General features: G+C 47.0%; 53 protein-coding genes and 1 other RNA gene (2 of these 54 cut by a window edge). 34 read left to right on the top strand and 20 right to left on the bottom strand.

Going from position 1 to position 57,671, the window contains the following annotated elements; all coding sequences use genetic code 11:
* The 5 genes from LRP50_RS06475 to LRP50_RS06455 all read right to left on the bottom strand — a co-directional run.
* Nucleotides 1-1,757: the 5' portion of a hypothetical protein gene (locus LRP50_RS06475; RefSeq protein ID WP_274163648.1), read on the bottom strand. 1,297 nt of this gene lie to the left of the window's left edge; 1,757 of the gene's 3,054 nt are visible here — the first part of the coding sequence; its start codon is at nucleotides 1,755-1,757; its stop codon lies off the left edge, out of view.
* Nucleotides 1,750-2,577 (bottom strand): DUF4123 domain-containing protein, encoded by an 828-nt coding sequence (locus LRP50_RS06470; protein ID WP_274163647.1) that lies wholly within the window; start codon nucleotides 2,575-2,577, stop codon nucleotides 1,750-1,752. The genes LRP50_RS06475 and LRP50_RS06470 overlap by 8 nt, the downstream gene beginning before the upstream one ends.
* Nucleotides 2,565-4,631, bottom strand: coding sequence for a type VI secretion system Vgr family protein (locus tag LRP50_RS06465; RefSeq protein ID WP_274163646.1), 2,067 nt, complete (start codon nucleotides 4,629-4,631; stop codon nucleotides 2,565-2,567). The genes LRP50_RS06470 and LRP50_RS06465 overlap by 13 nt, the downstream gene beginning before the upstream one ends.
* Before the next feature lie 146 nt (nucleotides 4,632-4,777).
* On the bottom strand, nucleotides 4,778-5,296 hold the full coding sequence (locus LRP50_RS06460) for an Hcp family type VI secretion system effector (protein ID WP_274163645.1): 519 nt from the start codon (nucleotides 5,294-5,296) through the stop codon (nucleotides 4,778-4,780).
* Between the two features lie 208 nt (nucleotides 5,297-5,504).
* Nucleotides 5,505-6,428: a hypothetical protein gene (locus LRP50_RS06455; RefSeq protein ID WP_274163644.1), complete on the bottom strand. Its 924-nt coding sequence runs from the start codon at nucleotides 6,426-6,428 to the stop codon at nucleotides 5,505-5,507.
* 186 nt (nucleotides 6,429-6,614) lie between these two features.
* On the opposite strand from LRP50_RS06455, the gene LRP50_RS06450 reads away from it, so the two are divergent.
* The gene (locus tag LRP50_RS06450; protein WP_274163643.1) at nucleotides 6,615-8,333 is read left to right on the top strand and encodes a class I SAM-dependent methyltransferase; all 1,719 of its coding nucleotides are present in this window, start codon (nucleotides 6,615-6,617) and stop codon (nucleotides 8,331-8,333) included.
* A 146-nt stretch (nucleotides 8,334-8,479) separates the two neighbouring features.
* Nucleotides 8,480-9,166: an HNH endonuclease gene (locus LRP50_RS06445; protein ID WP_274163642.1), complete on the top strand. Its 687-nt coding sequence runs from the start codon at nucleotides 8,480-8,482 to the stop codon at nucleotides 9,164-9,166.
* 206 nt (nucleotides 9,167-9,372) lie between these two features.
* Here the strand turns inward: LRP50_RS06445 and LRP50_RS06440 are convergent, their stop codons facing one another.
* The 8 genes from LRP50_RS06440 to smpB form a co-directional block, all read right to left on the bottom strand.
* Nucleotides 9,373-10,329 (bottom strand): hypothetical protein, encoded by a 957-nt coding sequence (locus tag LRP50_RS06440; protein WP_274163641.1) that lies wholly within the window; start codon nucleotides 10,327-10,329, stop codon nucleotides 9,373-9,375.
* Nucleotides 10,326-11,462, bottom strand: a complete 1,137-nt coding sequence (locus LRP50_RS06435) for a DUF3696 domain-containing protein (RefSeq protein ID WP_274163640.1) — start codon at nucleotides 11,460-11,462, stop codon at nucleotides 10,326-10,328. The genes LRP50_RS06440 and LRP50_RS06435 overlap by 4 nt, the downstream gene beginning before the upstream one ends.
* A complete protein-coding gene (locus tag LRP50_RS06430; RefSeq protein ID WP_274163639.1) occupies nucleotides 11,455-13,404 on the bottom strand; it encodes a DUF262 domain-containing protein in 1,950 nt (649 codons plus the stop codon). The genes LRP50_RS06435 and LRP50_RS06430 overlap by 8 nt, the downstream gene beginning before the upstream one ends.
* Nucleotides 13,405-13,527: 123 nt before the next feature.
* Nucleotides 13,528-14,649: a DNA cytosine methyltransferase gene (locus LRP50_RS06425; RefSeq protein WP_274163638.1), complete on the bottom strand. Its 1,122-nt coding sequence runs from the start codon at nucleotides 14,647-14,649 to the stop codon at nucleotides 13,528-13,530.
* A 103-nt stretch (nucleotides 14,650-14,752) separates the two neighbouring features.
* On the bottom strand, nucleotides 14,753-16,069 hold the full coding sequence (locus LRP50_RS06420; RefSeq protein WP_274163637.1) for a type II toxin-antitoxin system HipA family toxin: 1,317 nt from the start codon (nucleotides 16,067-16,069) through the stop codon (nucleotides 14,753-14,755).
* Entirely contained in the window at nucleotides 16,069-16,314 is a 246-nt protein-coding gene (gene hipB, locus LRP50_RS06415; RefSeq protein ID WP_028023751.1) for a type II toxin-antitoxin system antitoxin HipB, read from the bottom strand. The genes LRP50_RS06420 and hipB overlap by 1 nt, the downstream gene beginning before the upstream one ends.
* A 230-nt stretch (nucleotides 16,315-16,544) precedes the next feature.
* Nucleotides 16,545-16,912, bottom strand: a transfer-messenger RNA (tmRNA) gene (gene ssrA / locus LRP50_RS06410).
* A 49-nt stretch (nucleotides 16,913-16,961) separates the two neighbouring features.
* Entirely contained in the window at nucleotides 16,962-17,447 is a 486-nt protein-coding gene (gene smpB / locus LRP50_RS06405) for an SsrA-binding protein SmpB (RefSeq protein WP_274163636.1), read from the bottom strand.
* Between the two features lie 192 nt (nucleotides 17,448-17,639).
* Between smpB and LRP50_RS06400 the strand changes: the two genes are divergently transcribed.
* Nucleotides 17,640-18,071: an SRPBCC family protein gene (locus LRP50_RS06400; RefSeq protein WP_274163635.1), complete on the top strand. Its 432-nt coding sequence runs from the start codon at nucleotides 17,640-17,642 to the stop codon at nucleotides 18,069-18,071.
* The gene (locus LRP50_RS06395; RefSeq protein WP_274163634.1) at nucleotides 18,064-18,411 is read left to right on the top strand and encodes an RnfH family protein; all 348 of its coding nucleotides are present in this window, start codon (nucleotides 18,064-18,066) and stop codon (nucleotides 18,409-18,411) included. The genes LRP50_RS06400 and LRP50_RS06395 overlap by 8 nt, the downstream gene beginning before the upstream one ends.
* A gap of 90 nt (nucleotides 18,412-18,501) precedes the next feature.
* Here LRP50_RS06395 and LRP50_RS06390 read toward each other — a convergent pair whose 3' ends face one another.
* The 4 genes from LRP50_RS06390 to LRP50_RS06375 form a co-directional block, all read right to left on the bottom strand.
* Complete coding sequence (locus LRP50_RS06390) at nucleotides 18,502-21,564, bottom strand: M66 family metalloprotease (protein ID WP_274163633.1); 3,063 nt, start codon at nucleotides 21,562-21,564, stop codon at nucleotides 18,502-18,504.
* Nucleotides 21,565-21,757: 193 nt separating this feature from the next.
* Nucleotides 21,758-22,594 carry a polyphosphate kinase 2 gene (gene ppk2, locus LRP50_RS06385; RefSeq protein ID WP_274163632.1) on the bottom strand — a complete coding sequence of 279 codons (837 nt, stop codon included), beginning with the start codon at nucleotides 22,592-22,594 and terminating at the stop codon, nucleotides 21,758-21,760.
* 185 nt (nucleotides 22,595-22,779) lie between these two features.
* Nucleotides 22,780-23,514, bottom strand: coding sequence for a copper homeostasis protein CutC (locus tag LRP50_RS06380; protein ID WP_274163631.1), 735 nt, complete (start codon nucleotides 23,512-23,514; stop codon nucleotides 22,780-22,782).
* A 183-nt stretch (nucleotides 23,515-23,697) separates the two neighbouring features.
* Complete coding sequence (locus tag LRP50_RS06375) at nucleotides 23,698-24,300, bottom strand: peroxiredoxin C (RefSeq protein ID WP_274163630.1); 603 nt, start codon at nucleotides 24,298-24,300, stop codon at nucleotides 23,698-23,700.
* Between the two features lie 128 nt (nucleotides 24,301-24,428).
* Between LRP50_RS06375 and LRP50_RS06370 the strand changes: the two genes are divergently transcribed.
* From LRP50_RS06370 to aceA, 3 genes are all read left to right on the top strand, one after another.
* On the top strand, nucleotides 24,429-25,325 hold the full coding sequence (locus LRP50_RS06370; RefSeq protein ID WP_274163629.1) for a hydrogen peroxide-inducible genes activator: 897 nt from the start codon (nucleotides 24,429-24,431) through the stop codon (nucleotides 25,323-25,325).
* A 730-nt stretch (nucleotides 25,326-26,055) separates the two neighbouring features.
* Nucleotides 26,056-27,663: a malate synthase A gene (gene aceB / locus LRP50_RS06365; RefSeq protein WP_274163628.1), complete on the top strand. Its 1,608-nt coding sequence runs from the start codon at nucleotides 26,056-26,058 to the stop codon at nucleotides 27,661-27,663.
* An 86-nt stretch (nucleotides 27,664-27,749) separates the two neighbouring features.
* Nucleotides 27,750-29,054 carry an isocitrate lyase gene (gene aceA, locus LRP50_RS06360; protein ID WP_274163627.1) on the top strand — a complete coding sequence of 435 codons (1,305 nt, stop codon included), beginning with the start codon at nucleotides 27,750-27,752 and terminating at the stop codon, nucleotides 29,052-29,054.
* A gap of 125 nt (nucleotides 29,055-29,179) precedes the next feature.
* Here aceA and LRP50_RS06355 read toward each other — a convergent pair whose 3' ends face one another.
* Both LRP50_RS06355 and LRP50_RS06350 read right to left on the bottom strand, forming a co-directional pair.
* Nucleotides 29,180-29,794 carry an acyl carrier protein phosphodiesterase gene (locus LRP50_RS06355; RefSeq protein WP_274163626.1) on the bottom strand — a complete coding sequence of 205 codons (615 nt, stop codon included), beginning with the start codon at nucleotides 29,792-29,794 and terminating at the stop codon, nucleotides 29,180-29,182.
* 99 nt (nucleotides 29,795-29,893) lie between these two features.
* Nucleotides 29,894-30,352 carry a CBS domain-containing protein gene (locus tag LRP50_RS06350; RefSeq protein WP_274163625.1) on the bottom strand — a complete coding sequence of 153 codons (459 nt, stop codon included), beginning with the start codon at nucleotides 30,350-30,352 and terminating at the stop codon, nucleotides 29,894-29,896.
* Nucleotides 30,353-30,540: 188 nt separating this feature from the next.
* Here LRP50_RS06350 and LRP50_RS06345 point away from each other — a divergent pair, with 188 nt between their 5' ends.
* The 8 genes from LRP50_RS06345 to secF all read left to right on the top strand — a co-directional run bounded on the left by LRP50_RS06345 (nucleotide 30,541) and on the right by secF (nucleotide 40,023).
* Complete coding sequence (locus LRP50_RS06345; protein WP_274163624.1) at nucleotides 30,541-31,572, top strand: S1 family serine peptidase; 1,032 nt, start codon at nucleotides 30,541-30,543, stop codon at nucleotides 31,570-31,572.
* Between the two features lie 144 nt (nucleotides 31,573-31,716).
* Nucleotides 31,717-32,790 carry a serine protease gene (locus LRP50_RS06340; protein WP_274163623.1) on the top strand — a complete coding sequence of 358 codons (1,074 nt, stop codon included), beginning with the start codon at nucleotides 31,717-31,719 and terminating at the stop codon, nucleotides 32,788-32,790.
* A gap of 316 nt (nucleotides 32,791-33,106) precedes the next feature.
* The gene (locus LRP50_RS06335) at nucleotides 33,107-34,150 is read left to right on the top strand and encodes a serine protease (protein ID WP_274163622.1); all 1,044 of its coding nucleotides are present in this window, start codon (nucleotides 33,107-33,109) and stop codon (nucleotides 34,148-34,150) included.
* Between the two features lie 108 nt (nucleotides 34,151-34,258).
* Nucleotides 34,259-35,314 (top strand): tRNA preQ1(34) S-adenosylmethionine ribosyltransferase-isomerase QueA, encoded by a 1,056-nt coding sequence (gene queA, locus LRP50_RS06330; protein WP_274163621.1) that lies wholly within the window; start codon nucleotides 34,259-34,261, stop codon nucleotides 35,312-35,314.
* Nucleotides 35,315-35,641: 327 nt separating this feature from the next.
* Nucleotides 35,642-36,769 (top strand): tRNA guanosine(34) transglycosylase Tgt, encoded by a 1,128-nt coding sequence (tgt, locus tag LRP50_RS06325; RefSeq protein ID WP_028023733.1) that lies wholly within the window; start codon nucleotides 35,642-35,644, stop codon nucleotides 36,767-36,769.
* An 81-nt stretch (nucleotides 36,770-36,850) separates the two neighbouring features.
* Nucleotides 36,851-37,180, top strand: coding sequence for a preprotein translocase subunit YajC (gene yajC / locus LRP50_RS06320; protein ID WP_028023732.1), 330 nt, complete (start codon nucleotides 36,851-36,853; stop codon nucleotides 37,178-37,180).
* A gap of 26 nt (nucleotides 37,181-37,206) precedes the next feature.
* Nucleotides 37,207-39,060, top strand: a complete 1,854-nt coding sequence (gene secD / locus LRP50_RS06315) for a protein translocase subunit SecD (protein ID WP_274163620.1) — start codon at nucleotides 37,207-37,209, stop codon at nucleotides 39,058-39,060.
* 12 nt (nucleotides 39,061-39,072) lie between these two features.
* The gene (gene secF / locus LRP50_RS06310; RefSeq protein ID WP_274163619.1) at nucleotides 39,073-40,023 is read left to right on the top strand and encodes a protein translocase subunit SecF; all 951 of its coding nucleotides are present in this window, start codon (nucleotides 39,073-39,075) and stop codon (nucleotides 40,021-40,023) included.
* 278 nt (nucleotides 40,024-40,301) lie between these two features.
* Here the strand turns inward: secF and suhB are convergent, their stop codons facing one another.
* Nucleotides 40,302-41,105 carry an inositol-1-monophosphatase gene (suhB, locus tag LRP50_RS06305; RefSeq protein ID WP_028023729.1) on the bottom strand — a complete coding sequence of 268 codons (804 nt, stop codon included), beginning with the start codon at nucleotides 41,103-41,105 and terminating at the stop codon, nucleotides 40,302-40,304.
* 217 nt (nucleotides 41,106-41,322) lie between these two features.
* Between suhB and trmJ the strand changes: the two genes are divergently transcribed.
* The 19 genes from trmJ to der form a co-directional block, all read left to right on the top strand.
* Nucleotides 41,323-42,054: a tRNA (cytosine(32)/uridine(32)-2'-O)-methyltransferase TrmJ gene (trmJ, locus tag LRP50_RS06300; RefSeq protein WP_274163618.1), complete on the top strand. Its 732-nt coding sequence runs from the start codon at nucleotides 41,323-41,325 to the stop codon at nucleotides 42,052-42,054.
* A 110-nt stretch (nucleotides 42,055-42,164) separates the two neighbouring features.
* Nucleotides 42,165-42,686, top strand: coding sequence for a Fe-S cluster assembly transcriptional regulator IscR (gene iscR, locus LRP50_RS06295; RefSeq protein WP_274163617.1), 522 nt, complete (start codon nucleotides 42,165-42,167; stop codon nucleotides 42,684-42,686).
* A gap of 30 nt (nucleotides 42,687-42,716) precedes the next feature.
* Nucleotides 42,717-43,931, top strand: a complete 1,215-nt coding sequence (locus LRP50_RS06290; RefSeq protein WP_274163616.1) for an IscS subfamily cysteine desulfurase — start codon at nucleotides 42,717-42,719, stop codon at nucleotides 43,929-43,931.
* A 28-nt stretch (nucleotides 43,932-43,959) separates the two neighbouring features.
* Complete coding sequence (gene iscU / locus LRP50_RS06285) at nucleotides 43,960-44,343, top strand: Fe-S cluster assembly scaffold IscU (protein WP_028023725.1); 384 nt, start codon at nucleotides 43,960-43,962, stop codon at nucleotides 44,341-44,343.
* Between the two features lie 24 nt (nucleotides 44,344-44,367).
* On the top strand, nucleotides 44,368-44,691 hold the full coding sequence (gene iscA / locus LRP50_RS06280; RefSeq protein ID WP_274163615.1) for an iron-sulfur cluster assembly protein IscA: 324 nt from the start codon (nucleotides 44,368-44,370) through the stop codon (nucleotides 44,689-44,691).
* Between the two features lie 16 nt (nucleotides 44,692-44,707).
* Nucleotides 44,708-45,223, top strand: coding sequence for a co-chaperone HscB (gene hscB, locus LRP50_RS06275; RefSeq protein WP_274163614.1), 516 nt, complete (start codon nucleotides 44,708-44,710; stop codon nucleotides 45,221-45,223).
* 38 nt (nucleotides 45,224-45,261) lie between these two features.
* Nucleotides 45,262-47,109: a Fe-S protein assembly chaperone HscA gene (gene hscA, locus LRP50_RS06270; protein WP_274163613.1), complete on the top strand. Its 1,848-nt coding sequence runs from the start codon at nucleotides 45,262-45,264 to the stop codon at nucleotides 47,107-47,109.
* A gap of 2 nt (nucleotides 47,110-47,111) precedes the next feature.
* A complete protein-coding gene (gene fdx, locus LRP50_RS06265) occupies nucleotides 47,112-47,450 on the top strand; it encodes an ISC system 2Fe-2S type ferredoxin (RefSeq protein ID WP_028023721.1) in 339 nt (112 codons plus the stop codon).
* A gap of 22 nt (nucleotides 47,451-47,472) precedes the next feature.
* Nucleotides 47,473-47,673 carry a Fe-S cluster assembly protein IscX gene (gene iscX / locus LRP50_RS06260; protein WP_274163612.1) on the top strand — a complete coding sequence of 67 codons (201 nt, stop codon included), beginning with the start codon at nucleotides 47,473-47,475 and terminating at the stop codon, nucleotides 47,671-47,673.
* Between the two features lie 398 nt (nucleotides 47,674-48,071).
* Nucleotides 48,072-49,373, top strand: coding sequence for an aminopeptidase PepB (pepB, locus tag LRP50_RS06255; RefSeq protein ID WP_274163611.1), 1,302 nt, complete (start codon nucleotides 48,072-48,074; stop codon nucleotides 49,371-49,373).
* Between the two features lie 154 nt (nucleotides 49,374-49,527).
* Nucleotides 49,528-49,959, top strand: a complete 432-nt coding sequence (ndk, locus tag LRP50_RS06250; protein ID WP_274163610.1) for a nucleoside-diphosphate kinase — start codon at nucleotides 49,528-49,530, stop codon at nucleotides 49,957-49,959.
* Nucleotides 49,960-50,146: 187 nt separating this feature from the next.
* The gene (gene rlmN, locus LRP50_RS06245; RefSeq protein WP_274163609.1) at nucleotides 50,147-51,268 is read left to right on the top strand and encodes a dual-specificity RNA methyltransferase RlmN; all 1,122 of its coding nucleotides are present in this window, start codon (nucleotides 50,147-50,149) and stop codon (nucleotides 51,266-51,268) included.
* A gap of 25 nt (nucleotides 51,269-51,293) precedes the next feature.
* On the top strand, nucleotides 51,294-52,049 hold the full coding sequence (gene pilW, locus LRP50_RS06240) for a type IV pilus biogenesis/stability protein PilW (protein WP_274163608.1): 756 nt from the start codon (nucleotides 51,294-51,296) through the stop codon (nucleotides 52,047-52,049).
* A complete protein-coding gene (gene rodZ / locus LRP50_RS06235; RefSeq protein ID WP_274163607.1) occupies nucleotides 52,039-53,061 on the top strand; it encodes a cytoskeleton protein RodZ in 1,023 nt (340 codons plus the stop codon). The genes pilW and rodZ overlap by 11 nt, the downstream gene beginning before the upstream one ends.
* A 15-nt stretch (nucleotides 53,062-53,076) precedes the next feature.
* Complete coding sequence (gene ispG / locus LRP50_RS06230) at nucleotides 53,077-54,195, top strand: flavodoxin-dependent (E)-4-hydroxy-3-methylbut-2-enyl-diphosphate synthase (RefSeq protein ID WP_274163606.1); 1,119 nt, start codon at nucleotides 53,077-53,079, stop codon at nucleotides 54,193-54,195.
* Nucleotides 54,196-54,248: 53 nt separating this feature from the next.
* Nucleotides 54,249-55,517: a histidine--tRNA ligase gene (hisS, locus tag LRP50_RS06225; RefSeq protein WP_274163605.1), complete on the top strand. Its 1,269-nt coding sequence runs from the start codon at nucleotides 54,249-54,251 to the stop codon at nucleotides 55,515-55,517.
* 13 nt (nucleotides 55,518-55,530) lie between these two features.
* Entirely contained in the window at nucleotides 55,531-56,136 is a 606-nt protein-coding gene (locus tag LRP50_RS06220; protein WP_274163604.1) for a YfgM family protein, read from the top strand.
* A gap of 9 nt (nucleotides 56,137-56,145) precedes the next feature.
* Entirely contained in the window at nucleotides 56,146-57,306 is a 1,161-nt protein-coding gene (gene bamB / locus LRP50_RS06215) for an outer membrane protein assembly factor BamB (RefSeq protein ID WP_274163603.1), read from the top strand.
* A gap of 88 nt (nucleotides 57,307-57,394) precedes the next feature.
* Nucleotides 57,395-57,671, top strand: partial view of a ribosome biogenesis GTPase Der gene (gene der / locus LRP50_RS06210; protein WP_274163602.1) — the 5' portion only. It continues 1,217 nt past the right edge of the window; 277 of the gene's 1,494 nt are visible here — the first part of the coding sequence; its start codon is at nucleotides 57,395-57,397; its stop codon lies off the right edge, out of view.

Here is a 57,671-nt window from a genome sequence, read left to right as displayed (position 1 = left end):
ATATCTTTTTTTGCATCGATGTCTTTTTCATCTGGGAAGGAAAGGTAAGGTTGGCCGTTACTCGCCTGTATCACGTTCAGTTCGCCTTTTGCGGCATAAAGGTTGTACTTGGCTTCCACTTTTTGGACCGCTCTCCAGCCTTGCGAGTTGCTGTCAGTGGGGGGCCGCCCGCGTTCAAACATTCTGGAACTACTTTCTTCATAAGTGAAATTCGAAATGCGCTTGGTATAGTCATGCGCAAACGCCTCGGTGCTAAATCGGAAAAATTGTGCTTGAGGGGCGCTGTCGAAGGGGTCGAGCCTTTTTTTGATGAAATCACGGTACAGAATACCGGATACCGCTGTGTCCCATGTTGTCGTGTCAGCTTTAAGGCTTTTGACTTCCCATCGTTTGGCGGCCAGTGATGCATGAAAGTGCTCGGGGGCAAATAGGCCTTTTTCGTCAAACCAACCGTCTTCTATCGGGATTGGCGTCGCGAGACCTTGACTCAGGATGTGTTCAAATGCTTTGCCCAAGGAGGCGGTGGCCGTGAAATCTACAATCATCAAGGTGCCCGAAGGATTGGTGGGGTGCGGCACATCTACCAAGCTAAGGTAGCGAAGTTGGGCTAAAGGGACTTGACTTGCCCCTGGTTTGGGGGTGCCTAACAGGTATTCTCGCAACGGGAAACGGTCTGTCATCAGGCGTTGCAGGGGTTTCTCTTTGTAGTCATCAGGTGACCAAACCAACAATAGTCGGTGCTCTGAGGCTAACTCATGGGCTCGGTTATGGAGTATGTTTGCTTTGTTTTCCAGTTCTTTAAGCTGCGTATATTCGTCGGCTAGAATTGCCGACGGTGGAATTCTGCGGTAGTCCGTCGATTTACTTAAGGCCATCAACCGCTCGCGCAAGCTGTCTTCAAATGTTTGCGCGTCATGAAGCAGTTGATAGTAGTCGGCCAATGCTGTGTGGCCATCTTGCCCATCCAAGGCCAATGCACATTCAGGCATGGCGACCCCGAGTTTTTCCAAGTCCTCAATACAGGTTACCAGGGCATTAAACGCTTCACTGGTTACTTCGAGAGCTTGCTCTGCCTCGTAATAGGCAATGATATTGGCGCGAACGGGGCCAATAATTGCGGACCCTTCTTTGCCAATTAAACGACGCAGATCCATGTTGTCTTGCAGGGCTGCCACTTGCGCGGCGGGCGCGAGTTCTTTTTTATCAAGGAAGGTTTGCTTGACGTTGGCGTATTGCTTCAAAAGGGTATGGATCTGGGTTTCCCTTGGGGTATAAAGCGCCCCATTTTTGTAGGAATACCCTTTTTGTTTGGCGCCTTCCAGGGCTTTCTTTTGAAGCGATTTAAGCTCCCTGCGCTTTTTTACGGTGTCTTTTTCATGCCGCGCTTTTTCTAGACCAAATAACCCGCGATCAGGTGTGTTTAACCACTCCTCTAGCTTATGGTATTCGTCTCGATCCTGTGATGCCGACAAGAAAGAAGATAAATGGGCGACGGTCGTGCCATCGAGTAAACCAGATTCTGCCATGGCCTCAGGATCTTCTCCCGTCACACCGTCGAGCTTTTTTTCCGCCTGACTCAAATAATGACAGGCCTCTTCGGTGAGCAAATAGAAGCGGTCACTTCCCACAAGATAAGCGATGTCATGATAAACAAGTGGCGTTTTTTCATTTTCGCACACTCTCGGTATCATTGGATCAACGGGATGCGGCCCTCGTGAAGGGGGCGTTGCGCAAGGGGGAAGAATGAGTTTATCCATGTGTGCGTTCCTGCAAATGGGGGGCTAACATCTCTGCCTGAGATGTACGAACAGTAAGGGCATGCAGAGCGAGAGCGGGTGTTTGATAGTCGGAGAAAAAAGCCTCCCAATCGATGTTACTCAAAAGAGGGAGGCAATCGGAAAGCCGAGAGTGCCATGTATCTTTTTCTGCAAAGGTCACACCTGTGAGCTCGGCGAATCCGACCACCGCTTGCGCAAAGCGATAATGCGTCAACGCGCTTATCTCTCCTTCTGCAGCGGACAAACGCAATGCATAGGCTGTTCGCTGTATCTGCATTTGCTTAGCCAGTTGTATATGCATGGTGGTGGTGATGCCTTGTCGCACGCCATTGAGTGGCATGCACTGCCAAGAGTTTAGATGGTAATGCGGTACATAAAGTGAGTCTGCTAGTGGCCATGAAGGCGTAGGGTTGTGTTGCGTATCGACGAGTGCGCGTGTCACCATGGGGGAGTAAAACCGCAGATAGCAGGTACCTTGATCTGAGCTTTCTACTACCAGCTGCTTTGCGAGTGCTTGTTGCATATCTTTAAGCGGCTTGTTACTGGCGATAATACAGCCTGAACGTTTTTCCAGACAGGCTTCAAGTAGGGCTTGATGCTCTGTGCCTATTTCTATTAGATGAGGGGATACCTGACGCATTGATGCAAAGGGTGTCCCTGTGAATAGCGAGTAACTCTTCGTATTTTCTAATAGTTGAAAACACTCAACCTCGTCGAAACAGGGCGTATCCAACAACAATACTAAACGGGATGTTTTGTTTATCTCCCGCACTAAGTCTTTTGACGTTACGGTTTGCATCGACAATCGTTCCCCAGTGAACACGTACCATCAGCTTGCTGACCACAGAGCGGGAGCATAACAAGGTTGGCCTCTGCCGCATAAAGCAGGGCAGTGGCAAAATTGGGCTGTATTTCCTCTGGCGCTTTCGGGGCTGTCACCCCATTCGGCATCATTGGCATGACCCCACCAAATCCCGAGCCTGAGCCCGACGCACCGCCTGAGTTGAGGTTGACCGCAGAGCCGACAATATGCACACCTGCGGGGTCGATTTTGACGAAGTTGCCCCCGACTTTCAGGGTGATCTCGGTGCCCGCCTCAATCACCACTTTCTGACCGGCTTTGTGGTGAATTTCTGAGCCTGCTTCGTTGAGCAGTGCTTTCCCCGCTTTGATATGGAAAGATTGGTCGGTGACCACCGTCTTGTCGCCTTTGACGTGTGTTTTGCTTTGTCCATCGACGGTCAGATGGTCATCCACTTTGATGTGAGAAAAGCGTTCGTTCTCCACATCCAAGTGCAAGTCATGTTTGATGTTGTCTTTGCGGTCGTTCTCCACCAGCAGGTTCATGTCCTTTTGGGCATGCACGTAGATTTCTTCTTGTCCTGCTTGGTCTTCAAAACGCAACTCGTTAAAGCCTTCCCCCTGATGGGTTTCGGTTCTGAGCACCGTGCGGGTTTTATTGGCCGGCAGCGGGTAGGGCGGCACATTGGTCGCGTGGTAGGTGCGTCCAGTAATGATCGGTTGGTCTGGGTCGCCCTCTAAGAAGGAAACAATCACTTCATGGCCGATGCGCGGTATCGCCATCATGCCGTATTGTGCGCCCGCCCAGCTTTGAGAAACGCGCACCCAACAGCTGGAATTTTCATCGCTGTTGCCGTATCGGTCCCACGGGAACTGCACTTTCACGCGCCCATATTCATCACAGAAAATCTCTTCCCCCTCTGGGCCCGTGACAATGGCAACTTGAGGGCCATGCACGCAGGGTCTCGCCTGTGGCTCAGGCCGCCAAGGGCGATGACCAGGGATGACCGAAAACGTATTGTGAAAGGTGGTCATACCTTCGCCGCCGCGCTCTTCGAGTGCCTGTGGTTGGGTACCTTGGCAGTTCATGCTTACCACCACCCAGTCACGGTTGTTGGCATTATCAGGGTGCTCAATCAGATCAAAGACCTGACCCGCATCGACCTGCATGATGTTACTGGACGCCGTGGCAGTCATCGCATTACTGCGCAAATGCTCGAGACGATATTGGGTAAACGGCTTTCCTGAGGTATCGCTTTTGAAGCGGCCAGGGTAGTCATAATGTTCATACGTGCCGCGCTGGAAGGCCATCTCGGTGCCTGCCTTGTTTTGTAGAAAGCTGTACGCGGGCTTTTTGAAACTGTAATCCTTGAGCGTGACGGAAGACGGTCGGGCTTGCGCCGTAAATTGCCAGCCTTTAACGAACGGTTGGTCACTGATGCCCCCGACGTTGGTGTTGTAGAGGAAAGCCTGCCCAGACGAGGGCAAAGTCTGGGTGTCATCGGAAAACAACACCGTGTGCTTGTCTTTGGCAGACAAAAAGCAATAGAAAATGCCTTCTTCGGCGGCGAGACGTTGGAGAAACGCTAAATCTGTCTCCCGGTATTGAACACAGTATTCGCGTATTTGAGGTGTTGCTGAAAGCGAAAAGGCATAGTCATCAATGCCCATTTCCTGAAGCAGAATACTGATGATTTCAGGCGTGGATTGCTGCTGAAAAATACGGCTATTTTGGCGCAGTGAAAGCCGAGACAAAGCGGGCACTATCTCTAACGTGTAAAACGTATGACTAGCACCAGTATCACCACGGGTGAAGCGACGGACAATGCCATGAATGCGCTGCGCAAGCTCGCCATCACGCCACAGCTTGAGGGTCACATTGCAGTCAACCACCGCGTCTCTGGACACCGTATCCTGCCGGCTAGCAAGTTTGACCTGATACCAATAGGGGGCTGAGAGTGCTGACTCCCCCGAGAATTCAAGCACAGCAAAGGTGTCGTCAGGCAAGCCTTCGACGGTAAGAGTGAATTGGAGACCGCTTTCCGTAGCCATTAAATCATCCCTGCTTAAAACGAAGTATCGTCAGGCGTCATTGCTTGACGACAAAACCCGCCCGAGGGCGGGTTGGTTGCAAAAGGTGTCAGTGAGCGGTTGACAAAAAACGTGTGTTAACGCGCTCTACCTTTTGCCAAAAAGCTTTACGCTTCAATTGGCGCACGCCAGTCATCAGCACCTGATGTACCTGCGACTGTGTGTTCCCAGTCAATCTTGCGGTATGCCACAGACACCGTCACCAGTTGGGTGAACTCTTTCTTACCCGCGTCCTGACAATGCGGCATTTGGCAATCGATATCGATGATGGTGCCGTCAGTCAAAATGGTCGAGAAGAAGTGCTCTTGCTTACCTTCTACTGAGGTGCGGTACCATTTTAGTTCAATCTTTGGCAGCATTTCGCCTGACGCCAGTGAGTTGTACATCAGCGGCACGGCTTTGTTCAGCGCTACAGTGAACTTGAACGGCTTATGTACACGTTGGCCTGAAGGCTGACCGCTTTGTGGGTCAGTGGGTACTGTCACAATGTGGTCAAACGCTTGAACCAGCATTTGGTCTTCGTGGCCTTCAACATAAATGTTACCCACAGAATCAGCAGTAAATGCACCAGCAGTGATGTTGCCCTGAGTTTTGCCTTCGATGGCGATATAACAAGGAGTTGGCATCGTAATGTCCTTTTAGATTGCGATAAGAAGAACACATAACTAATCACAATTCGTGCCATTATCATTATTCAATAAATACAGAGGCTTATGTTGATTGATTTATCGACGGGGCGAAAAGTTACCCGCTTTTTAGGCGAGAAATGGCCCAGTGAGCGAAAAATTGCTCAAAAAATATGGGATGAGTGATAAAGAAAGCTTTGGGTTTGGGTTATCTCATGATGACAAGCTTGCCGTCGATATAAGAAAACAGTGGGTTATAGGTGATGTAGCTCTCTTCCTCTTTTTTACCGATCCGAAGTGGAGACTGACCGTCGGGATCTTCCAGCCGAAACAAGCGTCCATTCTTGTAGCTGACAAAGTCATACAAGCTCCAATCAATGGGTAAGGCTTCGTAACCGTCTGCAAAGTCTTGCTTGAAGCCGAAAGACTGCCAGTACTCATCAGCAGAATAACCTATCGATAAGCCATGTTCACGCATCGCAATTTCGCTTTCAGCACCCAAAGCATCAGCGTCTTTTTGGGATAACAGTGCCCAAAGTGCCAGATAGCGATCTCTCAGTTTCTGGAGATTGTTCTGGCTGAGTGTGTATGGCTCTGAGGTTGTCCATGACCAGTTGGGTAGGCCAGCAGCGACAAACGTACGTTTCACCTCGTAGAGCACCGAGCCTTCGACGGTGCCTTCTTCTACGGTTCCCAGTAATTTTGTCCCGCTGTAGTGTGGTGTATTCAAGCCAGTCGCACGATTGTTGTCATTCACTGTCGCTAAAACGGGGATACTATCCTGCTCATCTTTGGTGCCATATGGGACAACAGAGAACTCGCACTTCGCATCACTAACAAAATCGAGGTTCTGCGGTGCGGTAACAGAGGCAACTTTAATTGAAAGCGTGTTGAGCCCATTTTCGAGAATTGCAGTTATATCGTAACCCGCAGAAGCAGTACCTGAAGATGTCATTAGATTGTCCAACACACTCAAGCCGTTGACATAGGAAAAGCAGTAGGCACTTGTGGATTTGAACACTGCGTTATAGCGAGTGACGTTATCTGCGGCTGAAGTGCCATTTGTCAGCAGTAACGAAAAGAAACAAGCGCTCATGTATGGTGTTTGTTTAAGAGAAAACCTGATAGTCATAATCCATTAATCTTAGGCTTTGGGTGTTTTAGCCTATCAATATTATAAGCCGTTGAACTGTCTTATTTGTGCACTCGTTCACTGAGTGATGGGCGTGTCTAACCACCATCGCGTTTTCATTCAATTCGCCGTGCATAAAAGTCCGTACACAGTACAATTGATACACCACTCATATTATCCCAAGCCATGAACCGGACGATTCAGCACTACCATACCCATGCACAAACACTTGATGCCCAATATCAACAAGTGACCTTTGAACAGGTTCATGACAGTTGGCGTCTATATTGGCCTGAAGGCAACGATCGCACCTGCAAAGTGTTGGATGTGGGGGCTGGCAATGGCGGAGATGCGGCATGGTTTGCCAAGCGTGGCTGTGATGTTTACGCCGTTGAACCTGCCGATGCGTTTCGTGCCATTGGCGAAGCGCGTACACAGTCACTTCCTGTGACCTGGCTTTCCGATACTTTGCCTGAATTGAAGGTGGTGAATCAGCTCAGCCTCCGCTTTGACTGCATTTTACTGTCAGCGGTTTGGATGCACATCGCACCCAGTGATAGAGCCCGCGCCTTTCGAAAACTCGCCAACGTATTAGCGCCCAATGGCCGATTGGTGATCACGCTTCGTCACGGCAGTTTTGATGATGCAAGAACCGCACATGCTGTGTCTGTTGAAGAAATCGAGCAATACGCCAAAGACCATGCGCTGCAAGTGCGCTTGAAAACCGATGTGCAGGCCGACTCCCTTGGGCGTGACTGCGTGAAGTGGCAGACCGTCGTGCTCACGCTGCCGGACGATGGCTCTGGCGATTTGCTTACCGTGCGTCATGTGATCGTGAATGACAGTAAAGCCGCGACATACAAATTGGCCTTGTTGCGTACACTGCTGCGCATCGCCGATGCACACCCTGGCGCCTTGGTCGATCGCACCGACAAGCACGTCGCCATTCCATTAGGGTTGGTGGCACTTTATTGGATGCGACAATACAAACGCCTGCTTGATACCGACGCAGGCAACGGCATGGGCATTCAGCAAAACAGTGACCCAAACAAAGGGCTGAGCTTTGTCAAAGACGCAGGGTGGGGGAAACTCAAAGGCCTTGCGGCTGATGATTTAGCGATAGGCGCATTTTTCTCTGGCGAAGAGGCGCTTGCGCTGCAAAAAGCGATTCGCGACACCATCACAACGTTGAAATCTGGCCCTGTGAAATTCACCTACCGCAGTGACATCACCAAACCGCTGTTCGCCATGGAGCGAAATAAAACCCAAACGCGCTCAAGCTTTGTTATCGACAGCGAGTTTCTCAGTAGCTTTGGGATATTCACGCTCGAAGAGAGCCTGTGGGATTGTTTAAGGCTGTATGCAAGCTGGATTGAACCGCTGGTGGTGAACCAGTGGATAGCGGAAATGCGCCGTTACGAACTGAACCAACAACGCGCTATTTCGCTGCAAACCTATCATGATTGTTTAGCGTGGATTGATGCCAGCCACGACACGCGTAACGTGCGAAAGCGCATTGAATCGCTGCGTGAAAACCAACATCAAATCGTCAGTGTGTGGAGCAACACCAAACTCAACGACAAATACCATGTCGACCATTGCCTGCCATTCGCTTATTGGCCGAATAACGACATGTGGAACCTCTTCCCCACTACTGAAAAAGAAAACCTTACCAAACTCAACCGCGTGCCTTCCAAGCAACGCTTAGAAAGCGCGAAAACCCGAATACTCGATTTTTGGCAACTGGCATGGGAAAGCGAACACGATCAAACCCGCTTTTTCAGCGAAGCCGTGCTGTCACTCCCCAATATCAGCACCAACGAAAGAGACTTCGATGCCGTGTTTGATGCCATTCAGTTACAGGTGGCAGGCGTTAAGAGCCGGTTGCTGGTGGGGGAGTGGTGAGTAAAAAAACGATCTTACTTTTGGATGATTTGTGGTCAGTTCATTGATGTTTTTTAAATGCCGATCGCGATATGAGACTTTAGGCGTATCCGCCTTACTGATACCACTATAAATTAATGCGAGTATCAGTAACGTGTTGTAAATGAATGAAAACCAAGTGGAGCCATGAAGAGCTTTCTGCTTCTGTTGAGGCCTATCTAGACCTACAACAAAAAGAAAAAAATGGCGAAAAACCCATAAAAACTCATTTCTATCGCAAACTTGCGGAAAAGTACGGGCGAACCGAGAACTCATTTTCTTATCGTTTTCACAATATTTCGTATGTTCTTGATCAGATGGGACTGCCTTGGGTGGGTGGTTTAAAACCATTGAAAAATGTAGGTAAGAACGCCTTAAAAGAAATTGAAGAAATAATTTGGAAGAAACTGCCTCAACAAGGGCAAGTTCAAGAGGGTGACTGGAGCGTAGTCCTAGGCAAGTATGTCATTGGCGAAAAACCTAAGGGCGTAAAAAAACCGAAAGCGACCGAAGCTAAAACCTCCGTTTATGAGCGCAGCCGTGAAGTAAAAGGCTGGGTACTAGCGCAAGCGAAAGGGCTATGTGAATGCTGTGGCGCAGAGGCCCCTTTCATCAAAGAGAATGGAGAGCCTTACTTAGAAGTGCATCATGTTGTAAGACTCTCTGAAGGCGGTTCGGATACTGTTGAAAATACCGTCGCACTTTGCCCAAACTGTCATAGGGAATTGCATTTTGGCGACAGCAAGCAAGACCGCAGTAAGTGGCTTTATCAGGTAGTACCGAGATTGGTCAGAGAGGTAATTGAAGAAACTTAGTTTATGATAATTTGATTGGCCACCGACTCAGTAAAAAACGCTTTTTGACACTTGTTCGCGCGCTTTTCATTTTCCACAGGCGAAATCGAACGTTAATACCGCTGAGGGACTATAAAAACCTTCCTGCTAGCTATAATGTTATAATGTCTAACTCGAGTGTGGTTATTAAGACGGACGGTACTCAGCATACTTAACTATGATTAAAATTATGAATTCCCTCGTCTCTTGATTTTTTTTCTTTTGGTTTTTATTGGAGCATATCTATCTTTAGAATTTTGTATAGTGATGTGAGGGCCAATAGCAGCTACTGCTATTCTAAATTTATCTCCACCAATGGGGAAAAATCCAAAATAGATACGCTTGTGATTATGACTTCCATCGCCTTTTAGATTTCTCTCCGACGGTTTGAGGTGATACTGACACCCTAGCTTAGGATAGTTATTACCATTGTGGTTGAAATTAAACTTGAAATTTTCGTGAGAATAACCTTCAGGTGTGCATGCATATCGTGCTTTAGTTGCGATATCTGCTAAGTGACTATTAATATTATTTCCTGATACTGGGCTTAAAGCGTTTAGGGCTCGCAAACACTGAGTTATTGCTATTGAGTAATTACAAAATCCATCAGGTACTCGGTTTAGAGTTGAACTGCAATCTTCATGATAAAGGATATTTTTGAAATGGCTGGTTGCCCTGGAGTAATAATTTTCATTATTAATAGGGAACTTCCCAAGAATATCCTCGTAGAATAACGAAAAATCCGTTATTGTTTTGAAACTAGAGTAACCTGATATCAATACTTTTGGAGCATAGATGGTGCAGCACAGTGCGCTAACCTCATCTGGTTTAGCTGCTAGTTGTAGGAGCTCTTTACTTGTGTACTTTTTGTCGAATCCACGTAAATAGTTTCGCTCTAATTGAGATCTAAAAGCAATGATATTTTGCTTGTCTTTACCGAAGGAGAAGTTATTGAATTGCTCTTCTAACGATAGCCCAAAATATTTATTCTTAAGAATATCTGTTGCTATTGATAACGAAGTACCATGCTGTTCGAATTGCCCTTGCAAAGATTTGATTTTCTCAAATTGATTTTTTAGTTGGAGGAAATCATTAAAATTTTGGAAATCAAAGCTGAAATTAGAAATGCCAATTATAGTTTTCATTGTTCTTGACCGCTCATTAAAATATCCATATCAATGAGTTGCTGGTCAAAAAATTGTTCAGGCCAATCAGATAATTCGCCTTGCTCTGTAACTGTAATAGGTAACGCTTTGCTACACTGCTCCTCAATGTCTGCAATTATTTGATAAATCCTAATTTTACCACAATCTACTTTTTCTAATCTTGGCATTATGCGTATACCGTTAATCAAGTGATCACTGTGTGTTTCTACAATAACTTGAACTCCCGCTTCAGCAGTCAAAGCTATTAAGCGACCTAAATAACTTTGCCCTCTTGGATGAAGGTGGGCTTCTGGATTTTCTATAATGACTAAACCACCTTTACGGGTATACAGCAAAGCAGTAACTATTGAAAGAGCATAACTCACACCAAAACCAACGTTATGGGGCTTTAACGACTTATTTCCATTTTGCTCAAAAACATTAACAGCAGTGGATGCTTCCGCAAAAAGCTTTGACGTTAAAGACATACCAGGACTGATTTCTTTCAACCATGCATCAATTTGTTTAACCAAAGAAACTTGTACTTCTTTAGGGTGTAGTCTAGGGTCATTGGATACTTCTTCCGAAGCATTAACACCACCAACAAACAAACGTTGTGATCTGCCAGCGCGAGATAGAAGCTCTGAAGTAAACTCGCCTTTTGCACCTAGCCAATCATTGTGAAATCCCCCAGACTTTGATAATTCATAGTTATTTCTTGGTCCGTAGCGCTCTGCTTGTAGAAATTGTAAGTTTTCTAATATCTTGCGTATTGATTGTTGCGACTCAGTTGAGGGAGGATTAAGAGCTGATAAATGTTTATTTGATTCATTGTCTTGCTCATCGAGATCTCGATAACCCCAAGACATTACATGTGAGTCAATCTCCAACTCAACCTTCAAGTTGGATTTAGAAGCATTTTGATGATGGACATCATCAAGATACCCTAATTCAACAAGATCACCATTTAACGCAAGGTTATCTCCAAAATATGATTGTATTGCCAGAGATATTGCTTGAATAGCAGTACTTTTACCTACAGAGTTATTTCCACAAAATACAGTCAAGTCAGAAAACTCGAACTCTTCATCTTTATAGGCTTTGAAGTTGTATAAATTTAACTTATTAATCATTTTTGTCACCTAGTACTGGGATTACACTTGCCTCTATACCTGTGGATTCTTTTAATATGTTTTTAAATGCTTCGAACCTATATAGTATTGTTGGTCTTTTCCCCGTTGATGAAGAAATCGAATACATAAAGCCACGATTTGCACTTTGATATTTCTCAGACTCCCAGCTGGCATATTCAATTGAGTCTGTTTCAATAGCATCATATAAGAGATTGATTATCTCATCTGAATGCGATTTTACTTGCTCACGTTGTTCGTTAGATAAACAAGAAAAAATAGTAACAACCACTTCAAAAAGAGGTTTGCTGATAGGGGCAGATTTGCCTGCCTCCATACTCTTCTTAAAAGCTAAGCCATCAAAGACTTCATGAGCTAAGCTCAAGCCTTTTTTAAATTTCTCCTCTAAAGTAAAGAATAATGGATCACTGCTCTCTGAAATATATGATAGCCCATCGTCAATTGACTCTGAATTGCCTATTTCAAGTTTACTATGGTTTAGTTTTTTCATTGCTGACGACAAGAAGTCACTATAAGTTTTGTAAGAAAAACCTTGATAGCCTAGAGTTATATAAGACAATGCTGAAAGACATAACTCCATGTCTTTTTGTCTTTGTGGGCTAACTTTACCATTAGTGGATTCTATAAATTCATTGCTCGATGATAAATGACGCAAGAATGTAACACTAGAGCCTTGATACATTGCTGAACGTATCTCTTGCTCACTAAGCTTTACTCCATAAGTATTTATGCGATGGAATAACTCTACTATTAGGTTATCCTTATCCGACTCCGCATCAATAACATGCGCTGTAATCTGATACTCCCTGATTTTCCTTTTATCTAGTCTTGAAAGTTCACTGAATAGTTTTCCATTATAACTATTGTCTAAACCTTCCAATTTATCTAGCTTGAAGTGATCTTTCATGAAATCAAATACAGTAGTAATGCGTTGGAGACCATCAACCACAATCCAGTCACCACCTTTTTTCTCTGCAAAATAAAATGCAGGGAGTGGCAGGCCCATTAAAATTGACTCAATAAGCTTAGATCTTTTTTCCATTGACCATATGCGATCTTGACGTTGAAAATCAGGTTGAAGTTCAATTTCATCAAAGCTTAGTCGCTCATATATTAAAGTAAGAACAGGGGTTATATGGCGTATCCGTAGTCCATTATTACTACTTTCCTCTGAGATGCTAGATATCTCTCTTGGTTCATCATCTGACGTATTCTCGTTTTCCACTCCAGTGAAAGTTTCATCCTCAATTAGATCTTCAACTGATTTGACATTTAGGCGCTTAGCTACCTCGACTGACACGCCTGAAAAAACTTGAAGTTCATTCTTTAGGGTTACTATTGAATTATTAACCTCATCTTGCAGGTTCATTAAACTCTTGGTTATTAATTCAATCTCTTTCCCAATAGAAACATAAGAAGATTCATTTTCGATACGGTTTTGAATTGATTCTAGTTTCCCTAGTATCTTACTTTGCCGTTCGGATATTTTCTGATTACTAAGAGAGAAGTAATTGTCAATTTTCGACAATACCAAACTTAAGTCATCACCAGTGACTTCTGATAAAGTACCAAGTGTATGTGTCGACTTAGATCTTAAAAGTATGTGCTTTTTACCTTTGTAGCGAAAGTGTTGAATGTAAGGTAAATGTGACAATACAGTTTCAGGTTGATTTCGGCTGCTTCCACTACCATACAACGCTTGGTCAACATTACTAAAACCTTTATAAACTAAGTCAGACCAAATCGCTTCTAGCTCCCAAAAAAAGCGCGCATTCCCTTCTTCGCTTGGGTTAGACGATACGAAATATTTTTTTTCTTCGTGGACGATTTTTGTTATATAAATAGGACCAGTCTTTGAATTTAGAGACTGAAGTTGTTTGCCAACGAGTTGTTCTATATCAGATAAAACATCTTTGAAGTGCATGAGTTAAACCTAGTATGGGTAGGGTTTATTTTTGGTAAGTTTACCACGCACCTGCTTCTATGTAATAGAAAGCTTGATAAGTTTGAGAAACGTTTAGAAAAAGGAGCTTATAAGCTCCTACTTCTACAGCGACTTTAGGTAAGCTAGAATCGTTTTTGCAAGTCCTTCTGAAGCCAAGTATGGCACGCCATTACCGATGGTTTTGAACATGTCTGAAAGAGTCATAGTTGGAGGGAGGCAAAACTCTTTCGGTAATGATTGAATTGCTAAGGACTCAGCTGCACTTATACGCCTGTCTTTATAAGGGTGGAGGTGTACTTCATTGTTACCGTACGCAGCAGTTGGTGAGTAACGCCACCTATGTAATCGTTTGAATGATTTTTTACTGTCGTCCCCTTCTAAAATCGTTTGGAATCGATGCATGGATTGGGGTTTGAAGTGATGCGTCGAGTTTGGGTGATTATATACATCATTTTTCTCGAACCAATGCTCAACAGTAAGCTCATGAATTGAAACTAGCGACTCCGGACAATCTTTTTTAGAGTCTTGTGAGTATGTTTCATGTCCCGGCCACATACTTTTACTAAGTACAGTGTTTCTATCGAATCTAATATTTGCTTTCCAGTCAAAAGTGGCTTCTAACGTTGTTGCATCGATGTCACCTGAACGAGATTTATGAATGCCAAAGAGCAAGATACGATCTCTATCTTGTGGCACACCATACTCTATACAGTTAGTTAATCGGTCAGTCAGAATGTAGCCTTCGTTCTCCAGCCGTACTTTCATTTCATCATAAAAGGCACGGTGTTTAACTGTCCGCCAAAGCCCCTTTACATTTTCAAACAAGAAGAAGTCTGGTTTGTTTTGTACAATAGCTTCGACATAAACACGGCTTAGTTTACCATTTTCACCTTCAGAGCCTTTGTTTTTACCAGCAACAGAGAAATCTGGGCATGGTGGGCCTCCGATAAAACCAACTAACGAATCATTCTTAGCATCTTCAACACACGCACTCAACTCAGCTGCTCTATCACCTGTTACAAAGTCATCAATACTGCCTAGGAAGTGGCCGTATTTGGGTTCTGGCAATTCCATTGTTTTTCTTGAGTATTTATATGCTTCCAGAAAGGGTTTGTGGAACTCGTTAACGAAACGGACATCAAAGCCGACACGCTCGAAGCCTAAATCTAGAAAGCCACTACCAGAAAAAAATGAAAAAATAATTGGTTGTTTTTGAGCTGACAAATGGGAGCCTTTCTTAATTTAAGAGCAAATGATGACAAAGGTCGAGATGATACACGATCATGTTGTATCCCGACATAGCCCTCTTCATGATAAACTCGCGAAACTATTGCGCCAAATAAACCCGCCCCACCATCTTCAACGACTGCTCAAAAATCACCATCGAAACATGCTCCGGAAATGCTTCTGGAAGTTGCTGTTTGACCTGCTTGATAGCGGAAGGAAGTTGTTTGGCAAACTCATCCAAGATCGCCTGCATTCTCTGCGTACTAAATCCCACCTCTTTGGCGGTTGCCAAAAAATGGCGAGCAAATATCTTATCGAGTTTGTACTTTCTTCCTTTGTTGGCTTTTAGCCCCATGGCCAATTTGAGCGAACGTAGGTGCAGCCCTTTGCCACCTAAGATGGGGTAAGCAGAAAGAATGTCGTAGAAAGGAGTGAGTTGATAACTGCCGCCTGCACCAAGGAAAATCGAGAAGTTTTTCGCATGACCATCTGTTGCACCGATAATCCATTGGAATACCTGAAAGCGCATGAAGGCATCGCGATCTTCCAGTGCATTGCTTGAGCCTAGAAGTAGCTTCATGATGTCTTTAATTCCCACACCACCGTCGCTTTCATATTTGATGGCCGAAGGTTTACCAAAGGCTTGGCACATGTCTTCTTGTGGCAGGCGTAATAGCCAAGCTTCGTCTTTTGACCAACGTCTGTCGAAGCGCTCGACGGCAAGGGCTTTGATGTCGTTACAGTGAATGATCTCTGCGTTGGGCACGTTAAGACCGAGCGCTTTGGCGAGAAGCAGGCAGAGATATTCATTTTCGACGCTGTCACTCATATCAAGTGTGGCGTCGGGCTGTTTTATCTTGCCAATAGGTAGCTTGATGATATGCGTCGTTGGTGTTGCGTTTTTAGGGATACACCAATCATTCCCCAGCTTTAAAAGTGCGGTCTTTTCTTGTGCGCCAGCGACGGAAATACGGAAATCGTCTTCATCACTAAGCATCCCTAGAGGGATGTTCGCCTTGTAGGCACTGAGGACTTTTTCCAAACGTTCATTGGTGAGAACGTCATACTCCAGTTGCTTAAACGTGGGGGTGTCTTCATTGGGGTCATAGAGCGCGATGGCCCCAACACTGTCCTTGCCGACCTGTTTCAACAAATCGAAGGCTTGCCGTGAATCGGCTTGATAGCGCGCAACAATACGATCTCGAATTTCGTTGAGGTCGGGCAGCAGGTTATCGAAGTAGTTGATGACGTGGCTGGAAGCGTGCTTTTGATATTGAAGTGGTAAGGAAAGTGACAGCGGCCTACCTTTAGGGTTTTCAATCCATTGTGCATCGTACTGAAATTCATGTGCGCCGTTCGACAGCTTCATGAATTCACCAACACGCTCTCCGTTCATGTAGGCCACTAACGTTTCCATCACCATACCTCTTCATCGGATTTTGCGATGGGGGTTTTCTCTTCCGAGAGTATGTCGATTTTCACACCGAGTGCTTGGATGATCTTAAACACGGTTTTGAGTTGTGTGGTGTCGGGGTTATTTTCAAAGTTGGATAACGTAGCCTGTTTCAAACCAACACGTTGGGCCAGCTCTGCTTGAGTGAGCTTGTGCTTAGTGCGAAGTAGCTTTAAATGGTTTGCTAACTGTTGCGGGCTATAAATCATCACAACCGCTCCTATAAGGAAATATCCCTTTAAAGGGATATTGTATTAATTATCCCTTACACGTTATATTCAAAGCTATATCCCTTGCAGGGTATATGCAATGTAATATACCTTACTGCGGATAATTTAATATGGTAAGTGTGAGGGATTAATCAAAAACGGCTTGATTCAGGGCGGGACACGGACAATAAAAAAGGCCAACCCTTTCAGGTTGGCCTTTTCCAATCGATTGGTGGAGCTGGCGGGAGTTGAACCCGCGTCCAAAATCAGTCTAACTAATGGCGCTACATGCTTAGTCTATCTTTGTTCTCGTCAGTGTGCTGCGAATAGACACGCTACAAAAAGACATACCAGAATTCTATTTCGCGGTTCAGCTCTCTAGTCAAAGCATCCCTCGCTATCTCGTTTGGGTTTGAACTTCTATGATTCCCCGTCTTACAAGCGGAAGCTAGGGTAGAAGTGCGCTAGCAGGTTATTAAGCTGCTAGTGCGTAGTTTTCGTCGTTTGCGACTATTTTTTTGCGGCTTTTTACGAGGCAAACCGCCCCTCGGCATGCTCCACGAGCCTTCTTGATCCTGTCGAATCCTGAATCAGCCCCGGAATTTTTATGACGCAGATACTAGCATAAAGCTCTGCTGCGTCAATGATTATCTGGCTGAAGCCTTCATGATTCGCGCTTTATCGCGCTGCCAATCGCGATCTTTCGATGCATCGCGTTTGTCATGAAGCTTTTTACCTTTTGCCAGACCAATCTTAAGTTTAGCCCATGACTGTTTCCAGTACATAGACAGCGCGATAACCGTGTAACCTTCTCGGTTCACTTTGCCGATTAATGTGTCGAGTTCACGACGCTTAAGCAGCAGTTTTCGCACGCGTGTTGGGTCGGCAACTACGTGAGTAGAAGCAACGTTAAGTGGCGTGATTGTCGCACCGGACATGAAAGCTTCACCATCGCGGAAGAACACGTAGCTCTCACTGATATTGACCTTGCCTGCACGGAGGGCTTTCACTTCCCATCCTTGTAGCTCTAGCCCGACTTCTACATCGTCTTCGATGAAGTATTCGTGGCGAGCTTGGCGGTTCTGAGCAATTGTATTGCTGCCCGCTTTATTCTTTGAATTTTTCTTTACCATAATGGACGCATTATACGTAGTGGTAGAGAAGGACGATATAGTTTTTATGGGATTTTTAGAATCAAGCCCGTTGTGCTCACGTTCTAAGCGGTTTCTGGGTGTCTCTCAGGGGCTATCTCCTGCATTTTGAAGACGTTTGGGTAAAATTAAGGTCCAATGATATGATGTTGGCATCGACGTAGAGGAGTTGGTATGCCGCGTATTACCCGTTCAGCACTCGTGCCGTTTAGTGCAGAGCAGATGTTTAAGTTAGTGAATGATGTTGAAGCTTACCCGGCGTTTTTGCCTGGGTGCTCCGGTTCACGTGTGTTAGAAGCCAGTGACATTGCCATGACAGCGTCGGTGGATGTGGCGAAAGCGGGCATCCGTAAAACGTTTACTACCCGTAATGAGCTCGTGAATGGGCAAGCCATTAAGATGGAGCTGGTCGACGGCCCGTTCCGTAAGTTGGTGGGCGGTTGGCATTTTACGTCGCTAGATGTTGATGCCTGCAAGATTGAGCTGAATCTGGATTTTGAGTTCACCAATGGTTTGGTGGAAATGGCCTTCGGTAAGGTGTTTAACGAGTTAACGTTGAACATGGTGAAAGCGTTTACTGATCGTGCGAGAGTCGTTTATGAGTGATAAGTTGCTTCATATTGAAGTGATGTATGCGTTGCCCAATGAGCAGCGTGTGTTTAAAGCCATCGTAACGCCTGATATGCATGTGGAAGACATTATCCGTCATTCGGGGGTATTAGATGTTTACCCTGAAATCGACCTAAAGAAGAACAAGGTCGGCGTGTTTAGCCGCTTGGTGAAGCTTGATGCGTTAGTACACGATGGTGATCGCATTGAGATTTATCGCCCTTTGGTGGCTGATCCCAAAGAGATTCGCCGCCGCCGCGCAGAGCGTATGAAAGCGGAAGGAAAGTCTGACCCTGTCACGGGGGGTAAAGTGAATCCGCAACGTAAAACGGATTAACAAACGCCGCAAATAGGGCGACAGTGAAAGATGAAAAAGCGGTGATCACTCACCGCTTTTTTGGTTTTATTCGCTGTGCGTTTTAATGATTTATAGTTTTGTCCATGCGTCTTGCCAGAAGGCTGAGGTAGCAGGGGCGTAACTTGCGCTGGCGCACCAACCTGAGTTAGGCCACGGTTTGCATTGGTATAATGCGTTATCTGCGCCGGTAACAATGTCACCTGCTTGGTAAGCGAAACCAGCCTGATAGGTTGGGTATTCGCCTGGCTCTGGTGGTGTGACTTCTGGGTCGGGATCTGGCGAACCGCAGCTATTGTCGTCGGTTTGCTTCCAAACGCCCCATTCTCCAGTCGTGCCCGGCTCTTCGCCTTGTGTCCACCAACCTGCTTTCCAAACATGACCGTTGTGCGTGACTTTGTCGTCACCGATGTAAACGGCACCGCGCTGCCAAGGGCTTAGGCACACTTCACTCGCTTCTACGGTGATCGTACGTTCTACGCTCACGGTCTGGCTTTCGCTGTCGGTCACTGAATAGATGAGTGAATAGCTGCCTGGAGTGAGTGTGTCGACGTGGCCTGTTACCTTGATGCTTGCAGTTATGTCGCCATCTTCTGCATCAAATGCGGTAACACCCGCGAGTGGGTCAAAGGCATCACCTTGCTGAACAGTAAGATGTTCTGCCCCTGAAAGCGTTGGTGCTTCGCCGATCTCTGTGGTGACAATACCAGCTTTTAACGTTGCAGTTGGCGCGACAATGTCCATGCTGTCTAGCAAGTTGTTGTTGCAGTAAAGCTCGGCACGATATGGCTGGCTGTCGGTTGCCACGTTAATGTGGAATCGGTTCATCAAGCCATCGTTTAAGCGACGGTTGTGCAAGTTAAAGGTGAGTGTGCCATCGTGTTGAGTCTGCACATCAATCTGGCAGGATGATGGCGTGAAGTTGTCTTCATACACTGAGCCGTATGCGCCGTTCAGTGCAGGGTAGAAGTAACTTGGCAAGATGTTCTGTGGGTCGTAATAGCCAACCAAGGTGGTCACGGCAACGCCTTGCTGGTGTGGAACGCGATCAACGGTGCGGTCAATGATGTTGCTATCGACTTGATTCCACTGGCCTGCTTCAAAGCGGAATGCATGTTGCTGACCATTGATGAGTAGCACAGAGCTGCCACCAAAGTGGATGTGTGAGTTGTAGCCTGCGCTAGAGCGGAATACAGCCACTTTACCTTCAAAGCTGACATCTTCTGGTAAGTAGAAATCTCTCGCCCAATAACCATTGCCAGTATTGAGTCGCACGGCGTCTGCGGTGGCAAACAGTTCATGGAATTGACGGCTGTTTTCATCGAAGTTATTGAGTTCGTTGTTACCGGTGACGACAACGATGTTAAAGGCCAAATCGTCGATGAGGGTATTTGCCCACGGCACCATGGTTTGGCTTTGTTTATCCCATTGGCTGAAACCGGTTGGTGACGCGGCGTCGAAATTGGCTTTGCTTTCCAATAGGGTCTGAAACACATTCAATTCATACGGTGTGTGCAGCGTATAGGCGTTGGCATCTGGGTGCAGAGGCCAACCGCCAGCCATGGTGCCTTTGCCAAAGCTGTGGCCTTCGAACGGTTGTGCGCATTCGCCGTCGTAACAGGTTGCACCGTTGGTGCGTGCTTTACTGAGGTTTGGTAGGAAAATGTTTTCGAACAGATCCCATCCCCATGTTGAGTTGATCTTGGTTGAGCTGTTGTGTACGGAGCCGGCAAAACCGCCCAAGTAGTGCGCCTCAGGGTGAACAGAGCCTATACCTGCGCCCAATTCATGGCCGACTTCGTGGCTGAATTCATTACCTGTTGAGCTGACAACGGACGCAACGCCCGAGTACGATCCCAGTAGGCCATGAGCAATCAGCCCATCGCTGTATTTGCCGATGGAGTTGTTTACTGTGATTTGTGCAGCGTGATAAGGCGCACTGATGTTCCATGCGGCGTGGTCGCGCACGTATGCACTGTTTACCCCATAGTTAGCGCTGTTGATACCTGCGGAAATCAGTTCACGCGCAATGCGGTAGTGAGAGTCACTGCCGTAGGCATCGGCTTTACTTGGGTCGACATCTATCAGCAAGCGACCATCCGGCAACATGATTTCTTCGAGGTGGATCGGTGCATAGGGGTTAACAATCAACTTACTGATTTGCAGGGATTGGAAGTAGTCGCGGTGAAGCTTCTTATCTTCCATGAATCGGAATTCACCACGAGGTGGCGTTAATAGGCCCACGTCGACAGTGTTAAGAATCAAGGTGGTGTTCGCCCCGACTTGAATGCCTTCAACGATGCCTTCGCTGCTACCAGCGGTAAACGTTAGGCTAAAACCGGGTTCAATCACTTCGGCAGGCAGCACCGTTGTATAGGCTTTGTCGCTATAGGCGAGATTGCCATAATCCACATCGGATTGTGCGTACCAAAGCCCGTCAACATTGTTATAAGTGATGCTGTTGCCATGGCTCAGTGTGTCAGCGCCATGAGTATATCGAATGGTGGAGTTGTAGCCTGCCTGCGAGGAGAAGGTGACGATTTTACCTGTGAATTCTTGGCCTTCTGGCAGAATGAATTCGTAAGCAAAGTTACCGTCGCTGGTGGCGACTTGAATCGTATCATGCTCGGTGAGCAGAGATTTGAAGGTGGTTTGTCCTTGTTCGCCAGCGATACTGCCGATGGTGTTGTTGGAGCGCAATGTGTGCGCGTACGAGTCAGGCACGACGATAGTCACGTCAGTTTCAATTTGCCCTGCTGGCTTTGGCTGCTCTGCAGGCGCTTGTAAAATGGCATGATGAACACGGTTACCTTGGCTGTCTTTAACCACAACAGAAATATCATTGCCGCTGATGCCATTCGTGCTGCTAGGTTCAAAGATCACCAGTGCTTTGCGTAATGACACCAAATGAGGCTGGCGATCACCGTCAATTTTATTGACGGTCGGCATGATGACACTTTGCGCTAGGCTAACATTGCCCGCGAGCGTTCCTTGTGTGTCTGAAGGCAGTGTTTTTTGGTTGAAATAGACGGTGTCTGAGGCTGTAGCGGGTGTCATCGTAGTGGCAAGCGCAACAGGGCTGCTTAACCCAGCAGTAATGGCTGAGATCAGGCAAGCAATATGCTTTTTATTCATGATGTTACTTATTGATTTGAGATTTTTCCGGAATATACATTGCAATGAATAAGTAGAGGTGCGTCACGTTTTTGGGTTTGAAGCAAGCGCACAAAATAATGAACAGAATTGACCGAAGATGGAAGGGCGTGCAAGAAAATGACTTTCATGAAAAAGGGCGGCTTTGCGCAGCCCAAGTGGTTGTCTGTTCGAATTATTTGTCGCTTGAGGCGATATCATTGGCAATGTCGGGCACGAAGCTTTGGCTCTCTAGTGGTACGCGTACATAACCTTTTTTGCTTATCTCCGGCAGTTCAATGTCATCATACTGAATGCTCTCGAAGGGAATGCTAGCGAGCAGGTGAGAAATACAATTGAGACGGGCTCGCTTTTTGTTGTCCGCATTCACTACCCACCAAGGCGACTCTTTGGTATCGGTGTGGGCAAACATACGATCTTTGGCTTCGCTGTAGGCGACCCAACGGCTGCGAGACTCTAAATCCATTGGGCTGAATTTCCAGCGTTTGATAGGCGTGTCGATACGTTCTTGGAAGCGCTTTTCTTGCTCTTCATCAGAAACCGAAAACCAGTACTTCAGCAAAATGATGCCAGAGCGTTGAAGCATGCGCTCAAACTCAGGGCAGGTGCGGAAGAATTCTTCATATTCATCATCACTGCAAAAGCCCATCACTTTTTCAACGCCAGCGCGGTTATACCAGCTGCGGTCGAAAAGCACGATCTCGCCAGCACCAGGTAGGTGGGAAATATAGCGTTGGAAGTACCATTGGCTGCGTTCTCGCTCACTGGGTTTATCCAAAGCGACAATACGGCAGACACGCGGGTTCAGCTTTTCAGTAATGCGTTTGATCACGCCGCCTTTACCTGCAGCATCGCGCCCTTCAAACACCACCACCACTTTCAACCCTTGATGCTTTACCCACTCTTGGAGTTTTACGAGTTCAGTTTGAAGGTTCACCAGTTTTCGCTCGTATGCGTCTTTACTGAGTTTACGTTTTTTCTGAGGGTGCTCTTGAGGGGGTGTTTTCGCCATTAGCCACTGCTCCTTGTGTCGGGAATACCTGTTCGCAATAGGTGCACAACGAACAGGCGTTGCTCACCCTAAGAAGGATGGGGGATCATTGCAATCCCCCGTCTGGAAAAGTGCGAGTTTGTCTTATACCCAGCTACGTCGATATACCAAACAACGTCAATATCGTGTTCAGCGAGATTGTGGGGCTATTTCAGCGCTAACACCGTTTGTTGGATGATGTCAGGGTTAGTCACGGTGATGTCGAAGTCGCTTTCACCATTACCCATGGTGGCTTTCTCATTGCGGTAAGTCATGAATGAAGATCGTGTAGTTTTGCCTGAAAGGTGAATCTCAGTTGCCCCCGTTTCTGTGATAATTCGTTTTGCATTATCAGGAGAAACCCCCGCACCAGGCATGATGCTGAGTCGGCCTTGGGTCAGTTGAACCATCTCTTTCAATGTTGAAATACCTTCGTCTGCGCGTTTGGCTAGGCCTGAGGTCAGCACACGCTCTACGCCATGAGACATGAGAAACTCAAGCGCATCAAAAGGGGCTGCGCAATGGTCGATGGCACGATGGAAGGTAATGCCCATACCTGAAGCAGCATGGATCATCGCTTTTACCGCCGCCTCATCGATTTTTCCGTCAGCGGCCAGTGCGCCAATAACGACACCGTTCAATCCGGCGTGCTTCGCGGTGTGTATGTCTTCGAGCATGATGTCGACATCATGGCTTGAATATAGAAAATCGCCTTCGCGTGGACGAATAATGGCATAAACCGGAATGGTGGCAACACGCGCCGCTTGCTTCATATAGCCAGCGCTGGCGGTTAATCCACCAGTGGCTAATGAGCTGCAAAGCTCAATACGCCCTGCGCCAGCAGTTTGTGCAATAGGAAGAGATTCAAGGCTATCGATACAGACTTCGATCAATACAGACATTACGCATTCCTCAATAAAAGACTGCGAACATCATCAGGGAGTTAGCGAAAAAAGAGAAGCGGGTAGGGTGTAAAATTTAGGTAAAAAAAGGGCCCGGTGGTCCGGGCCTCGTTTTTATATGCTGACTTTGGCTTTACGCTTACGCGTTAGGGGGAAACTGCGTGAAACAGTTAGCCAAAAATATTACAGGTCGTCAGAGTGCTCAGATAAGAACGCTGCTACACCTTTAGGTGATGCGTCCATACCTGCTTTGCCTTCTTCCCATTGTGCTGGGCAAACTTCACCGTTTTTCTGGTGGAAGTTCAATGCGTCAACCATGCGTAGCATCTCGTCGATGTTACGGCCTAGTGGAAGGTCGTTAACGACTTGGTGACGTACCAGACCGTCTTCGTCGATCAGGAATGAACCACGGAATGCAACGCCAGCTTCTGGGTGCTCAACATCGTAAGCTTTGCAGATTTCGTGCTTAACATCAGCAACCAGTGGGTATTTAACTTGACCGATACCGCCGTCTTCAACAGCAGTGTTACGCCATGCGTTGTGAGAGAATTGAGAATCGATTGAAACACCGATAACTTCAACGCCTTTCGCTTGGAAATCAGCGTGGCGCTTGTCAAAAGCGATCAGCTCAGAAGGACATACGAAAGTGAAATCCAATGGGTAGAAGAAAAGAACCGTTTTCTTACCTTTGGTGAACTCTTTCAGATTGAAGTTATCTACGATTTCACCATTGCCCAGTACTGCTGCTGCAGTAAAATCTGGGGCTTGACGGCCAACTAGTACCATTTCTCAGCTCCTAAATTGTGTGTTGTCAGGCGTTAACGCCTTAATTCATCTATGAACGGGACAAACTATAGTGGAACTGTTAGATTGGAAAAAGCGAATTTAATAGATTATTGCAATCGGAAAAATCGATGACAAAATTCCCTTCTCTCAAACAGCTCCATTATCTCGTGACACTGCATGAGACGCGTCACTTTGGTGAGGCGGCCAAACAGTGTTTCGTTAGCCAGTCTACACTAAGTTCCGGTATTCAGAACTTAGAAGATCTGATTGGTACTCAGCTTATTGAGCGCGATAACAAAACGCTGGTTTTTTCGAGTATCGGTGAAGACGTGGTTGTGCGAAGCCGAGAGATTTTGGCGCGTAGCCAAGATCTGATGGAGCTCACGCAAGTCAAAGAGCGCCCTATGCAGGGGAAGCTTCGCGTGGGATGTATTCCTACCATTGCACCGTTTTTATTGTGTGATTTGGTGTGCGCGGTGAACCAGCATTTTCCTGAGCTTGATTTGCTGTTGCGTGAAGACACCACTGTGAACTTGATGGCTGCCCTGAAAAGCGGAGAAATGGACGTGTTGATATTGGCACTGCCCGTAGACATTGGCGGTATGGAAAGCCGTGTTGTGGGGGCGGATGCATTCAAAATGGTTTTAAGCAAATCGCAGGCAGACAAGGTGAATGTTCCCATACGTTATGCTGATTTGCCCGATGAATCTGTTTTCTTGCTTGAGCGCGAGCACTGCTTGACGGATCACGCTGTGTCAGCCTGTCAGTTAACATCGACAGCCAAGATTAACCCCTTCTCTGCAACCAGTTTGCATACTCTGGTACAAATGGTCGCCAATGGCTTGGGGTCGACATTTATTCCGCAAATGGCCATTAAACACGGTTTGTTAGATAACCTTGGTCTTGTGGTTGTTGAACCGCCTGGTCGCAAAGCGTATCGAGACATTGGTTTGGTTTGGCGCCCTACATCGAGCCGAAAACCCACCTTCGAAGCATTGGCTGATTTGGTTAAAACCTTACTTTGACGCGTCATACCCCCCTTCTTTGTCTGCCAATTGACGATGATTTGTTGGTTGGCTACAAAGATCATCGTTATGTTAGCCATACGTTATCTGACCTAAAACGATAAAATTACCTCTCCTTTTTCTAGAATCTTTACCTCTCATTGCTTTTCTTCTCAACTTTGGTTGATTACTCGGCTTCGCCTTCATTAATTGGATGATTAATCTGTTTCATGGGCGGTAAGTCCGTGGCATTTCTGAAATTAAATTCTGTCGATATCGAGACATATTTTTTTAAGATTATTAAGCGGTTAGTGCCAACCATTGTTAGCGTATAACCTTGCAATGTATTGTTAACTTTTTGTTATAAAAAGAATTTATGCAAAGTCTCAGATCTGCTGCTACGTTTAAAACAGAGATTTTTGTTGAGTCGCTATAGTTGCCATTTGGTAATTTAATTTCGTAAGTGGTTACAAAAATGGCACTAAAGGATGAAATGATCACAAACGGAAGAAGAATCTGAGAATTGTTTTAATTCAGTGTTTTGAGTTAAAACTCTAATTGTTATTAACTCATTGTTATTTATGAATTAAAATCATTTTATACTTAAGTCTAATGCAACTGGTGGTGTTGACGTGTCGCGTGAAATACGTCAGCTTAAAGACGTGTTTCGGCGACATGACAGCAATTGAAGCAGTAAGGCGTTAATTGACGTTGTTGTGATTTAGTTACAAATGGAATTGGAGGGCGATTTATGGATTCACACGCACAACAGGCTTCTCAGGAACTTTCATTCGTTCCGCCGATCACGGACAAAGAATCAGATGTCCTAACAGATGACGCGCTGTCATTTATCCATATGTTGGCCATACGCTTTGCAGACCGCGTGCCTGCATTACTGTCAGCACGAGTGGCGCGTCAAGAAAAATTTGATACAGGGGAGTTACCCGACTTCCTGAGTGATACCGCCAATATCCGTGAAGATTCATGGAAGATCCGCGGCATTCCAAGTGATTTACAAGATCGCCGTTTAGAGATCACCGGGCCACCTGAACGCAAAATGGTGATTAACGCACTCAACGCCAATGTGAAAGTCTTCATGGCAGACTTTGAAGATTCATTTTCACCGGCTTGGGGGCCTGTGCTAGATGGACAGCGTAATTTAACGGATGCCATTAATCGCACTATCTCTTATGAAAACCCCGCTAACGGCAAGCAATATGCGCTAAACGACGATCCCGCGGTGCTTATTTGTCGCGTTCGTGGGTTACATCTGAAAGAAAAGCACGTTTTGCTGAACGGAAAACCCATCCCTGGTGCGCTGTTTGACTTTGGTTTGTATTTCTACCGAAATCATAAAGCCCTGCTCGAGAGCGGTTCTGGCCCTTATTTCTACCTGCCTAAGCTGCAAGCACACCAAGAAGCTGCGTGGTGGAACGATGTGTTTTGTTTCACGGAAGATCATTTCAATCAGCCGCGAGGCACCATTAAAGCGACAGTGCTGATAGAAACCTTGCCTGCCGTGTTCGAGATGGATGAAATCTTGTTCAACTTAAAAGACCACATTGTGGCGTTGAACTGTGGGCGCTGGGATTACATCTTTAGTTATATCAAAACCTTCAAAAACCACCCTGACCGCGTGTTGCCTGATCGTCAGGCAGTGACCATGGAAAAACCGTTCTTGAACGCGTATTCACGACTGTTAGTGAGAACGTGTCACCGTCGCGGTGCAATGGCGATGGGAGGAATGGCTGCATTTATTCCGTCGAAAGACCCTGAGAAAAATGCATGGGTGCTAGACAAAATTCAAACCGACAAGTCACTAGAAGCCAACAATGGTCATGACGGTACCTGGGTGGCACATCCAGGGTTGGCTGACACCGCAAAAGCCGTGTTTGATGCTGCGCTCGGTGATCGCAAAAACCAACTGGATGTGACGCGTGAGCAAGATGCGCTAATTACAGCCGCAGAGCTGGTTGCCCCTTGTGAAGGTGAGCGAACTGAAGACGGTATGCGCCATAACATTCGTGTGGCGGTGCAATATATCGAGGCATGGATTTCAGGCAATGGCTGTGTGCCGATATACGGCTTGATGGAAGATGCCGCAACAGCGGAGATTTCACGCGCCTCAATCTGGCAGTGGATAAAGCATCAAAAGACACTGAGTAACGGCAAGATTGTGACAGCGGATTTCTTTAGAAACTGTCTGGCGGAAGAAATGTCAGTGCTTAGAAATGAGTTAGGTGAAGAGGTATTCAATCAAGGGAAATATCAACAGGCGGCCAGCATGATGGAACAACTGACCACCAGTGATGATTTGGCTGATTTCTTAACCTTATCCGGATATGAATTACTGGACTAAGAAGCCGTAGGCTTTTAACCGAGATTTAGTTTAAACCCAAGACGAGTTAACCCAAGTTTAGGAACACATTGAGAGAGGGAATCACAATGACGAAGACAAGACAGCAGCAAATCGACGCACTGAACGCAGACTGGGCAGAAAACCCACGCTGGAAAAATGTAAAACGAACGTATACAGCAGAGGAAGTTGTTGCGCTGCGTGGTTCCTTCGTCCCTGAGCAGACAATTGCTCAACGTGGTGCGGACAAGTTGTGGGAGCTGGTAAACGGTTCTGCGAAAAAAGGGTATGTGAACTGTTTGGGCGCACTGACTGGCGGTCAAGCGGTACAACAAGCGAAAGCCGGTATTGAAGCGATTTATCTGTCAGGTTGGCAGGTGGCTGCAGATAACAACACGGCATCAAGCATGTACCCTGACCAATCTCTCTACCCTGTAGATTCGGTTCCCGCTGTGGTTAAACGTATCAATAACTCTTTCCGTCGTGCTGACCAAATCCAATGGTCGAAAGGTGGTACGCCAGAAGAAGGGACAGATTACTTCCTACCTATCGTTGCGGATGCTGAAGCAGGCTTTGGTGGCGTTTTGAATGCCTACGAGCTGATGCGTTCGATGATTGAAGCGGGTGCGGCAGGTGTTCACTTTGAAGACCAGTTAGCATCAGTGAAAAAATGTGGTCACATGGGTGGTAAGGTGCTGGTTCCTACCCAAGAAGCCGTTCAAAAACTGGTAGCAGCGCGTCTTGCTGCTGATGTTGCAGGCACTACCACCCTTGTGATCGCTCGTACCGATGCGAATGCGGCTGACCTGCTTACCTCTGATTGCGATGAGTACGATAAAGACTTCATCGTGGGTGAGCGTACAGCTGAAGGTTTCTACAAAGTACGTGCAGGTATTGAACAAGCGATTTCTCGCGGCCTAGCCTATGCACCGTATGCTGACTTGATTTGGTGTGAAACAGCAAAACCTGATTTGGAAGAAGCACGTCAATTCGCGGAAGCGATTCATGCTAAATACCCTGACCAACTGCTGGCATACAACTGCTCGCCTTCGTTCAACTGGGAGAAAAACCTAGATTCAGAGACGATTGCGCGCTTCCAGCAAGAGCTGTCAGACATGGGTTACAAGTACCAGTTCATCACTCTCGCGGGTATTCATAACATGTGGTACAACATGTTCGAATTGGCTCACGCTTACGCACAGGGTGAAGGCATGCGCCACTATGTTGAGAAAGTACAACGTCCTGAGTTTGCTGCTGCTGAGCGTGGTTACACCTTCGTTGCGCACCAGCAAGAAGTGGGCACGGGTTACTTTGATACCATGACGAACACCATTCAAGGTGGTAACTCGTCAGTGACTGCACTGACAGGTTCGACTGAAGAAGATCAGTTTTAATTGACGTGTAGACAGCCAATACACGTGACTAAAACGAGTATAAAGGGGCCATATTAATCGAGCCCTAGAATCCACGCTTTGAGCGACCTTCGGGTCGCTTTTTTTATGCTTTTCCCGGCCACTTTTTAATTTGGTATGCGCCTAGGCGTTGAGCGCGAAAACGTTGAAGCGGCTTTTAGAACGTGTTGGTAGATGGTGGGAAAGGCGTCGAGCAGTTGGTCTTGATGTGCGATAAGCACTGAGGCGGTATCAGCAAGTGGTGCCATGCGAGGGCTACGTGTCGACATGCGCTCTAGAACAAATGGCAGGGTGTTGATATCCGCATAGGATTGGATCCATTGCTCACGCCACATTTTCTCAGACATGAATAGGAAGCGTTCGGGCAGCGCGTTGGGTTCTTTCTTTGCGGATAACTGACAAGAGGCTTGGGCATCATGTACAAAGCGATGCAGTGGAACGTCATGAAAGGCTGACCAGTGTTTGACCAGAGCGTGATCCCAAAAAATATCAAGCGCGATGGCACTATAACGATAGAGCGCTTTTGGAAATAGCGCTCGACAGGTCTTAATTTGCGGCAAGGCATCAATGTAACCATCAACGAATCGATGCAGATAAATTCCATCGACGGTGTCAGGCAAATAAATGCCATCAGGCTTCCCTTTCACAAAATCTGCCAGCAAATTTCCCATCAACTGACTGTCGCAACGCGATGCAACATGAAGGTGTGCAAGATAATTCAATCGGCCTCGCTTGGTCAGTGCCCGTCCATATGGCACCGTGATTCATCAGCGAACGAGTATGACGAAGAATCCTCGTATTGTCGCGACTCAATCGTGCGGCTAGGCCATTTCTTCCTCGGCTTCCTCTATCTCCATGGGCTCAGCGTCTTCTTGTATTTCGAGCAGGTTAATGGCAATAGCAACAAAATCAGAGTCGGTGATAATACCGACCAAATGATCATGTTGAATAACAGGTAAGCAACCAATTTTATGTTGCTGCATAAACAATGCGGCTGATTTTAATGATGCTGACGGAGAGACAGTAAACAAGGATGGCTTTGTAAAACGGACTAACGTCGCCAGCATTGGGTCGTCGCTACCGACGAGGTTTTCAAGGCTAGAGCTTTGGGCTGCGAGAATGTCTCTTTGAGTGATTATGCCTTCTAATTCATAGCTTGAAGATACAATAGGAATATGGCGAATTCGTTTGGAATCCATCAGGCATTTTGCGTCATATATCGTATGCTTAGAAGACAAGGTAATGGGTTCTGGGGTCATCATTTCTTTGACGGTTAGCATATAACCTCCTAAAGGCTTACAAACATAAAGGGTATATGTCGAATGTAGCCAAATTGAGGCACATGAAAGGTGACCGGAATCAAAGATTTGCGTGACCATGTTTTTGGAGGCTCACTGTCTCACTATCAACAGCAGCAACACGGATGTCTGTGCGTGATGAACGTTTAATACTGATAAGGACTTTTGGAATGCGAAAATACGTTGCGTTATTGCTACTCACGCTGTTGTCGAGTTTTGCTCAGGGAGCAGAGCGCGAGCCTCATGTGGTAGGGGGAAGTGATGCGGTGATTTCAGACGCCCCTTGGCAGGCATTTGTGCGGATCGGGAGTTTCATGTGTGGTGGCGTCGTGATCGCCAATGAGTGGGTGCTAACTGCAGCCCACTGCCTAGACACTGGAGGCGATGACGACGATTTTTCATTGGCGTCAGCAAATTCGGTCTCGGTCTATACGGGTACGGCAACCATTAATGGGGCGGGTTTCGCCTCTTTCCAATCTAGCGTTGATACTATTCACGCCCATAACGGCTACGACAAAACCACGTTGGCTAATGACATCGCATTAATCAAACTGTCTTCGTCTATTCATAGCAATGCATCAAGTGTTGTGTTGGCGGATACCGCTGTTCAAACGGCGGTGGAAGCCACTGCCGATTTGTCGCAGCAAGACTTACTGTTGACCGGGTGGGGGTTTATAGATGTGAATCGCAATACGTCGACCAATGATCTCCAAAAAGCCACGCTTTCTACGGTCTCTGACAGCGCTTGTGCGTCTAGTTGGGGGGTAACATTAACGGATGTAGCCGATTATGAAAGTAAGTATTTTTGCGCCCAAGAATCAGGCCGAGGTGCATGTAACGGCGACTCAGGTGGCCCGTTGGTTTGGTTTGATCCTTCTCGCGCGGCAGACTCAGATGCCGGTGCTACGCTGGTGGGCTTAGTCAGTTTTGGCGTTAATTTTCAATGTGCGTCTCCCTCCTTTCCTGATGTTTACACACAAGTGTCGAATTACCGTAGTTGGATTAGCAGCTGCCAAACGGGTAGCTGTGCGAGTAATAGCTCTCAAGTTGTCACCGCCTCGTCATCGGGTGGCGGTGGTGGCGGTACGCTGGGTTTAGGTATTCTGATATGGCTGTCGATAATGGCTGCGAGTCGTCACATTCTCGCCCGAAATATTTTCAAGGTGCCCGTAACGCTACGAACGAAACAATACGTCGAATGACTCGAAGTATAGGTTGACTCATTTCTGGTTTATCTGTGTAAAGTCGAGAAAATGCCGCATGTTCTTGTTTGCCCGCTTTTTCTTCAAACAATGTTGAGATACGGTCTCCGCTGACTATAAAAATAAGTTGGCGAGGGACAAGGAATGAGAAGTTGGCAAAGGAATGCAACGCTGGCACTTTCGATATTTGCATCGGTTGGTACCGTGTCCGCAGAGGGCGTTAAAGAACCGCGTATTGTTTCGGGTAGTTTTGCTTCAATCGAATCGACACCATGGCAAGTATTTCTCGACATAGGTAATAGCCAGACGGGGTATTTTGCTTGTGGCGGTATCATCATTTCTGATCAATATGTGCTAACGGCAGCGCACTGTATTGAAGGTTTCTCCGCTGCCGATGTGAGAGTGTTTGCGGGCTTTGAACAGCTGTCTTATGCAGGAAGTGGCATTTCTGTATCCAAAGTTATTGCCTATCCCGACTACGACAACGAGCGATTTACCGGAGATATTGCACTGGTGAAGTTGAGCGGGAAGCTTCCTACCAATACTCAGCCTATAAAATTACTGTTACCGGCAAGGCAATCTGAGCTGGATCAAGAGTTTGAGAATGCGGCCTTAGACAATTTATATGTGTCTGGCTGGGGAGCCACATTTACGGGTGGCAAAATCAACGCAGCGCTATTAAAAACGACAATGAATGGCGTGAGCGATAACCAATGCTATTGGACGAATGACAATAATGGGGTTGGCCCGGTCAATTCTGAACTTTCTAATGCTTATATTTGTGCAGATAAATCCTATACCGCAGGGGTATGCTCTGGTGATTCAGGCGGACCTTTAGTTTGGCAAGATAAAAACCATGCGGGTGATGCAGATTTGGGTTATCGCGCTGTGGGTATAGTGAGCTTTTCAAGCAGCAAATTTGGTTGTGGAAGTGTCAACTCTGAAGATGCTTTTACGCAGATCAGCTCTTACCATGACTGGATTAATCTGAATATGGACGGCGGATATAGCGAGCCATCGCCGACGTTTTCGGTAGATATTTTTGATCCGGCATACAACTATAATCCTGATGCCGATAACCCCGTAAAGCCGGTGTATCCTTCTGACGCTGATTCAATATTGCCAACACCGAGTAGCGGCGGTGGAGGTTCTATTGGCTGGTTATCATTCGTCTTTGTGGGCATGGTTGCCGCGCGTAGACGTGTCTCCTATTCATAACGCCTGACAAACTTGCTCGCCAAACGTGTTGGCGAGCAACCCTGCTTCGTAAACGGACCTGCGCTCAGCAAACCATTCAACACATCGTCTCATCATTTCATTTTGCCTATCTACCCACTAATTGCACCAGCTTGGTGCGTTTTGCGCTTCTTTGTCTTGATTATTAACACATACGACTCAAAATAGAGTCACTTGGTTGGTTTTTGACCAATTAGTAAGTGATCACTGCTGTCTTGATTGTTACGTTTTCTCAATAGTTAGTTGCTTGTCTACTTATTGGGTGAAAATGATGAAGCGAATATTTTTGAGTGTATTCATGTCTCTAGTTGGGATGGTGACGGGCAATCAATTAGCTTTTGCAAGTGACAAAATGCCAACCATCGTAAAAGGGTCAACGATTTCAATTGAAGATGTGCCTTGGCAGGTGCTTGTTACAACGAGTAAAGGGACACTTTGTGGAGGCACCTTGGTGTCTGTTTCGTCAGAGGATGAGACAAGCTATGTTCTGACTGCAGCGCATTGCGTGGAGGATGGCTTAAAGGCTTCGGATGTCTATGTGACATTGGGAGTTGACGATTCAGTCAACCGAAGTGGAGCGATAGTTGCCTCTGGTTTATGGATCCATCCTGACTACAATGCATCAAACTTCACCGGGGATATTGCATTGCTGCGCCTCAATGACACATTGCCTGAGCATGCAAAACCCATTGCCTTAGCGGATGCTGGTATGAATGCGAGTGCTGAACTTGAATTTTCTGCGGGTGTTCAACATAACTTATTGGTTTCCGGTTGGGGACGAGTTTCAACCAATGGCTATCAAAGCCGATATTTGCAATTCACCTATTTAGATGGTGTCGAAGACAGGCAGTGTCGATGGGTAATGACTGGCGGTGTTTATCACTCCGCTAAGGCCCATGCCTACGTGTGTGCCAATCAGAGTGAAGGTGCGGGCATATGCAATGGAGACTCAGGCGGGCCACTCGTTTGGCAAGATCAAAGTTACGCCGGAGATAGCGACAGAGGCTATCGCCTTCTTGGCGTTGTGAGTTTTCGACATAAATACAATGGCTGCGGCGACCCAAATACGGAAGATGGATTTACGCAAGTCAGTCATTATTTTGGTTGGATAAATGCATTAATAAAAGGGGGGTATCAGCGCCCTCATGAAACCTTTGAAAGCGATATTTTTTCCCGTGCTAACAGAACCACGCCTGCACCGCCGAATGACTCAAACCCAGATGCACCGATTGTCCCTCCCTCTTCTAATATATCTTCGACTAGCGGAGGTGGAAGCATCGCGTGGTTTTCTCTCATTGTCGTGAGTGCTATTGCTGCGCGTCGACGTTTCTCTTTTTCATAATTTCTGACAAATTTGCTCGACATAATTTTGGTGAGCGAGCCCCATCTTGCTTGATATTGCAGCGTGTGTCCCTATACTAGCGGGCTGCTGCAGAATGGGGCTTTTTCAATGCAAGTATCCGATTTTCATTTTGACTTACCAGATTCGCTGATCGCACGTTATCCGCAACCGGATCGTACGGCGAGCCGTTTGTTGCAACTCAATGGCAACACGGGCGAGTTGAGCCACAAACAATTCACCGATGTATTAGACCTCGTTGAGCCGGGTGACCTGATGGTGTTTAACAACACCCGCGTTATCCCTGCGCGTGTGTATGGTCGAAAAGCATCGGGTGGCAAGATTGAAATACTGGTGGAACGTGTGCTGGATGATAAGTCCATTTTGGCTCACGTACGTTCATCGAAGTCCCCAAAACCTGGCAACCTATTACTGCTAGGCGAAAATGATGAGTTTGAAGCGGAAATGGTTGCACGCCATGATGCCCTGTTTGAGATTCGGTTCAGCGGCGAGCAAGCCGTGTTGGATATTCTTGAGCAAGTCGGGCATATGCCATTGCCGCCATATATCGACCGTCCAGATGAAGATTCTGATAAAGAGCGTTATCAGACGGTATACAACGCCAAGCCGGGTGCCGTCGCGGCGCCAACTGCGGGTCTGCATTTTGATGAAGACATGCTGGCAGCGTTAAAAGCAAAAGGCGTTGAAACGGCGTTTGTGACTCTGCACGTTGGCGCTGGCACCTTTCAACCTGTGCGTGTGGATGATATTAACGATCACATCATGCATGCAGAATATGCCGAAGTACCGCAAGACGTGGTTGATGCTGTGTTGGCGGCTAAAGCGCGCGGGAATCGCGTGATTGCAGTGGGCACAACTTCTGTACGTTCGCTGGAAAGCGCGGCGCAAAGTGCGAAACAAGAAGGCTCAGAACTGAAGCCGTTCTTTAATGATACGAAAATCTTCATTTACCCGGGTTATGAGTGGCAGCTTGTTGATGCATTGGTGACGAATTTCCACTTGCCAGAATCAACCTTGATCATGCTGGTATCGTCTTTTGCGGGTTACGATCATGTCATGAATGCATACCATGAAGCCGTTAATAACGATTATCGCTTCTTTAGTTACGGTGATGCGATGTTTGTGACACGTCAGACTGAGGTATAATCTCAGGCTGACGCTGAAGAGCAATGACAATGGTCTTTTGAGTGCCACGTCATTGAACAGAATTTTTTGACTGGCTGTCAGCTCTTTAAGTTGGCAGCCAGTTTTGTCTCTGTGTCATTATACCAATCAGATTAAATATTCAGTCATTCTTGCTGGTTAAAATCGACAATAGCTGCGCCAGATACTTTGCAAGTAGAGTAACTACTTACTGCAATCTCTTCTTGGCTCTTGACGATTGTTCCTTCGCAAATTTATGACCACCTACTTAATCCGATTGGTATTAGACACATATTCGCCAGACTGTTTATCTGGCATTTCGGAGGTATCGTGAAATACGAACTGATTAAAAAAGAAGGCCGCGCACGTCGTGGTCGTCTGGTTTTCGAACGTGGTACGGTAGAAACCCCTGCATTCATGCCAGTGGGTACTTACGGCACAGTAAAAGGTATGACGCCAGAAGAAGTGGCTGATACTGGTGCTCAAATTCTGCTGGGTAACACCTTCCATTTGTGGCTACGTCCGGGCCAAGAAGTGATGCGCGCCCATGGCGACTTGCACGATTTCATGAACTGGCAAGGTCCTATCTTGACAGACTCAGGCGGCTTCCAAGTATTTAGCTTGGGTAAAACCCGTAAAATTACGGAAGAAGGTGTTCACTTTCGTAACCCAGTAAACGGCGATCGCGTGTTCATGGATGCCGAGAAGTCGATGGAAATCCAGTACGATCTGGGTTCAGATATCGTGATGATTTTCGACGAGTGTACGCCATACCCAGCAACACACGACGAAGCGAAAAAATCGATGGAAATGAGCTTACGTTGGGCACAACGTAGCCGTAATCATTTTGACAAAATGGGCAACAAGAACGCGTTATTCGGCATTATTCAAGGTTCTGTTTATGAAGACTTGCGTGATGTATCGGTTGAAGGCCTAACGAATATCGGCTTTGATGGTTACGCCGTGGGTGGTTTGGCTGTTGGTGAGCCAAAAGAAGACATGCATCGCGTGTTGGAACATACCTGTCCAAAACTACCGGAAGACAAGCCACGTTACTTGATGGGCGTGGGCAAACCGGAAGACTTGGTAGAAGGCGTGCGCCGCGGTATTGATATGTTTGACTGCGTGATGCCAACCCGAAATGCACGTAATGGCCACTTGTTTGTGACTGGTGGTGTGATCAAGATCCGTAATGCGAAGCATAAAAGTGACACAACTGCACTGGATCCAGAGTGTGACTGTTACACTTGCCGCAACTACAGCAAGGCGTATTTGTATCACCTTGATCGTTGTAATGAAATTCTTGGCGCTCGTCTTAACACCATCCACAACCTACGCTACTACCAGCGTCTGATGGAGAGTTTGCGTAACGCTATCGACGAAGGTAGATTAGAAACCTTCGTGAAAGAATTCTACGAACGCCGTGGCCGTGAAGTGCCACCGCTGAAAGAAGACTAAGAAGTTCTGCCTCTTCGATGACTTGTTGCCGGAGAGGCAAAATCGCTAAAAATGTTCAATTTAATACGAGGACGTGACTGAATGTTTATTTCACAAGCTCATGCAGCAGCAGAAGGCGCACCACAGGGTGGCGGTATGCAGCTATTTATTATGCTTGGCCTGTTTGCCGTTATTTTCTACTTCATGATTTACCGTCCGCAGGCAAAACGTGTTAAAGAGCACAAGAACCTGATGGCATCTATGGGTAAAGGGGATGAAGTGCTTACTGGTGGTGGCCTTGTTGGCAAAATCACTAAGATTTCTGAAGACAATGACTTCATCGTTATCGCACTTAGCGACAACAACGAAGTGACCATCAAAAAGGATTTTGTGACTGCAGTTATGCCAAAAGGCACCATTCAGTCGCTGTAATCTGTTAACCATAAAGGATCATAGCAGTGCTAAACCGTTATCCTTTGTGGAAGTACATTATGGTGGTGTTGGTGTTACTCATCGGCGCTGTCTATGCACTTCCCAATATCTACGGTGAAGATCCAGCGGTTCAAATCTCCGGGGCGCGTGGCGCCTCGGTTGATCTTTCGACTCTGGACTCCGTCAAAAATACCCTCGAAAAAGACGACATTTCTTACCAATCTCTTGCTCTAGAAAACGGTACCGTTCTGGTTCGTTTCAAAAACACTGATCAGCAGATTGAAGCCCGTGACGTATTAAACGGCGCTTATAAGGATGAAGGACTTGTTGTTGCGCTTAACCTTGCCCCTGCAACGCCAACTTGGCTAGAAGTTATCGGTGCGAACCCGATGAAACTTGGCCTAGACTTGCGCGGTGGTGTGCACTTCTTGATGGAAGTGGACATGGACGCAGCAATGGAAAAGCTACTTAGCCAGCAAGAAGATACTTTCCGCACTGAATTACGTGAAGCGAAGATTCGCTATCGCGGGCTCCGTGTTGGTAGTGATGACAACATCGATGTTAGCTTCCGCAACGAAGCCGATATGGATCAAGCTGAATCTGAGCTAGCGAAACTGCACCCAGATATGGTGTTTACCACCGATAGTGCTCGTTTTGCTGTTTCTGCTAAGTTCACTGAGCAGCGTCTTCAAGAGATCCGCAACTACGCCGTTGAGCAAAACATCACTATTTTGCGTAACCGTGTTAACGAGCTAGGTGTTGCCGAGCCGATTGTTCAACGCCAAGGCGCTAGCCGCATTGTGGTTGAGCTTCCAGGTGTACAAGACACTGCGCGTGCCAAGGAAATTTTGGGTGCGACTGCAACGCTAGAATTCCGTGAAGTGGATGACAGCGCAGATTTGGCAGCAGCGGCAGCAGGCCGTGTTCCTCCAGGCAGCGAAATTAAGCAAACACGTGATGGTCGCCCTGTGGTGGTTAAGAAGCGTGTGATTCTCGGTGGTTCGCACATCACTGATGCTAGCTCAAGCTTTGATGAATACAGCCGTCCGCAGGTAAACATTTCGCTTGATAGCGAAGGCGGCAGCAAAATGTCTGCGTTCAGTAAAAATAACGTTGGCAAGCTAATGGCAACGGTATTTGCTGAGTACAAAGACAGCGGTAAACGTGATGCAAATGGTAAGATTATCCTCACCAAGCATGAAGAAGTGATCAACCAAGCGACCATTCAAACGGCGTTGGGGCGTAACTTCCGTATCACGGGCATCGACTCTCAGCCTGAAGCGCATAACCTTGCTTTGCTATTGCGTGCAGGTGCGTTGATTGCACCTATCTCTATCGTTGAAGAGCGTACTATTGGTCCATCAATGGGTCAGCAAAACATCGATATGGGTGTGAAAGCCTGTCTGTATGGTTTGATTGCAGTCATGCTGTTTACTGCCGTTTACTACCGTCGTTTTGGCTTATTTGCAAACATTGCACTGTTGGCTAACGTTGTGTTGATTATTGGTGTGATGTCGCTGATCCCTGGTGCGACCATGACGCTTCCAGGTATAGCAGGTATTGTATTGACCGTCGGTATGGCGATTGATGCCAACGTACTGATATTTGAGCGTATACGTGATGAAATCTTGGATGGGCGAAACCCACAACAAGCGATTCACCAAGGTTATGCTAACGCATTCAGTACCATTGCCGATGCGAACATTACCACGTTGATCACGGCGATTATTTTGTTTGCGGTAGGTACAGGCCCAGTGAAAGGTTTCGCTGTGACTCTGTCTATCGGTATTCTAACGTCAATGTTCACTGCCATTATCGGGACCCGTTGCTTGGTTAACCTGGTATACGGTGGTAAACGCGTTGATAAATTGTCGATTTAGGGAGGCATTAAAATGTTTCAACTGATAAAGCCAAACTTCTATTTCGACTTTATGCGCCTAACCAAGCCTGCGTACATTCTGTCAGCGCTGATGATTGCTGCGTCAATCTTTACCTTGTCGACCAAATGGTTGAACTGGGGTCTAGATTTCACGGGCGGTACGCTGATTGAAGTCGGTTTTGAACAACCTGCTGATTTGCCACTCATTCGTGCTTCTTTGGCTGAAAAAGGTTTTGGCGATGCCATCGTGCAAAACTTTGGTACGTCACGCGACGTGATGGTTCGTCTTCGCCCTCGTGATGACATGAAAGGCGAGATGCTGGGCAACCAGATCCTGAACGCAATCAAAACCGGTACAGGCCAAGCGGTGGAAATGCGCCGTATTGAGTTTGTTGGTCCAAACGTGGGTGAGGAACTGACCGAAGCGGGCGGTTTGGCGATCATTGCATCGTTAATCTGTATCTTGCTTTATGTTTCTGTTCGCTTTGAATGGCGCTTGGCAACAGGTGCTGTCGCCTCGTTGGCGCACGACGTCATCATTACATTGGGTATCTTCTCTTTCTTACAGATTGAGCTAGATTTGACCATTGTTGCTGCGTTGTTGACCGTTGTCGGTTACTCACTCAACGATACGATTGTTGTGTTTGACCGCGTACGTGAAAACTTCCGCAAGATGCGTAAGGGTGATGCAGCGGATATCATGAACGAATCCATTTCGCAGACCTTGAGCCGTACCATTATTACGTCGGGCACGACCTTGTTTGTGGTTGTTGCACTGTTCTTGCAAGGCGGGGCAATGATTCATGGATTTGCTGCCGCGTTGCTGATTGGTATCACTGTGGGTACTTACTCTTCTATTTACGTGGCATCGGCATTGGCATTGTCATTGGGTCTAACCCGTGAACACTTGCTACCGCCGCCGCCAGTAGAAAAAGAAGGCGAAGAATTCGACGCGATGCCTTAGAGCCAGTCGTAGCAAAAAATGGAGCCGAAAGGCTCCATTTTTTTATGGAAGAGGAAAAGAACGAAGCACGTTGAGTCATGAATGAAAATTCCCAGAGACCCTAATCTTGTGTCTTGAAGTCGCTGGAGCGCCGAGTATTTTGGCTTAACGATTCTAGGAGCTAGGAGCTAGGAGCTAGGACTCAGTATTCAGTATTCAGTATTTTGATTTTGCTCTTCCTACCCTACAAACAAAAACGGCGCCCCGAAGGACGCCGTTTTTTTGATTCTTAACGAATCTTATTTCTTCATTGCTTCATTCGCGTTGTCGCGAATTTTCGCCAAAATACCTTTCAGTACTTTCGGGCTAGCAGAAACAATGTTGCCTGTTTGCATGTAATCAGTCGCGCCAGAGAAGTCGGTGCAAAGTGCGCCAGCTTCACGAGCGATCAATTCGCCTGCAGCCATGTCCCAAGGTTTCAAGCCTAGCTCGAAGAAACCATCTACACGGCCAGCTGCAACGTAACAAAGATCTAGTGCTGCAGAGCCAGTACGACGGAAATCTGCACAATCAATAAACAGTGCGCTGATAACTTTGATAAAGCCTTCAGAGTGTTGTTTTGCTTTGTACGGGAAACCAGTCGCTAGCACGGTGCCAGTTAGGTCTTTCGGGCTGCTTACACGGATACGCTTGCTGTTAAGCTGTGCGCCAGAACCGCGTTGTGCAGAGAAAAGTTCGTTGCGAATTGGATCGTAAACACACGCAACTTCAGTGCGGCCTTTGATGCGCAAAGCGATAGACACAGAGAAGTGTGGAATGCCTTTTACGAAGTTGGTGGTGCCATCCAGTGGGTCGATGATCCATTGGTAATCAGCATCTTTACCTTTGATAGCGCCCGCTTCTTCAGAAACGATGCTGTGGTCAGGGTAAGATTTCTTGATTACATCGATAATAATGTGCTCAGCAGAAGTATCGATATTGGTAACGAAGTCGTTAGTGCCTTTTTGAGTGGCCTCTACGTTATCAGGGTTTTCAGCAGATTTAGCGATAAAGTCGCCAGCCTTTCGCGCAGCGCGAATGGCAATGTTTAGCATAGGATGCATACAATTTTCCCAACGGATGTTAAAGAACGGAAAGCGGCGGCGAGTATATCAGAGCTGCGGCAAAAGGGAAGTGGTTATTTTTTGCTCATCTGCTTTCGTTGGTGGGCGTAAAAAGGGTAAATCAAATACCACTGTGGTAGAATCTCGCGGCTTAATGCTCAAACCCCGTACGGCGGGGGCTGAGCCGATTTCCTCGACGTAATTCAGTGATCGCTAAATGTTAGATAATATTCGAATTGTACTAGTTGGTACCACCCATTCTGGCAACATCGGCTCGGCTGCCCGAGCAATGAAAGTGATGGGCCTAAAAAACTTGGTGCTGGTTTCTCCTGACTGCACAGTAGATGGTCAAGCTATCGCACTCGCTGCAGGTGCAAGCGATATTGCCAACAATGCTCGCATCGTTAATACGGTGGAAGAAGCGGTGGCAGATTGTGGTTTGGTTGTTGGTACAAGTGCAAGAAGTCGCACTCTCGAGTGGCCAATGCTGGATTCAAGAGAATGTGGTAAGAAGGCGATAGAGGAAGCTCAACATCATCCTGTCGCATTGGTTTTTGGCCGTGAAAGAACAGGGCTTACCAATGAAGAGCTCCAAGCTTGTCATTTCCATGTGGCTATCCCTGCTAACCCTGAATACAGTTCGTTAAACTTGGCGATGGCTGTGCAAACGCTATGTTATGAAGCGCGAATGGCGTGGCTAGATAGCCAAGCCTATCAGGGGGAAGTGAAAGAGCAGCCATACCCATTGGCTGAGGATCTAGAGCGCTTTTATGTGCACCTAGAAAATGTGCTGGATAAAACTGGATTCATCAATAAATCACACCCTGGAATGGTGATGACCAAATTGCGTCGCCTATTTAACCGCGCTCGCCCTGAAAGTCAGGAGCTCAATATTTTGCGCGGTGTGCTTTCTGCTGTTGATAAAAGCACCAAAAAGACGCAAGAATAACCATTCAATATAAAGGGCTAAAAGCCTGACTGTTTTACTAGGTTAAATACTTGACCGTTTTAGTCGGGTATGTCAGACTCGTTTCATTACTCGCTCACAGGTAGGATGTTATGAGACTGACTTCTAAAGGCAGATATGCCGTAACAGCGATGCTTGACGTCGCGCTGCACTCCGAAATGGGGCCAGTGCCTCTTGCTGATATTTCAGAACGTCAAGGGATCTCTTTGTCGTATCTTGAGCAGCTATTCTCACGTCTACGCAAAGCTGGATTAGTATCTAGTGTACGTGGTCCTGGTGGTGGTTATCGCCTTGGTGTTGATGCAAACGAAATTGCAGTCGGCATGGTGATCGCTGCTGTGGATGAATCAGTAGATGCCACTAAGTGTCAAGGTAAAGGCGATTGCCAAGGCGGAACACGCTGCCTGACACACACGCTATGGCGTGACTTAAGCTCGCGTATTAGCGGCTTTTTAAATGACATTACGCTCGGCGAACTTATGCAAGACAATGAAGTTAAGCAAGTCGCGGGGCGTCAAGACTCAACTCATGAGTCATCCACTATTGTTAGACACGGTTTAAATTCCAATGGCAGTGAAAACTCAGTGACCATGGGTGTGAACTTTCGCTCGTAATGAGTCGTGCCGGAGTACTTGGAGACACAAATGAAATTGCCAATTTATTTTGACTATTCAGCAACATGCCCGGTAGATCCACGTGTTGCCGAATTAATGATGCAACACCTCACGCTAGATGGCGTGTTTGGTAACCCAGCATCGCGTTCACACCGTTTTGGTTGGCAAGCGGAAGAAGCTGTTGATACTGCTCGTGAGCATATTGCTAATTATCTGAATGCGGACTCTCGTGAGATTGTTTTCACGTCTGGAGCCACGGAATCAGATAACCTAGCGATTAAAGGTATTGCTCATTTTTACGGTAAAAAAGGTAAGCACATCATTACCTGTAAAACCGAACACAAAGCAGTATTGGACCCTTGTCGTCAGCTAGAGCGTGAAGGCTTTGAGGTAACTTACCTTGAGCCAGAGTCAAACGGTATTGTTGACTTGAACAAGCTCGCTGATGCAATGCGTGAAGACACTATTTTGGTTTCTATCATGCATGTGAATAACGAAATTGGCGTTATTCAAGATATCGCAGCGATCGGTGAGCTTTGCCGTGAGCGTAAAGTGATTTTCCACGTTGATGCGGCGCAATCTATTGGCAAGATGCCACTGGATACACAAGAAATTAAAGTTGACCTCGTATCAATGAGTGCACACAAAGCATACGGCCCTAAAGGTATCGGTGCATTGTATGTTCGCCGTAAACCACGTATTCGTCTTGAAGCACAAATGCACGGTGGCGGTCATGAGCGTGGTATGCGTTCTGGTACGCTTCCAACTCACCAAATCGTGGGTATGGGTGAAGCTTTCCGTATTGCAAAAGAAGAGCTGGCGAAAGACCAAGCGCACTCTTTAGCTTTGCGTAACCGTTTCCTTGATGGTGTGAAAGATCTAGAAGCCGTTTATGTGAATGGCGATTTGGATCAGCGTGTAGCAGGTAACTTGAATGTGAGCTTTGCCTTCGTTGAAGGTGAGTCACTGCTGATGGCACTGAAAGATCTGGCTGTTTCTTCTGGTTCTGCATGTACGTCTGCCAGCCTTGAACCATCATATGTTCTTCGCGCACTCGGCTTGAACGATGAGTTGGCGCACAGCTCAATTCGTTTCTCATTCGGCCGTTTTACCACGGAAGAAGAAGTGGACCACGCGATTGGGCAGGTACTTAAAGCAGTTACCAAGCTTCGTGAAATGTCACCTCTTTGGGATATGTACAAAGAAGGTATTGATTTAAACACCGTTGAGTGGGCACACCACTAATCGGTTAAAGGATGTCGAGGAATAGATCATGGCTTACAGCGAAAAAGTAATCGATCACTATGAAAATCCACGTAACGTGGGTGCATTTGATAAAAACGACCCAAGCATTGGTAGCGGCATGGTTGGCGCACCAGCGTGTGGCGACGTGATGAAACTTCAAATTAAAGTGAATGAGCAAGGCATCATCGAAGATGCGAAGTTCAAAACTTACGGCTGTGGTTCAGCGATTGCGTCAAGCTCACTGGTTACTGAGTGGGTAAAAGGCAAATCACTAGACGAAGCTGCGGCGATTCGAAATGCTGAAATTGCAGAAGAGTTAGAACTACCACCGGTTAAAGTTCACTGCTCAATCCTTGCGGAAGATGCAATCAAAGCAGCTGTTAGCGATTACAAGAAAAAGCACGAAGCTTAATACGTAAGAAGGGTTGTTGTATTTATGGCCGTTACTATGACAGATGCTGCGGCATCACGTGTTCGCACTTTCCTTGAAAGCCGAGGTAAAGGCATCGGGTTACGTCTCGGTGTGAGAACCTCCGGTTGTTCAGGCATGGCCTATGTGCTGGAGTTCGTTGACGAACTCAATGACGAAGACCAAGTGTTCGAACATAAAGGCGTAAAAGTGATCGTTGATAGCAAGAGCATGCTGTATCTTGAGGGAACAGAGCTCGACTTCACCAAAGAAGGCTTGAACGAAGGCTTCCAGTTCAACAACCCCAACGTAAGCAGTGAATGTGGTTGCGGCGAGAGCTTTAACGTTTAACACGACGTGAGATGACATGAATCATTTCGAACTATTCGGGCTATCATCTCAGTTTGAGCTGGATGGTAGCTCTCTTTCTTCGCAGTATCGCGAACTTCAACGACGTTTTCACCCGGACAAATTCGCTACGGCTTCTTCACAAGAACGCCTGCTAGCTGTTCAGAAAGCGGCGCAAATCAATGATGCCTATCAGACGCTGAGCGACCCCGTTCGCCGTGCCGAGTACCTTCTTTCTTTGAATGGGCTAGAGCTGCGCGATGAACAGCAGACAATGCAAGATCCTGAGTTTCTCATGCAGCAAATGGAACTGCGTGAAGAGCTCGAAGATATTGCAGATAGCGATGAGCCGGATGTATTGTTGTTTGACTTTGAACAGCAGGTATCGACACTTCATCAATCCCTGTTAAATGAACTGATAGCGCAACTGAACGATCAACAGTGGGCCGATGCTGCTGTTACCGTGCGTAAGCTCAAATTCTTAGTCAAACTCAAGCTAGAAATCGAACGAATCGAAGATCGTTTGCTGGGTTAATCCAACACGCAGCAGGCGATCAGGCTACAGGAATCTACATGGCACTGTTACAAATTGCAGAACCGGGTCAAAGCGCTGCACCGCACGAGCATAAACTTGCGGTCGGCATTGATCTTGGTACAACCAATACGCTCGTAGCCTCTGTTCGCAGTGGCACAGCAGCGACGCTAGACGACCTTGATGGTCGCTCACTGATCCCCTCTGTCGTTCACTATGGCGACGCAGTTAGCGTCGGCTACGAAGCGCAGGCAATGTCTGAAACGGACAGTGCCAATACCGTTATTTCTATCAAGCGTATGATGGGGCGTTCATTGTCTGACGTTCAATCACGTTATCCGCATCTTCCTTACCAATTGTCAGCGTCTGAAAATGGTTTGCCTTTGATTGCAACGCGCCTAGGCACGAAAAACCCAATTGAAGTGTCTGCTGATATTTTGCGTACGGTGAATGTGCGAGCAGAAGCCGCATTAGGTGGTGAGCTAGAAGGTGTTGTGATCACCGTGCCAGCCTACTTTGATGATGCGCAACGAGCTGGCACCAAGGACGCAGCCAAATTAGCTGGCCTTAACGTGCTTCGTTTGTTGAATGAGCCGACAGCTGCAGCCATTGCTTATGGTTTGGACTCAGGTCAAGAAGGCGTCATTGCGGTTTATGACTTGGGTGGTGGTACGTTTGATATCTCCATTCTTCGACTGTCAAAAGGTGTGTTCGAAGTGCTGGCGACGGGCGGTGACTCTGCGCTTGGTGGTGATGATTTTGACCACTTAGTGGCAGATTGGATTGCTGAACAAGCTGGCTTCGAGGCTCTCTCTGGTGATGATCGTCGTCGTTTGCTAAATGCTGCAACCGCTGCAAAAGTTTCCTTAAGCGATAATGCGAGTGTTGACATCGATGTGCTGGGTTGGAGTGGTTCGATCGCTCGTGCACAGTTCGACGATATGATCGGTGCTCTGGTAAAGAAAACGTTGCTGTCTTGCCGTCGCGCACTGAAAGATGCTGGTGTTACCACTGAAGAAGTGTTGGAAGTGGTGATGGTTGGTGGTTCAACGCGTGTACCTTTGGTTCGCGAGAAAGTGGGTGAGTTTTTCAACCGCACACCGTTAACCAGCATAGACCCAGACAAAGTGGTTGCGATGGGTGCAGCAACGCAAGCTGACATTCTGGTCGGCAACAAGCCAGATGGCGAAATGCTACTGCTTGATGTGATCCCATTGTCGCTGGGCATTGAAACCATGGGTGGTTTAGTGGAAAAAATCATTCCACGTAACACCACGATTCCTGTGGCTCGTGCTCAAGAGTTTACTACGTTCAAAGATGGCCAAACCGGCATGAAGGTTCATGTGGTGCAAGGCGAGCGTGAGATGGTTGATGATTGCCGATCGCTAGCAAACTTCACCTTGAAAGGTATTCCCCCGATGACGGCTGGTGCTGCGCATGTACGCGTCACGTACCAAGTGGATGCTGATGGTTTGTTGTCCGTCACGGCGATGGAGAAAAGCACTGAGGTGCAGTCATCAATTCAAGTGAAGCCTTCTTATGGCCTAAGCGATGATGAAGTGATGGACATGATCAAATCATCGTTCACTCACGCGCAGGAAGACAAAGATGCCCGTTATCTGGCGGAGCAGCGTGTCGAAGCGGATCGTGTGATTGAAGGGTTGTTGGTTGCTATGCAGTCCGATGCCGATACATTGTTGAATGATGAAGAACAAAAAGCCTTGGTCGTTGCCATTGAAGCGTTAATTGCGCTGCGCAATGGTGATAACGCAGCAGCGATTGAACAAGGCATTAAAGATACAGATAAAGCGAGTCAGGAGTTTGCATCGCGTCGAATGGATAAATCCATCCGCGAAGCGCTGGCTGGCCATTCCATTGACGAGGTTTAAACATGCCAAAGATTGTTGTTCTGCCACACCAAGACCTTTGCCCTGAAGGTGCAGTTCTGGAAGCAGAAGCCGGAGAAACAGTATTAGACGTTGCACTTCGCAACGGCATTGCAATTGAACATGCGTGTGAAAAATCTTGTGCGTGCACAACTTGCCACGTGATTATTCGTGAAGGCTTTGATTCATTGAACGAAAGCGATGAGCTAGAAGACGACATGTTGGATAAAGCGTGGGGATTAGAACCTGAGTCTCGTTTGGGTTGCCAAGCCAAAGTCGCGCAACAAGACTTGGTTGTGGAAGTGCCACGATACACCTTGAATCACGCGTCAGAGAATCATTAATTCAAAATAGGAAGTTGGAACTATGAGCTTAAAATGGATTGATACTCGCGACATCGCGATCGAGCTTGTTGATAAATTCCCAGAAACTGATCCTAAAACGGTACGATTTACGGATCTACATCGTTGGGTAATGGAACTGGAAGATTTCTCCGATGACCCTAATCACTCTAATGAGAAAATCCTAGAGGCGATCATTCTGTGCTGGATGGATGAAATGGATTAATCTTTGGTTATTCCGCTTGTGTTAGTGGTTTATTGAAGGCACATTGATCATATTGAAGCGGGCGTATGCCCGCTTTGTTTTAACTGATAAAACGTCATAAATATGGCGTACTCTATACCCAAACAACCTGAAGATGCAGGATTCAGCGAATTTGACTGGCGTTGTGAACGCGGCGTTAGTCAACTCGCCCGAAGGGAGGCCATCAATGCGCCCACTTCTTCGTTAAATTCCACGGGAATAGAACGACTATTCCTCGTAAAATTCGCCTCAAATTGAACGCATTGACGACCTCTGAATGCGAGCATTCTCAGGTCGTTTGGGTATATAACTAAAATCAGTCGAGAATAAAAATACGTGTTGCCCGAGATTGGCAAGGCGAGTTGAAAAAGGAGTTCAGCATGACAGAAAAAATGCGTATCGCGTTATCTACCGAGTCTGCGGCAGAGGTGTGGGGAAACAATGCGGTTGTTTCTTTTGGTCAAGATGGTGCGATCGTTCACGCTGTAGGGGAAGATATCCTTTCTCCTGTCCAACAAGCTGCGCGTAAGCTTGAGTCGCAGGGTATACGCAAAATCAGTTTGGTGGGCGACAACTGGGATCTTGAAAGCGCGTGGGCTTTCTATCAAGGGTTACGTGGGCCTAAAGCGGGAGTCGAGTTTGAAGCCCCGACGTTGGAGTCTTCTTCGCTGAAAGACCTCAATAATCGTATCACTGCGATTGATTGGGTGTGCCAGATCATCAATGAAACCGCAGAAGAAGTTGGCCCTCAGCAATTAGCCGTTCGTGCGGGTGAGTTCATTAAGTCACAAGCGCCTAGCCCTGAGCACGTGAAGTATAAAATCGTTTCTGGTGCAGATTTGCTTGAACATGGTTGGGTGGGTGTGCATACCGTTGGCCGTGGCTCTGCGCGCAAACCAGCCATGCTTCAATTGGACTACAACCCAACTGGCAATGCCGATGCAGAAGTGTTTGCGTGTATTATCGGTAAAGGGATTACGTTCGACTCGGGTGGTTACAGCATCAAGCAATCAAGCTTCATGGATGCCATGAAGGCAGATATGGGCGGTGCAGCTATGGCAACTGGTGGCCTTGGTCTTGCCATTGCTCAAGGCTTGAATAAGCGTGTAAAACTGATCCTGTGTTGTGCTGAAAATATGATTTCCAGCAACGCTTATAAGCTGGGCGACATCATCACCTACAAGAACGGCGTGACCGTAGAAGTGCTCAACTCTGATGCAGAAGGGCGTCTCGTTTTGGCTGATGGCCTTTTGTATGCCAATAAATTTAACCCTACATTGACGGTCGATTGTGCCACTTTGACGGGCTCAGCAAAAATGGCGTTAGGTAACGATTATCACGCGCTGTTTAGCTTTGATCAGTCTCTGGCAGATCGTTGTCTTGTGGCGGCGAACGCGGAAAACGAAGGTATGTGGCAGTTGCCGTTGGCGGAATTCCATCGCAACATGTTGCCATCTAGCTTTGCAGATCTGGCAAACGTGGGTGCAGGCCAGTATTCACCAGGCGCGAGCACGGCGGCAGCCTTCCTTTCTTACTTTGTTGATGACTACAAAAACGGTTGGATCCACTTGGATTGCTCTGGTACTTATCGCAAAGGAGCCAGTGATAAATGGGCTGTGGGCGCGACGGGCATGGGTGTGAAAACCCTATCGCGCATTTTGATGGATGAATCTTCACGATAATTCAAACAAAAGTGCCTGATAATTATCAACACAGTTAACGATTCCGCAATGTTGGGGTAGGGCCTAACATTGCGCTCTGGTAGGCTACCTTTGACATTACAAGCAGATAACTCGTTTTCTACCTGCTGTCTGAAAATATAATAAGGAAGATAGAATGACTATTGAGCGCACCTTTTCAATCGTGAAGCCCGACGCCATTGAACGCAATCTGATTGGCGCTATCTATCAGCGTATTGAAGCTGCTGGGCTGCGAATTGTCGCAGCAAAAATGCTTCACCTGAACAAAGAAAAAGCGCAAGGCTTTTATGCGGAGCATGAAGGTAAGCCTTTTTTCGATGATTTGGTTGAGTTTATGACGTCTGGCCCTGTCATGGTGCAAGTGCTGGAAGGCGAGAATGCGATTGCTAATTATCGCGAACTGATGGGGAAAACTAACCCGGAAGAAGCCGCATGTGGCACTTTGCGTGCAGATCATGCACTTAGTATGCGTTTTAACTCGGTACATGGTTCTGATAGCCCGACATCTGCTGAACGCGAAATTGCTTACTTTTTCGCCAGTGATGAGATTTGCCCTCGCAAAGGCTAATGCATTGTGATCGAACATAAAAAGGGAGCGGATGCTCCCTTTTTTTATTTTGTTCTATTCTGGACTAATAAAAGCCACATAAGTAACAGGTGGAATCCGGATCACAAAGGCTGTACAATTTCGCGCCTTGATTTAAGGCTGAAACTCCCAATCAACCTGTATTTAACCTGTTTCACGAGGCAATCTGATGACAACGGAAAAAATCAACCTGCTGGATTTTGATCGGCAAGCACTGCGAGCATTTTTCGCTGATGAGTTAGGCGAGAAAGCGTTTCGTGCTGATCAGATCATGAAGTGGATGTACCACTTTGGTGTTGATGACTTCGATCAGATGAACAACATCAACAAAAAGCTTCGTGAAAAACTGAACGCGAAATGTGAAATTCGTGCGCCAGAAGTCACTCTGGCTAAGCATTCAAGCGATGGCACCATCAAATGGGTTATGCGTGTGGGTAACCAAGACGTAGAGACCGTTTATATTCCTGACGAAGATCGTGCGACCTTGTGTGTTTCTTCACAGGTTGGCTGTGCGCTGGACTGCAAATTCTGTTCAACTGCGCAGCAAGGCTTTAACCGTAACTTGAAAGTGTCTGAAATCATCGGACAGGTTTGGCGTGCGGCGAAAGAAATCGGCATTGAGAAAGAAACGGGTCGTCGTCCTATCACCAATATCGTGATGATGGGAATGGGTGAGCCTTTGCTTAACATGAAAAACCTGATCCCATCACTGAACATCATGCTCGATGACTTGGGTTTTGGTCTGTCTAAGCGTCGTGTCACTGTTTCTACTTCTGGTGTTGTGTCAGGCTTGGATCAGATGACAGACAAAATCGATGTCGCGCTAGCGATTTCTCTTCATGCTCCCAATGACGAGCTTCGCAGCCAAATCATGCCAATCAATGATCGCTACAACATTGATACGTTTTTGGCATCAGTTCGTCGTTACATTGCATCATCAAATGCTAACCGTGGGCGTGTGACCGTAGAGTATGTTCTATTGGATCATGTCAATGACGAGATGGACCATGCGCGCCAACTCGCAGAGCTGTTAAAAGATACCCCTGCGAAGATAAACCTGATTCCTTTTAACCCTTATCCTGGGTCACCATACAAGAAGCCGAGTAATTCGCGCATCGATCGTTTCATGAAAACGCTGATGCAGTATGACTACACGGTAACCGTGCGTAAAACTCGTGGTGATGACATTGATGCAGCATGCGGACAGCTTGTTGGCGATGTCATTGATCGTACCAAGCGCACGCAAAACAGACTGAATGTAGAGGAGCAAATCCCTGTAAAATCAGTCTGATCGCTTTGACTGATAGGATGGGATGATGGCAAGGACGCTTAGTACACTGTTATTGATGGGATTATTAGCAGGCTGTGTCACAGTAACGGATAAGCAAAGCAACGTGAAGTTTGATAGTATTCAGGCTGCTGAATCCAGAATTTCACTCGGTATTGCGTATTTAAACGCGGGTCAGTGGGAACGGGCGAGACAAAACCTTGAGATGGCGGTGCAATTTGCCCCTAAATACTACCGTTCTTTGATTTCATTTGCTCACTACTTAGAAAAAGTAGAAGAGTTTGATCAAGCCGAGCAGCAATATATTACTGCACTGCGTTACTCCCCTAAGAACGGGGACGTTCAGAATAATTATGGTGTCTTTTTGTGTCGCCAAGAACGTTATAGTGAAGCGCAGAAGGCATTTGCGAAGGCAATAGACCAGCCGTACTATTACAAAATGTCTGGTAGCTTTGAGAATGCAGCACTCTGTGCATTGAAAGCGGGTGAAAGGCAACAAGCGAAAATATGGTTTGAAAAGGCGATTGATCATGAACCCAACCGCCCACTGTCTTCTGTGCAACTTGCGCGTTTAGAAGTTGAAGACAGCGAATTGAATGATGCACGAATACGCTTGTTTAAATTTCATAAGCGATATGGTTATCGCCCGAATTCGCTACTGACACTCATAGAGCTGGAAAGCAAAGCAGAACGTCCCAATGAAGTGACACGTTATGCCAATGTATTGGCCAGACAATTTCCCAAATCTAACGAATATAGACAGTACTTAGAGAATGAATACTGAACAAAACGAAGAACAAGTGTTAGACGTTGAGTCCGCACACCCAGGACAGGTGTTAAAGCAAGCCCGTGAAGCGATCGGGCTTTCTGCTCAAGACGTGGCTGACCGTCTAAGGCTTCGTGTATCCGTTATTTTAGATCTTGAAGAAAACTGTTGCGAAAATAAACAAATAGCCACGTTTACACGTGGTTATATTCGTTCTTACGCTAAGCTAGTCGGTTTGAACGCCGACGCGCTTATCTGCGACTATCAAGCACCGCCTCAGACTGAAGAGTCGGCGCAGAAAATGCAGAGTTTCTCGCGTAAAACACGCATAGATAAACATGATAGCCGTGTGATGAACCTGACGTGGGTGATCTTGGCTGTGGTCGTTGGCATCACCACGTTTTGGTGGTGGCAGAATCAACAAAATGATCCTTTGATGTCGCTATCGGAAACCACCGCTGTTTTGGCTCAAATAGGTGCTGCTGACAGCAACGATGATGTGGTTACTGGCGTGCAAGCTGAAGAGCTGGTACAACCGGATGTCGTGCAAATTGATGATCCTTTACCGAGTGACATGACGGGTGATACGCCTGTCGTTGAAAGCACAGGCGATAGTAAAAGCACCAGCGATAATATCAGTGAAAATACAGCGCTTGTTGAAAGCAGCGTTGAGACGTCTGTCCCTGAGCAACCAAAGCCAAGCAGCAACACATCACCAACCCCTAGTGTTTCAGAGCCAGCAACTGTGGCAACGAGAGATGTAACCACCAGTGGCGAAACGTTAGATCAACAACCTTCGTTGGTGTTGTCTTTTGATGGCGACTGTTGGGTAGACATACGCGATGCGAGTGGTAAACGCCTTCTAACTGGTATTAAGTCTGCTGGTGAAACCGTTGACCTATCAGGTGAAGCACCGTTTAAAATTGTTCTTGGCGCACCATCAGCTGTACGTCTTGTTTACAATGGCGACAATGTCGATTTAAGTGGTTACCCTTCTGGGCGCGTTGCCCGTTTGAGCCTACCGAAGTAATTCAGAGAACACCAAATGCATACCGAATCTCCTATTAAGCGTCGCCAATCAACGCGTATTTACGTGGGCAATGTGCCAATTGGTGACGGCGCTCCTATTGCCGTTCAGTCTATGACCAACACGCGTACAACTGATGTTGCTGCAACCGTGGCGCAGATCAATGCGCTAGAAAAAGTCGGTGCAGACATTGTGCGTGTTTCTGTTCCAACCATGGAAGCTGCGGATGCCTTTAAGCTGATCCGTGAACAAACCAACTTGCCTTTAGTCGCTGATATTCATTTCGACTATCGCATTGCGTTGCGTGTTGCAGAATTCGGTGTGGACTGCTTACGCATTAACCCGGGTAACATCGGTAACGAACAGCGTATTCGATCAGTCGTTGATGCTGCACGTGACAAAAATATTCCTATCCGCATCGGTGTGAATGGCGGATCATTAGAGCGTGAAATTCAAGAAAAATATGGCGAGCCTACTCCTGAAGCACTGGTAGAATCGGCAATGCGCCATGTTGATATTTTGGATCGTTTGAATTTTGACCAATTCAAAGTGAGTGTAAAAGCGTCTGATGTGTTTCTTGCGGTTGAATCCTACCGCCAATTAGCGAAACGCATCGACCAGCCTTTGCACTTGGGGATAACCGAAGCGGGTGGTGCTCGTGCTGGCGCAGTGAAATCTGCGGTAGGTTTGGGTATGCTGCTGAGTGAAGGTATCGGCGATACACTGCGTATCTCGCTGGCGGCTGACCCGATTGAAGAAATTAAAGTCGGTTTTGATATATTGAAATCACTGCGTATTCGCTCACGTGGTGTTAACTTTATTGCGTGCCCAACCTGCTCCCGTCAGGAGTTTGATGTGATTGGCACGGTTAATGCGCTAGAACAGCGTCTGGAAGACGTTGTCGTACCAATGGATGTGTCCATTATAGGTTGCGTAGTTAACGGCCCAGGTGAAGCTGAGGTATCGCACCTTGGTGTTGCGGGCAGCAATAAGCGCAGCGCATATTATGATGATGGCATTCGCCAGAAAGAACGTTTTGACAATGATAACCTGATCGACCAGCTGGAAGCGAAGATCCGGGCTAAAGCCTCAATGCTGGATGAGAACAACCGCATTGACGTAAACACGCAGAAGTAAGCCTTGAGGCTTATTTCTAACAGAATAGATAAAGATCGGTTTCGAGAGTAAACGTGGCAAAAACAATTCAAGCAATTCGAGGCATGAACGACTGCCTTCCAACACAAACTCCTCTTTGGCAAAAAGTAGAGGGTACGGTTAAAGACGTGATCAGCGGTTATGGCTACAGCGAAGTTCGTATGCCTATCGTCGAAATGACCAATCTGTTTTGTCGTGCAATCGGTGAAGTGACTGATGTGGTCGAGAAAGAGATGTATACCTTTGAAGATCGCAATGGCGATAGCCTAACGCTGCGTCCAGAAGGGACGGCGAGTTGTGTGCGTGCGGGTATTGAAAACGGTCTACTGTACAACCAAGAACAGCGCCTATGGTACATGGGCCCTATGTTCCGTCATGAGCGTCCTCAGAAAGGTCGCTACCGTCAATTCCACCAGTTTGGTGTGGAAGTATTCGGCCTGAACGGTCCAGACGTAGATGCTGAACTTATCATGATGACAGCACGTCTTTGGCGTGAGCTGGGTATTCATGAGCACGTTCGCCTAGAGTTGAACTCAATTGGTTCATTGGAAGCACGCGCGGGTTATCGTGAAGCGCTGGTTGCGTTTTTGATGCAACACGAAGCTATTTTGGACGAAGACAGCAAGCGACGCATGCATACCAATCCGCTGCGTGTTCTGGACTCGAAAAACCCAGACATTCAAGCCGTGCTGGTGGATGCACCTAAGCTATCTGAGTATTTAGATGACGAATCAAAACAACATTTTGCAGGTTTGTGTGAACTGTTGGACGCTGCAGGTATCCAATACTCAGTAAACGAGAAATTGGTTCGTGGTCTTGACTACTACAACCGTACCGTTTTCGAATGGATCACTGAGAGTTTGGGATCGCAAGGCACCGTCTGCGGCGGCGGTCGTTATGATGGTCTGGTTGAACAACTGGGCGGAAAAGCGACGCCTGCAGTGGGTTTTGCCATGGGTGTTGAACGTCTTGTGCTTCTGATGGAAACGCTGGAATTAAATGAAACTCGCCCTGTTGTTGATGTTTACATGGTCACCGCTGGTGAAGGAACATTGGCAGCAGGCATGCAATTGGCAGAAACCTTGCGTGAACGTGTACCGGGTCTTCGTGTGATGACTCACTTCGGTGGTGGCAACTTTAAGAAGCAATTTAAACGTGCTGATAAAGTAGGCGCATCCGTTGCATTGGTATTGGGTGAAGACGAAGTGGCGAACAAGGTTGTGACCTATAAAGATCTTAAAGGTGGCGAGCAACTGACCATTTCTCAGGATGATGTAGCCGAAAAATTGGCTCAACGAGTTTAAGAGAGGACTAAACGTGGACGTCTACACCACAGAAGAACAACAAGTCGAAGCGATTAAAACGTGGTGGCGGGATAATGGCAAAGCCATCATCCTCGGCGCAGTGATTGGTTTGGGCGGCCTATATGGATGGCGCTACTACCAGTCAGAGCAAGAAACTAGCCGCGAGCAGGCATCTGAAGCGTACATGCAAGTCGTGGGCGCCTTGGCTGCTGGCGATGCTGACGCACAAGAAAAAGCTGCTGCATTTATTCAGTCTAATGACAGCTCTTATTCGGCATTGGTCGAGTTGCAGCTGGCGAAGACGTTCGTAGAAGCGGGTGATCTTGTTAAAGCCGCTGAGCATTTGCGCTCAGTACAAGCGTCTAAAGACGATTCGTTGAAAGCGACGGCAACACTGCGTCTTGCACGTGTTGAAGCGCAACAAGGCAACGTTGACGCTGCGCTAAAAGAGCTAGATAGCGTGACAGCAGAAAGCTGGAAGCCGCAGGTTGAAGAGCTACGCGGTGACATCCAACTGCGCAAAGGCGATACCGCCGCTGCACGTTTATCTTATGCAGCATCAATTGCAGCCGCGTCTAACCCTGTTGTTCAAATGAAATTGGACAACTTGCCGCAATAAGGGTTGAGTATGATGCGCACTGGATGGAAACGCGTAAGTGCAGTGGCCTTGCTAGGCTCGCTGCTTATTGGTTGTGCGAGTGAAGAAGACTCCATCGTCATGGCACCTGTGCCAGTCGTAAACAGTGAGTTCACTCCTCAATCACTTTGGACATCGCAAGTCGGTGATGGTGTAGGACGCTATTACAGCGACCTTACGCCTGCGTATGAATATGGAAAAGTGTTTGCCGCAGATCGCTCTGGTGAAGTCAAAGCGATTGATAGCGAATCAGGCAAAACACTCTGGACGGTTAACTTAGGCGAAGAAAAACCTGCGTTGCTCTCTGGCGGTATTACTGCGTCATATAGCAAATTGTACATCGGCACAGAAACTGGCGATCTCATCGCATTAGATGAAGAGACAGGTGAAGTGGTTTGGCGTACTAATGCGGGTGGTGAAATCTTATCGAAACCGCTGGCAGATGTAAGCCTGATTGTGGTAAATACCAGTCGTGGTGAATTAGCGGCCTTCGATGCGGAAAGTGGTGAAGAGCGCTGGCGTATTTCGAGTGATGTGCCAAACCTGACGTTACGTGGTGATAGTTCACCGGTTGCGATTTCCGGCGGCGTATTCTGGGGAATGGCAAATGGCCGTCTTGGTGCTGCTTTCATTGAGAACGGCAACATCATTTGGCAACAAACTGTTGCAAGCCCTAAAGGAGCCACAGAGATAGATCGTTTAGTGGATGTTGATGCCACACCGGTGATTTCTGGATCTTTGCTTTACGCAGTGGGTTACAATGGTCAGCTTGTCGCAATCGATTTGCGTTCAGGACGCCCTGCTTGGAAGCGCACGTATAGTTCAACGACGGACTTCTTGGTTGTAGGTAGCTATTTGTTCTTGGTTACCGACAAAGATCATGTGGTCGCTGTTGATGCCCGAAGTGGCACTGAGCTATGGCAGAATCGCGATCTTGAATACCGTCAGCTGACAGCGCCTGTAGCCATTTCTGGCTATGTTGTGATGGGTGATGCAGAAGGTTATTTGCATTGGCTTGATCCGACAACAGGTGAATTTGTCGCGCAGCAGCAACTGGATGATAGCGGTTTTGCCGTTGCGCCAGTGAAAGCGGATGATGCGTATATCGTGATGACCCGCGACGGAAAAATTAGCAAAAAGCAAACGCAATAATATCAAGCGTTTATGAATTATTCGGCTCCTGAACCCAAAGGTTCAGGAGCCGCTGTTATTAATAAGTAAGAGATTTTAAGAGGTCAGTATGATTCCTGTAGTAGCCCTTGTTGGGCGTCCAAATGTGGGGAAGTCGACACTCTTTAACCGGCTGACAAGGACGCGCGATGCGCTGGTAGCCGATTTTCCGGGTTTGACCAGGGATCGTAAATACGGAAAAGCTGTGCTGGGTGAGCATGAGTTCATTGTGGTAGACACTGGTGGTATCGACGGTACCGAGGAAGGTGTAGAAACCAAAATGGCTGAGCAATCACTGGCGGCGATTGAAGAAGCTGACGTTGTCCTGTTCATGGTGGATGGTCGTG

The organism is Enterovibrio gelatinilyticus (genome assembly GCF_028683095.1).
GTDB classification, from domain to species: domain Bacteria; phylum Pseudomonadota; class Gammaproteobacteria; order Enterobacterales; family Vibrionaceae; genus Enterovibrio; species Enterovibrio gelatinilyticus.
The sequence above is the reverse complement of the archived record's forward strand: the minus strand, read 5'-3'. Positions and strand labels throughout refer to the sequence as shown.

What these genes read in the sequence shown, in the direction of transcription:
- smpB (WP_274163636.1), bottom strand. Translation starts at nt 17,447, where the DNA reads ATGGTAAAGAAAAATTCAAAGAATAAAGCGGGCAGCAATACAATTGCT.
- LRP50_RS06445 (WP_274163642.1), top strand. Translation starts at nt 8,480, where the DNA reads ATGAAAACCAAGTGGAGCCATGAAGAGCTTTCTGCTTCTGTTGAGGCC.
- ndk (WP_274163610.1), top strand. Translation starts at nt 49,528, where the DNA reads ATGACTATTGAGCGCACCTTTTCAATCGTGAAGCCCGACGCCATTGAA.
- LRP50_RS06450 (WP_274163643.1), top strand. Translation starts at nt 6,615, where the DNA reads ATGAACCGGACGATTCAGCACTACCATACCCATGCACAAACACTTGAT.
- LRP50_RS06460 (WP_274163645.1), bottom strand. Translation starts at nt 5,296, where the DNA reads ATGCCAACTCCTTGTTATATCGCCATCGAAGGCAAAACTCAGGGCAAC.
- LRP50_RS06345 (WP_274163624.1), top strand. Translation starts at nt 30,541, where the DNA reads ATGCGAAAATACGTTGCGTTATTGCTACTCACGCTGTTGTCGAGTTTT.
- iscX (WP_274163612.1), top strand. Translation starts at nt 47,473, where the DNA reads ATGAGCTTAAAATGGATTGATACTCGCGACATCGCGATCGAGCTTGTT.
- hscB (WP_274163614.1), top strand. Translation starts at nt 44,708, where the DNA reads ATGAATCATTTCGAACTATTCGGGCTATCATCTCAGTTTGAGCTGGAT.
- LRP50_RS06400 (WP_274163635.1), top strand. Translation starts at nt 17,640, where the DNA reads ATGCCGCGTATTACCCGTTCAGCACTCGTGCCGTTTAGTGCAGAGCAG.
- iscU (WP_028023725.1), top strand. Translation starts at nt 43,960, where the DNA reads ATGGCTTACAGCGAAAAAGTAATCGATCACTATGAAAATCCACGTAAC.
- queA (WP_274163621.1), top strand. Translation starts at nt 34,259, where the DNA reads ATGCAAGTATCCGATTTTCATTTTGACTTACCAGATTCGCTGATCGCA.
- LRP50_RS06420 (WP_274163637.1), bottom strand. Translation starts at nt 16,069, where the DNA reads ATGGAAACGTTAGTGGCCTACATGAACGGAGAGCGTGTTGGTGAATTC.
- rodZ (WP_274163607.1), top strand. Translation starts at nt 52,039, where the DNA reads ATGAATACTGAACAAAACGAAGAACAAGTGTTAGACGTTGAGTCCGCA.
- yajC (WP_028023732.1), top strand. Translation starts at nt 36,851, where the DNA reads ATGTTTATTTCACAAGCTCATGCAGCAGCAGAAGGCGCACCACAGGGT.
- LRP50_RS06465 (WP_274163646.1), bottom strand. Translation starts at nt 4,631, where the DNA reads ATGGCTACGGAAAGCGGTCTCCAATTCACTCTTACCGTCGAAGGCTTG.
- ppk2 (WP_274163632.1), bottom strand. Translation starts at nt 22,594, where the DNA reads ATGGCGAAAACACCCCCTCAAGAGCACCCTCAGAAAAAACGTAAACTC.
- trmJ (WP_274163618.1), top strand. Translation starts at nt 41,323, where the DNA reads ATGTTAGATAATATTCGAATTGTACTAGTTGGTACCACCCATTCTGGC.
- LRP50_RS06395 (WP_274163634.1), top strand. Translation starts at nt 18,064, where the DNA reads ATGAGTGATAAGTTGCTTCATATTGAAGTGATGTATGCGTTGCCCAAT.
- secF (WP_274163619.1), top strand. Translation starts at nt 39,073, where the DNA reads ATGTTTCAACTGATAAAGCCAAACTTCTATTTCGACTTTATGCGCCTA.
- suhB (WP_028023729.1), bottom strand. Translation starts at nt 41,105, where the DNA reads ATGCATCCTATGCTAAACATTGCCATTCGCGCTGCGCGAAAGGCTGGC.
- LRP50_RS06470 (WP_274163647.1), bottom strand. Translation starts at nt 2,577, where the DNA reads ATGCAAACCGTAACGTCAAAAGACTTAGTGCGGGAGATAAACAAAACA.
- LRP50_RS06375 (WP_274163630.1), bottom strand. Translation starts at nt 24,300, where the DNA reads ATGGTACTAGTTGGCCGTCAAGCCCCAGATTTTACTGCAGCAGCAGTA.
- LRP50_RS06290 (WP_274163616.1), top strand. Translation starts at nt 42,717, where the DNA reads ATGAAATTGCCAATTTATTTTGACTATTCAGCAACATGCCCGGTAGAT.
- aceB (WP_274163628.1), top strand. Translation starts at nt 26,056, where the DNA reads ATGGATTCACACGCACAACAGGCTTCTCAGGAACTTTCATTCGTTCCG.
- LRP50_RS06440 (WP_274163641.1), bottom strand. Translation starts at nt 10,329, where the DNA reads ATGAAAACTATAATTGGCATTTCTAATTTCAGCTTTGATTTCCAAAAT.
- LRP50_RS06455 (WP_274163644.1), bottom strand. Translation starts at nt 6,428, where the DNA reads ATGACTATCAGGTTTTCTCTTAAACAAACACCATACATGAGCGCTTGT.
- hipB (WP_028023751.1), bottom strand. Translation starts at nt 16,314, where the DNA reads ATGATTTATAGCCCGCAACAGTTAGCAAACCATTTAAAGCTACTTCGC.
- hscA (WP_274163613.1), top strand. Translation starts at nt 45,262, where the DNA reads ATGGCACTGTTACAAATTGCAGAACCGGGTCAAAGCGCTGCACCGCAC.
- bamB (WP_274163603.1), top strand. Translation starts at nt 56,146, where the DNA reads ATGATGCGCACTGGATGGAAACGCGTAAGTGCAGTGGCCTTGCTAGGC.
- LRP50_RS06340 (WP_274163623.1), top strand. Translation starts at nt 31,717, where the DNA reads ATGAGAAGTTGGCAAAGGAATGCAACGCTGGCACTTTCGATATTTGCA.
- LRP50_RS06380 (WP_274163631.1), bottom strand. Translation starts at nt 23,514, where the DNA reads ATGTCTGTATTGATCGAAGTCTGTATCGATAGCCTTGAATCTCTTCCT.
- LRP50_RS06435 (WP_274163640.1), bottom strand. Translation starts at nt 11,462, where the DNA reads ATGATTAATAAGTTAAATTTATACAACTTCAAAGCCTATAAAGATGAA.
- pepB (WP_274163611.1), top strand. Translation starts at nt 48,072, where the DNA reads ATGACAGAAAAAATGCGTATCGCGTTATCTACCGAGTCTGCGGCAGAG.
- LRP50_RS06430 (WP_274163639.1), bottom strand. Translation starts at nt 13,404, where the DNA reads ATGCACTTCAAAGATGTTTTATCTGATATAGAACAACTCGTTGGCAAA.
- iscR (WP_274163617.1), top strand. Translation starts at nt 42,165, where the DNA reads ATGAGACTGACTTCTAAAGGCAGATATGCCGTAACAGCGATGCTTGAC.
- iscA (WP_274163615.1), top strand. Translation starts at nt 44,368, where the DNA reads ATGGCCGTTACTATGACAGATGCTGCGGCATCACGTGTTCGCACTTTC.
- pilW (WP_274163608.1), top strand. Translation starts at nt 51,294, where the DNA reads ATGGCAAGGACGCTTAGTACACTGTTATTGATGGGATTATTAGCAGGC.
- LRP50_RS06335 (WP_274163622.1), top strand. Translation starts at nt 33,107, where the DNA reads ATGTCTCTAGTTGGGATGGTGACGGGCAATCAATTAGCTTTTGCAAGT.
- rlmN (WP_274163609.1), top strand. Translation starts at nt 50,147, where the DNA reads ATGACAACGGAAAAAATCAACCTGCTGGATTTTGATCGGCAAGCACTG.
- aceA (WP_274163627.1), top strand. Translation starts at nt 27,750, where the DNA reads ATGACGAAGACAAGACAGCAGCAAATCGACGCACTGAACGCAGACTGG.
- LRP50_RS06370 (WP_274163629.1), top strand. Translation starts at nt 24,429, where the DNA reads ATGACAAAATTCCCTTCTCTCAAACAGCTCCATTATCTCGTGACACTG.
- LRP50_RS06390 (WP_274163633.1), bottom strand. Translation starts at nt 21,564, where the DNA reads ATGAATAAAAAGCATATTGCTTGCCTGATCTCAGCCATTACTGCTGGG.
- LRP50_RS06350 (WP_274163625.1), bottom strand. Translation starts at nt 30,352, where the DNA reads ATGCTAACCGTCAAAGAAATGATGACCCCAGAACCCATTACCTTGTCT.
- fdx (WP_028023721.1), top strand. Translation starts at nt 47,112, where the DNA reads ATGCCAAAGATTGTTGTTCTGCCACACCAAGACCTTTGCCCTGAAGGT.
- ispG (WP_274163606.1), top strand. Translation starts at nt 53,077, where the DNA reads ATGCATACCGAATCTCCTATTAAGCGTCGCCAATCAACGCGTATTTAC.